General features: G+C 36.2%; 55 protein-coding genes, 1 tRNA gene, 2 riboswitches and 1 other annotated feature (1 of these 59 cut by a window edge). Of the genes, 12 read left to right on the top strand and 44 right to left on the bottom strand.

Annotation, left to right across the window (positions count from 1 at the left end; genetic code table 11):
* The 12 genes from HMPREF3023_RS08255 to HMPREF3023_RS08200 form a co-directional block, all read right to left on the bottom strand.
* On the bottom strand, positions 1–460 hold the 5' portion of the coding sequence (locus HMPREF3023_RS08255; RefSeq protein WP_070702491.1) for a hypothetical protein. Its footprint begins 23 nt before the window's first position; 460 of the gene's 483 nt are visible here — the first part of the coding sequence; its start codon is at positions 458–460; the stop codon falls past the left edge of the window.
* Between the two features lie 130 nt (positions 461–590).
* Entirely contained in the window at positions 591–1388 is a 798-nt protein-coding gene (locus tag HMPREF3023_RS08250) for a putative hydro-lyase (RefSeq protein ID WP_070702489.1), read from the bottom strand.
* Complete coding sequence (locus tag HMPREF3023_RS08245) at positions 1385–2329, bottom strand: 5-oxoprolinase subunit C family protein (protein WP_070702487.1); 945 nt, start codon at positions 2327–2329, stop codon at positions 1385–1387. The genes HMPREF3023_RS08250 and HMPREF3023_RS08245 overlap by 4 nt, the downstream gene beginning before the upstream one ends.
* Positions 2322–3068, bottom strand: a complete 747-nt coding sequence (gene pxpB, locus HMPREF3023_RS08240; protein WP_070702485.1) for a 5-oxoprolinase subunit PxpB — start codon at positions 3066–3068, stop codon at positions 2322–2324. The genes HMPREF3023_RS08245 and pxpB overlap by 8 nt, the downstream gene beginning before the upstream one ends.
* A gap of 36 nt (positions 3069–3104) precedes the next feature.
* Positions 3105–4310 (bottom strand): NRAMP family divalent metal transporter, encoded by a 1206-nt coding sequence (locus HMPREF3023_RS08235; RefSeq protein WP_070702483.1) that lies wholly within the window; start codon positions 4308–4310, stop codon positions 3105–3107.
* 13 nt (positions 4311–4323) lie between these two features.
* Entirely contained in the window at positions 4324–5094 is a 771-nt protein-coding gene (locus HMPREF3023_RS08230) for a LamB/YcsF family protein (RefSeq protein ID WP_070702481.1), read from the bottom strand.
* Positions 5095–5239: 145 nt separating this feature from the next.
* Positions 5240–5992, bottom strand: a complete 753-nt coding sequence (locus HMPREF3023_RS08225) for an ABC transporter ATP-binding protein (protein WP_070702479.1) — start codon at positions 5990–5992, stop codon at positions 5240–5242.
* Positions 5989–7008: an ABC transporter substrate-binding protein gene (locus tag HMPREF3023_RS08220; RefSeq protein ID WP_070702478.1), complete on the bottom strand. Its 1020-nt coding sequence runs from the start codon at positions 7006–7008 to the stop codon at positions 5989–5991. Before HMPREF3023_RS08220 ends, HMPREF3023_RS08225 begins: the two co-directional genes overlap by 4 nt.
* The gene (locus tag HMPREF3023_RS08215) at positions 7005–7769 is read right to left on the bottom strand and encodes an ABC transporter permease (protein ID WP_070702476.1); all 765 of its coding nucleotides are present in this window, start codon (positions 7767–7769) and stop codon (positions 7005–7007) included. Before HMPREF3023_RS08215 ends, HMPREF3023_RS08220 begins: the two co-directional genes overlap by 4 nt.
* On the bottom strand, positions 7738–8037 hold the full coding sequence (locus tag HMPREF3023_RS08210) for a thiamine-binding protein (RefSeq protein WP_070702470.1): 300 nt from the start codon (positions 8035–8037) through the stop codon (positions 7738–7740). The genes HMPREF3023_RS08215 and HMPREF3023_RS08210 overlap by 32 nt, the downstream gene beginning before the upstream one ends.
* 38 nt (positions 8038–8075) lie before the next feature.
* Positions 8076–8175, bottom strand: a riboswitch (TPP riboswitch).
* Positions 8176–8246: 71 nt separating this feature from the next.
* Positions 8247–8822, bottom strand: a complete 576-nt coding sequence (locus HMPREF3023_RS08205; RefSeq protein WP_070702469.1) for a nitroreductase family protein — start codon at positions 8820–8822, stop codon at positions 8247–8249.
* A gap of 57 nt (positions 8823–8879) precedes the next feature.
* Positions 8880–10625 carry an ABC transporter ATP-binding protein gene (locus HMPREF3023_RS08200; RefSeq protein ID WP_070702468.1) on the bottom strand — a complete coding sequence of 582 codons (1746 nt, stop codon included), beginning with the start codon at positions 10623–10625 and terminating at the stop codon, positions 8880–8882.
* A gap of 155 nt (positions 10626–10780) precedes the next feature.
* Here HMPREF3023_RS08200 and murJ point away from each other — a divergent pair, with 155 nt between their 5' ends.
* The 4 genes from murJ to HMPREF3023_RS08180 all read left to right on the top strand — a co-directional run bounded on the left by murJ (position 10781) and on the right by HMPREF3023_RS08180 (position 15244).
* Positions 10781–12391: a murein biosynthesis integral membrane protein MurJ gene (murJ, locus tag HMPREF3023_RS08195; protein ID WP_070702466.1), complete on the top strand. Its 1611-nt coding sequence runs from the start codon at positions 10781–10783 to the stop codon at positions 12389–12391.
* A gap of 119 nt (positions 12392–12510) precedes the next feature.
* Positions 12511–13938: a hypothetical protein gene (locus HMPREF3023_RS08190; protein ID WP_070702461.1), complete on the top strand. Its 1428-nt coding sequence runs from the start codon at positions 12511–12513 to the stop codon at positions 13936–13938.
* 137 nt (positions 13939–14075) lie between these two features.
* Positions 14076–14546, top strand: coding sequence for an HD domain-containing protein (locus HMPREF3023_RS08185; RefSeq protein ID WP_070702459.1), 471 nt, complete (start codon positions 14076–14078; stop codon positions 14544–14546).
* Entirely contained in the window at positions 14543–15244 is a 702-nt protein-coding gene (locus tag HMPREF3023_RS08180; protein ID WP_070702457.1) for a putative ABC transporter permease, read from the top strand. The genes HMPREF3023_RS08185 and HMPREF3023_RS08180 overlap by 4 nt, the downstream gene beginning before the upstream one ends.
* 231 nt (positions 15245–15475) lie before the next feature.
* Here HMPREF3023_RS08180 and pyk read toward each other — a convergent pair whose 3' ends face one another.
* The 11 genes from pyk to HMPREF3023_RS08125 all read right to left on the bottom strand — a co-directional run bounded on the left by pyk (position 15476) and on the right by HMPREF3023_RS08125 (position 31162).
* Positions 15476–17209 carry a pyruvate kinase gene (gene pyk, locus HMPREF3023_RS08175; RefSeq protein ID WP_070702455.1) on the bottom strand — a complete coding sequence of 578 codons (1734 nt, stop codon included), beginning with the start codon at positions 17207–17209 and terminating at the stop codon, positions 15476–15478.
* Positions 17210–17217: 8 nt separating this feature from the next.
* Positions 17218–18171, bottom strand: a complete 954-nt coding sequence (locus tag HMPREF3023_RS08170; protein ID WP_070702453.1) for an ATP-dependent 6-phosphofructokinase — start codon at positions 18169–18171, stop codon at positions 17218–17220.
* A gap of 6 nt (positions 18172–18177) precedes the next feature.
* The gene (locus tag HMPREF3023_RS08165; protein WP_070702451.1) at positions 18178–21603 is read right to left on the bottom strand and encodes a DNA polymerase III subunit alpha; all 3426 of its coding nucleotides are present in this window, start codon (positions 21601–21603) and stop codon (positions 18178–18180) included.
* A gap of 246 nt (positions 21604–21849) precedes the next feature.
* The gene (locus HMPREF3023_RS08160; RefSeq protein WP_070702446.1) at positions 21850–22116 is read right to left on the bottom strand and encodes an HPr family phosphocarrier protein; all 267 of its coding nucleotides are present in this window, start codon (positions 22114–22116) and stop codon (positions 21850–21852) included.
* Position 22117: 1 nt separating this feature from the next.
* Entirely contained in the window at positions 22118–23053 is a 936-nt protein-coding gene (whiA, locus tag HMPREF3023_RS08155) for a DNA-binding protein WhiA (RefSeq protein WP_070702444.1), read from the bottom strand.
* Positions 23054–23227: 174 nt separating this feature from the next.
* Positions 23228–24316: a peptidylprolyl isomerase gene (locus HMPREF3023_RS08150; protein ID WP_070702443.1), complete on the bottom strand. Its 1089-nt coding sequence runs from the start codon at positions 24314–24316 to the stop codon at positions 23228–23230.
* Positions 24317–24369: 53 nt separating this feature from the next.
* Positions 24370–27849: a transcription-repair coupling factor gene (gene mfd / locus HMPREF3023_RS08145; RefSeq protein ID WP_070702441.1), complete on the bottom strand. Its 3480-nt coding sequence runs from the start codon at positions 27847–27849 to the stop codon at positions 24370–24372.
* 8 nt (positions 27850–27857) lie between these two features.
* The gene (pth, locus tag HMPREF3023_RS08140) at positions 27858–28427 is read right to left on the bottom strand and encodes an aminoacyl-tRNA hydrolase (RefSeq protein ID WP_070702439.1); all 570 of its coding nucleotides are present in this window, start codon (positions 28425–28427) and stop codon (positions 27858–27860) included.
* 9 nt (positions 28428–28436) lie between these two features.
* Complete coding sequence (locus HMPREF3023_RS08135) at positions 28437–29387, bottom strand: ribose-phosphate diphosphokinase (protein ID WP_070702437.1); 951 nt, start codon at positions 29385–29387, stop codon at positions 28437–28439.
* A gap of 13 nt (positions 29388–29400) precedes the next feature.
* Positions 29401–30780: a bifunctional UDP-N-acetylglucosamine diphosphorylase/glucosamine-1-phosphate N-acetyltransferase GlmU gene (glmU, locus tag HMPREF3023_RS08130; protein ID WP_070702435.1), complete on the bottom strand. Its 1380-nt coding sequence runs from the start codon at positions 30778–30780 to the stop codon at positions 29401–29403.
* Between the two features lie 181 nt (positions 30781–30961).
* On the bottom strand, positions 30962–31162 hold the full coding sequence (locus tag HMPREF3023_RS08125) for a hypothetical protein (protein ID WP_144019634.1): 201 nt from the start codon (positions 31160–31162) through the stop codon (positions 30962–30964).
* A 302-nt stretch (positions 31163–31464) separates the two neighbouring features.
* On the opposite strand from HMPREF3023_RS08125, the gene cysK reads away from it, so the two are divergent.
* The 3 genes from cysK (at position 31465) to HMPREF3023_RS08110 (ending at position 33802) form a co-directional block, all read left to right on the top strand.
* Complete coding sequence (cysK, locus tag HMPREF3023_RS08120) at positions 31465–32355, top strand: cysteine synthase A (RefSeq protein WP_070702431.1); 891 nt, start codon at positions 31465–31467, stop codon at positions 32353–32355.
* Positions 32348–32899, top strand: coding sequence for a serine O-acetyltransferase EpsC (epsC, locus tag HMPREF3023_RS08115; RefSeq protein ID WP_070702429.1), 552 nt, complete (start codon positions 32348–32350; stop codon positions 32897–32899). Before cysK ends, epsC begins: the two co-directional genes overlap by 8 nt.
* A gap of 72 nt (positions 32900–32971) precedes the next feature.
* Positions 32972–33802 carry a deoxyribonuclease IV gene (locus HMPREF3023_RS08110; protein ID WP_070702427.1) on the top strand — a complete coding sequence of 277 codons (831 nt, stop codon included), beginning with the start codon at positions 32972–32974 and terminating at the stop codon, positions 33800–33802.
* A 166-nt stretch (positions 33803–33968) separates the two neighbouring features.
* Here the strand turns inward: HMPREF3023_RS08110 and rplL are convergent, their stop codons facing one another.
* Together rplL and rplJ are read right to left on the bottom strand one after the other, a co-directional pair.
* The gene (rplL, locus tag HMPREF3023_RS08105; RefSeq protein WP_070702425.1) at positions 33969–34355 is read right to left on the bottom strand and encodes a 50S ribosomal protein L7/L12; all 387 of its coding nucleotides are present in this window, start codon (positions 34353–34355) and stop codon (positions 33969–33971) included.
* 50 nt (positions 34356–34405) lie between these two features.
* On the bottom strand, positions 34406–34942 hold the full coding sequence (gene rplJ, locus HMPREF3023_RS08100; RefSeq protein ID WP_070702423.1) for a 50S ribosomal protein L10: 537 nt from the start codon (positions 34940–34942) through the stop codon (positions 34406–34408).
* 8 nt (positions 34943–34950) lie between these two features.
* Positions 34951–35072 (bottom strand) — a sequence feature (ribosomal protein L10 leader region).
* A 570-nt stretch (positions 35073–35642) separates the two neighbouring features.
* Positions 35643–35730: riboswitch (TPP riboswitch) on the top strand.
* 29 nt (positions 35731–35759) lie between these two features.
* Here rplJ and thiT point away from each other — a divergent pair.
* The gene (gene thiT, locus HMPREF3023_RS08095) at positions 35760–36314 is read left to right on the top strand and encodes an energy-coupled thiamine transporter ThiT (RefSeq protein ID WP_070702421.1); all 555 of its coding nucleotides are present in this window, start codon (positions 35760–35762) and stop codon (positions 36312–36314) included.
* Positions 36315–36762: 448 nt separating this feature from the next.
* Here thiT and HMPREF3023_RS08085 read toward each other — a convergent pair whose 3' ends face one another.
* The 9 genes from HMPREF3023_RS08085 to HMPREF3023_RS08045 all read right to left on the bottom strand — a co-directional run bounded on the left by HMPREF3023_RS08085 (position 36763) and on the right by HMPREF3023_RS08045 (position 44278).
* Positions 36763–37428 (bottom strand): hypothetical protein, encoded by a 666-nt coding sequence (locus HMPREF3023_RS08085; RefSeq protein WP_070702417.1) that lies wholly within the window; start codon positions 37426–37428, stop codon positions 36763–36765.
* A gap of 247 nt (positions 37429–37675) precedes the next feature.
* Positions 37676–38377 (bottom strand): 50S ribosomal protein L1, encoded by a 702-nt coding sequence (rplA, locus tag HMPREF3023_RS08080; RefSeq protein WP_070702415.1) that lies wholly within the window; start codon positions 38375–38377, stop codon positions 37676–37678.
* Positions 38378–38416: 39 nt separating this feature from the next.
* On the bottom strand, positions 38417–38842 hold the full coding sequence (gene rplK / locus HMPREF3023_RS08075) for a 50S ribosomal protein L11 (protein ID WP_070702413.1): 426 nt from the start codon (positions 38840–38842) through the stop codon (positions 38417–38419).
* 47 nt (positions 38843–38889) lie between these two features.
* Positions 38890–39432, bottom strand: coding sequence for a transcription termination/antitermination protein NusG (gene nusG / locus HMPREF3023_RS08070; RefSeq protein ID WP_070702411.1), 543 nt, complete (start codon positions 39430–39432; stop codon positions 38890–38892).
* A gap of 14 nt (positions 39433–39446) precedes the next feature.
* Positions 39447–39662: a preprotein translocase subunit SecE gene (gene secE / locus HMPREF3023_RS08065; RefSeq protein WP_005956279.1), complete on the bottom strand. Its 216-nt coding sequence runs from the start codon at positions 39660–39662 to the stop codon at positions 39447–39449.
* Between the two features lie 9 nt (positions 39663–39671).
* Complete coding sequence (gene rpmG, locus HMPREF3023_RS08060) at positions 39672–39821, bottom strand: 50S ribosomal protein L33 (RefSeq protein ID WP_070702409.1); 150 nt, start codon at positions 39819–39821, stop codon at positions 39672–39674.
* Positions 39822–39938: 117 nt separating this feature from the next.
* Positions 39939–42236 carry an ATP-dependent DNA helicase gene (locus HMPREF3023_RS08055; RefSeq protein ID WP_070702407.1) on the bottom strand — a complete coding sequence of 766 codons (2298 nt, stop codon included), beginning with the start codon at positions 42234–42236 and terminating at the stop codon, positions 39939–39941.
* A gap of 27 nt (positions 42237–42263) precedes the next feature.
* Positions 42264–42728: a tRNA (cytidine(34)-2'-O)-methyltransferase gene (locus HMPREF3023_RS08050; protein ID WP_070702405.1), complete on the bottom strand. Its 465-nt coding sequence runs from the start codon at positions 42726–42728 to the stop codon at positions 42264–42266.
* Positions 42722–44278, bottom strand: coding sequence for an NAD(P)/FAD-dependent oxidoreductase (locus HMPREF3023_RS08045; protein WP_070702402.1), 1557 nt, complete (start codon positions 44276–44278; stop codon positions 42722–42724). The genes HMPREF3023_RS08050 and HMPREF3023_RS08045 overlap by 7 nt, the downstream gene beginning before the upstream one ends.
* Before the next feature lie 81 nt (positions 44279–44359).
* Here HMPREF3023_RS08045 and lepB point away from each other — a divergent pair, with 81 nt between their 5' ends.
* Positions 44360–44875, top strand: a complete 516-nt coding sequence (gene lepB, locus HMPREF3023_RS08040; protein ID WP_070702400.1) for a signal peptidase I — start codon at positions 44360–44362, stop codon at positions 44873–44875.
* A gap of 235 nt (positions 44876–45110) precedes the next feature.
* Here lepB and HMPREF3023_RS08035 read toward each other — a convergent pair whose 3' ends face one another.
* From HMPREF3023_RS08035 to HMPREF3023_RS08025, 3 genes are read right to left on the bottom strand one after another with little or no spacing between them, the layout of a single operon-like run.
* Positions 45111–46250, bottom strand: a complete 1140-nt coding sequence (locus tag HMPREF3023_RS08035) for a sensor histidine kinase (RefSeq protein ID WP_070702619.1) — start codon at positions 46248–46250, stop codon at positions 45111–45113.
* Positions 46237–46911 carry a response regulator transcription factor gene (locus HMPREF3023_RS08030; RefSeq protein WP_070702398.1) on the bottom strand — a complete coding sequence of 225 codons (675 nt, stop codon included), beginning with the start codon at positions 46909–46911 and terminating at the stop codon, positions 46237–46239. The genes HMPREF3023_RS08035 and HMPREF3023_RS08030 overlap by 14 nt, the downstream gene beginning before the upstream one ends.
* Positions 46908–47384 carry a dihydrofolate reductase gene (locus HMPREF3023_RS08025; protein ID WP_070702396.1) on the bottom strand — a complete coding sequence of 159 codons (477 nt, stop codon included), beginning with the start codon at positions 47382–47384 and terminating at the stop codon, positions 46908–46910. Before HMPREF3023_RS08025 ends, HMPREF3023_RS08030 begins: the two co-directional genes overlap by 4 nt.
* 146 nt (positions 47385–47530) lie before the next feature.
* Between HMPREF3023_RS08025 and HMPREF3023_RS08020 the strand changes: the two genes are divergently transcribed.
* Positions 47531–47604 (top strand) — tRNA-Cys (locus HMPREF3023_RS08020).
* 123 nt (positions 47605–47727) lie between these two features.
* On the opposite strand, the gene HMPREF3023_RS08015 is transcribed toward HMPREF3023_RS08020, so the two are convergent.
* Positions 47728–48183: a VOC family protein gene (locus HMPREF3023_RS08015; RefSeq protein ID WP_070702394.1), complete on the bottom strand. Its 456-nt coding sequence runs from the start codon at positions 48181–48183 to the stop codon at positions 47728–47730.
* Positions 48184–48662: 479 nt separating this feature from the next.
* Positions 48663–49928 (bottom strand): Glu/Leu/Phe/Val family dehydrogenase, encoded by a 1266-nt coding sequence (locus HMPREF3023_RS08010; RefSeq protein ID WP_070702392.1) that lies wholly within the window; start codon positions 49926–49928, stop codon positions 48663–48665.
* Positions 49929–50344: 416 nt separating this feature from the next.
* Here HMPREF3023_RS08010 and HMPREF3023_RS08005 point away from each other — a divergent pair, with 416 nt between their 5' ends.
* Entirely contained in the window at positions 50345–51229 is an 885-nt protein-coding gene (locus HMPREF3023_RS08005) for a YitT family protein (protein WP_070702390.1), read from the top strand.
* A 76-nt stretch (positions 51230–51305) separates the two neighbouring features.
* Here HMPREF3023_RS08005 and HMPREF3023_RS09490 read toward each other — a convergent pair whose 3' ends face one another.
* The 5 genes from HMPREF3023_RS09490 to HMPREF3023_RS07985 are packed head-to-tail and all read right to left on the bottom strand — an operon-like array spanning position 51306 to position 56295.
* Entirely contained in the window at positions 51306–51461 is a 156-nt protein-coding gene (locus HMPREF3023_RS09490; protein ID WP_168165807.1) for a hypothetical protein, read from the bottom strand.
* 40 nt (positions 51462–51501) lie between these two features.
* The gene (locus HMPREF3023_RS08000; protein ID WP_246829203.1) at positions 51502–52203 is read right to left on the bottom strand and encodes a CPBP family intramembrane glutamic endopeptidase; all 702 of its coding nucleotides are present in this window, start codon (positions 52201–52203) and stop codon (positions 51502–51504) included.
* Positions 52190–52729 carry a 5-formyltetrahydrofolate cyclo-ligase gene (locus HMPREF3023_RS07995; RefSeq protein WP_070702389.1) on the bottom strand — a complete coding sequence of 180 codons (540 nt, stop codon included), beginning with the start codon at positions 52727–52729 and terminating at the stop codon, positions 52190–52192. Before HMPREF3023_RS07995 ends, HMPREF3023_RS08000 begins: the two co-directional genes overlap by 14 nt.
* Positions 52722–55325: a PD-(D/E)XK nuclease family protein gene (locus HMPREF3023_RS07990; RefSeq protein WP_070702387.1), complete on the bottom strand. Its 2604-nt coding sequence runs from the start codon at positions 55323–55325 to the stop codon at positions 52722–52724. The genes HMPREF3023_RS07995 and HMPREF3023_RS07990 overlap by 8 nt, the downstream gene beginning before the upstream one ends.
* The gene (locus tag HMPREF3023_RS07985; protein ID WP_070702384.1) at positions 55306–56295 is read right to left on the bottom strand and encodes an RluA family pseudouridine synthase; all 990 of its coding nucleotides are present in this window, start codon (positions 56293–56295) and stop codon (positions 55306–55308) included. Before HMPREF3023_RS07985 ends, HMPREF3023_RS07990 begins: the two co-directional genes overlap by 20 nt.
* A gap of 73 nt (positions 56296–56368) precedes the next feature.
* On the opposite strand from HMPREF3023_RS07985, the gene HMPREF3023_RS07980 reads away from it, so the two are divergent.
* Positions 56369–57055, top strand: coding sequence for an endolytic transglycosylase MltG (locus HMPREF3023_RS07980; RefSeq protein ID WP_070702382.1), 687 nt, complete (start codon positions 56369–56371; stop codon positions 57053–57055).
* Positions 57056–57671: the final 616 nt, after the last annotated feature.

Genomic DNA, 57671 nt, shown 5'->3' with positions numbered 1-57671 from the left:
CAGCACCAGCTTCAAACTTTTCATTTTCTAAACTTTCAACTAAGTTGTCAAAGTCCTCTTGGCTTTTTTTATAATCATCTACTTCTTTCCCATACTTGATTTTTAAAATTTCATTGGCAAGGTCTCTATCAATTTCTCCAAAATATAATTTTTCTTGAGAGTATCTAACTTCTTCAGCGTCAGTTAAGACAAGTAAGATCACTCCATTTATAAAAGTTTTTTTAAAGGACTCATCTTGGCTTATGTCAGGCTCTCCACTTACTTTAATTTCTAGATTCTTATTTCTTAGCTTATAATCTTCAAGCTTATAAGGCACCCAGTCCATGCTTCCAATTAATTTCTTCAGACCCTTTTCATTTGACAAATCTGTCTTCATAGAGTAAAGAGATTTATTCTCGCATCCAGTGAGTAAAAGAATAAGACCTGCAAAGACTAATAAAATTTTAAAATATTTTTTCATAATCCACCTCTCCCATCTCTTTATTACTTTACTTAATTATACTCCTAATCAACTTAATCTACAAAAACTAAAATATAATTTTGAACATAAAAAATCTGCCAAGTTTCCCTGGCAGATAAGAATTTTATTTTTAAAATACTGAAACGTAAGCGTCTTTTTTATCTAATATAAGCATGTGACCTGGTGCGTGAGTAATCATAATTTCAGGTTTAGATGCCATAGCTACTGCTTGAGGTGTTACACCACAAGCCCAGAATACTGGCACTTCTCCTTCTTTAATTTCACTTCTTTCACCAAAGTCTGGCTTGTCAACATCTTTGATTCCAATAACAGATGGATCACCAATGTGAATTGGAGCTCCGTGAGTTGCTGGGAATCTTGCTGTAACAGTTGTGGCCTTAACAATATCCTTGTAAGGAATTGGTCTCATAGATACAACTGTGTTTCCGTGAAAGATTCCTGCTGGTTCTGTTGCTATGTTTGTAATATACATTGGAACGTTGTGTTCGTCTTCAATGTGTCTTACAGGAACATCTGCTTCTAGCATGGCCTTTTCAAAGGAGAAGGAACATCCAATAACGAAAGTAACAAAGTCATCTTGCCACACGTCTTTTAGGTCCTTAACTTCTTCAACAAATTCGCCATTTTTATAAATCCTGTATCTTGGCACGTCTGTCCTTATGTCTGCTCCGTCAGCCATTATCTTTGTAAGAGGGCTTCCTTCATCTAGAACTTCAAGGATTGGACAAGGTTTTGGATTTCTTTGAGCAAATAATAGAAAATCGTAAGCATATTTCTTTGGAAGGATTGCAAGGTTTGCTTGTAGGTATCCTTCACTCATGCCAGAAGTTGGAAGGTCAACTTCTCCCTTTCTAATAAGTTCTCTTACATCTCTTGGGTGTAATTTACCTAGTTCACTTAATTTCATATTACAGACTCCTTCTTAATTGCTTCGAAATTTTTCTTGTAATCAACTGTTGCCTTTTGTGCTTCTTCGATAGTAACTTTTTGGAATAAAATCTTATCTAAGAAGGACATGTTAGCAAGCTTGTGAAGGTCTGGTGTAATTACGTTACCAATCTTTGTGTAACCACCAGTAGTTTGCCTATCTGCTACAAGGATAATTGGTTGACCATTAGCAGGCACTTGGATTGAACCAAAGTTAGTTCCATCAGAAATAATATCTGCAGTTTCCTTGTGTTCAATAGCAGTTCCCTTTAATCTAATTCCCATTCTGTCAAAGTCCTTAGTCACTTGGTAGCCACCTGATTTAAATAAGTCGTGAATTCCCTTTTCTGTGAAGTAGTTATCTTGAGGTCCAAGAACAACTCTTAGGACATTGCAGTGGTTAAACTTAGGAAGATACTTTTCAGGTATTCTTCTCATTGTCTTGTCTTTAGATTTTTTAATCTTTAATGTGTCCTTAGGTTTTAAAGCTCTACCGTCAATACCACCCATTTTTGTCTTCATGTGAGTTGATTTAGAACCATTAACTACAGGCACATCTATAGATCCGCCAAAGGCAATATAGCCCCTAACACCTTCATTTGCCTTTCCAAATTGTAAGGTGTCGCCAGCCTTAACCTTTATAGTTTCAAACATAGGTGCAGGCTCACCATTTATTTTTGGGTTCATATCAGAACCTGTTATTGCAAGTGTAAGTTCTTCGTTAAATTTAAGAGTCGGTCCGAAATAAGTCATTTCTAGGACAGCTTCATCAAGTTTATTTCCAACTAAGATATTGGCAAGTCTGTAGTTGTAATCATCCATGACACCTGATGTAGGAATACCTAATTCTTGGTAGCCATATCTACCAGCATCTTGAATTGTTGTTAGAATTCCACCGTTAATTACATCGATACTACTCATGAAGATCACCCCTCTTTACCTTCTTAATTGAAACCTTGTAGGTATCTTTTTCCACTTCTTCTTTAATTCTGTCATATTCTTTTTGATCAATTGGGACATATCTAATGTAGTCACCAGCTTGGATGAATACAGGTGGTTCCTTAGTATCATCAAAAAGTTTAAGTGGAGTTCTTCCTATTAATTGCCATCCTCCTGGAGATTCAAGTGGGTACATACCAGTTTGATTAGCTGCAATACCAACTGAACCAGCTTCTATCTTTAATCTTGGGCTCTTTAGTCTTGGAGTTGCAATTCTCTCATCAAGTCCACCAAGGTAAGTAAAACCTGGGATAAAGCCCATCATATAAACTAAATAATCTGTGCCAGAGTGAATCTTTATAACATCGTCCTTAGATAAATTTGCGTGCTCAGCTACAAAGTCTATATCTGGACCATATTCGCCACCATAAATTGTTGGGATTTCAATAAGTCTAACTTCATCACTTTGCTCACCTGAGTCAGCTTTGCTAAGTCCCTTTAGGGTATCAACCATTTCACCATAGGAAATCTTTACTGGGTCATAATTAATCAATATAGACCTGTAAGTTGGTAAAATGTCTAAGATACCGTCAATATTTTTCTTTTTTAAACTTTCTACAACTGCGGCAATTCTGGCGTTTATTTTTTTTTCAATAGTGTCGCCAAATTCCATTACTATGGCAGAGTCGCCAGCAGTTAGAAATTTTATTTTATCATACATTTTTTACTCCTATACTTATGTCAAAATATCCTTATCTTAACCAAATAATTTTCCAACGTTTGCTATTATAGTTTGAATACCCATAAAAGCAGTTACAGCTACTACTATCCAACCTAAGATAAAAAGCACATTAGAGTGAACATAGTCACCAACAATTTTCTTTTTCTTAGATGCAAGTAGGATTACTGCAAGTGTAACTGGAAGAATTAATCCGTTTAGAGTACCAACTACTACAAGTAGAGTTTGTGGTTGTCCAATAAAGATAAACATAATTGTAGAGATTACGATAAAGGCAATTGTAACCATGTTTTCGTGATCAGCTACGAATTTAAATAAAGTTTTTAGGAAAGATACTGAAGTATATGCTGCACCTACTACAGAAGTAAAGGCTGCTGCTGCAAATACAAAACCAAATATCTTATAACCAACAACACCTGAAGCTGCTAAGAAAGAAGAAGCTGCAATGTTGTCAGGATCAATTTGTGCATTAGCCATCTTAGTAACACCAAGAATTGCTAGGAATAATAAAACCCTTACTACAAAAGCTACACCAATACCTAGTGATGCAGATTTATTTACTTGATCAAGATTTTCTTCTCCAGTGATACCAGCATCAATAAGTCTGTGTCCACCTGAGAATATAATGTAACCACCAACAGTACCACCAATAAGTGTAAGTGTTGGAGAAACAATGCTGTTAAATCCACCAACTGGGTTTACAGATGCTTTTACAGCTTCACCAACAGGTGGTTGTGTCTTAACTGCTACAAAGGCAATTAGGATAATCATAAGGGCACCTAATACTTGAGTAACCCTATCCATAATTGAAGATGCTGATTTTGATGAGAATAAAATAATACCAATTACGCCACCAATTGCTGCACCAATTTTTACATCTATTCCAAAGATAACATTAAGTCCAAGTCCAGCTCCACCAACATTACCTATGTTGAATGCCAAGCCACCTAGTGCAACTAGAAAAGCTATAAAATATCCAAGTCCAGGTAATACATTGTTGGCAATGTCTTGACCTCTCATCTTAGAAACTGCTATTACTCTCCATACGTTAAGTTGTGCAATATAAGAAAATATAATTGAAATTAAAATTACTGCTGCAAAGTCTGCTCCAATTTTTGTAGTAAATGTTGCAGTTTGCGTCATAAATCCTGGTCCTACGGCAGATGTTGCCATTAGGAAGGCTGCCCCTAAAAGAACAGACCAATTACCTTTGTTTTTACTCATTTTATCCTCCTTATTATAAGAAACTAATTAAAGGTTTTATTTCTATACCTTCAGCCTTAAGTCCTTCACGAATATTTTTTACGAATTCAAGAGCTTCTGGGTTGTCTCCGTGAACACAAATTGAATCTGCTACTATATCGATTTCCTTACCATTAGCAGTTACAACTTTGTTTTCTTTGATCATCTTTACAACTCTTGGTATTGCTTCCTTTGGATCCTTAACAAAAGCTCCTGGTAGAGATCTGTTAACTAAAGTTCCGTCTTCGTTGTATCCCCTATCAGCGAAAACTTCTTGTGCAACCTTAAGTCCTCTTCTCTTACCTTCTTTAGCTATGTATGAGCCACTAAGAACCATTAGGATTAGGTCTTTGTCAAATTCTTCAACTGCGTCTAAAACTGCATTTGCAAGAGCTTCATCGTTACAAGCTGTGTTGTAGAATGCTCCATGAAGCTTCATGTGTTGAAGTTTTTTGCCGTGAGCCTTAGCAAAAGCTGAAAGAGCTCCAACTTGATAAAGCATATAAGCTCTAGCTTCTTCAGGTTTTACAGCCATTTTTCTTCTACCAAATCCCATTAAGTCTGGATAACCTGGGTGAGCGCCAATTTCTACGCCATTATCAGCTGCTGCCTTACAAGTAGCATCCATGATAAGTGGATCGCCTGCGTGATAACCACAAGCACAGTTAATGCTAGTAACATATTTTACTATCTCTTCGTCCATTCCCATTTTGTAGGCACCGAAAGATTCTCCAATGTCACTGTTTAAATCTACAAAGTATTGCATCTATTTCCTCCTTTTGTCAAATAAATCATTGCAATAACGTATTTAAATTATAATCTAAATTTCATCAATATGCAAACATTGTCTTTTAAAAAATCTTGATATATTTAAAAAAAATTATAAACAAAAAAGGGGCCTAAGCCCCTTATTATATGAGTTTATCAAGTTTTTCAATAATATGTTTTTTGTATTCTATAAATTTTTTATCCTCGAAAAAGTTTTCATGAAAATCTTCACTAATTTGTATTTCTTCAATTATTGTTCCAGGATTTTTCCCCATAATATAAATTCTATCGGAGAGTTTCACTGCTTCTTCTATGTCGTGAGTTATAAAAATCGTGGAAATTCCAATTTCATTAATAATATTTTTATACCACTTGTGAATAGAAGCCTTAGTTATTGCATCAAGGGCAGAAAAAGGTTCATCAAGAAGAGCCACTTCATTGGAAAACACATAGGTCCTCAAAAGAGCTGCACGTTGTGCCATTCCACCAGAAAGTTGTGATGGAAATTTTTCTTGCCAGCCTTCTAGGCCAAAGTCTTTAAAGAGTCCATAAACTTCTTCTCTTGCTTCTTTCTTCTTTTTGCCACGAAGAACTAAAGGAAGCGAAACATTGTCTATAATCGTCATATAGGGTAGGAGCATGTCCTTTTGAAGCATATAAGATATATTACCTGCCTTCCCTGTCACATCTTCTCCCTTTAGATAGACCTTGCCCCTATCTGGTGCCAAGAGTCCAGCAATAATATTGAAGAGGGTTGTCTTTCCACTGCCTGATACTCCCACAAGAGAAACTAATTCTCCCTTATTTAATTTAATGTTGATGTCCTTTAAGACCAAGTTGTCGTTAAAGGACTTGTCAACATTTTCTACTCTTAAAATTTCTAATTTTTCACTCATTTTAATTTTTCTGGATTTACAAAATCGTCAGTGAATCCAAAGTCCTTTGGAATTTCCTTGTCGATTAGTTTGTTTTCCCATAGCCATTGGTAGAAATTGTTCCATCTGTCTGGATCAATTTGTCCAAAGTAAGCTGCATCATCTTGGTACTTGTCAGCAAGATATTCCATTCCCTTTTCCACAAAGTCCTTGTCAAGTTCTGGGTTTATCTTAACTAAAATTTCTGCTGCTTCCTTAGGATTTTCTGCTGCATATTCATAACCCTTTACAAAGGCACGCATAAATCTCTTTGCCACATCTTCCTTATTTTCTAAGAAGTCGTTGTTTGCAATAAGAATTGGTGTGTAATAGTCAAATACTGGGCTGATATCTCTAAAGGCAAAGTAGTTAATTGGCACATTTTCCTTTGCTGCAAGAACTCCATCAACTTGGAAGAAGACCCAAACTGAATCGATTTTTCCACTAATAGCTTGGACTGCATTTACAACATTTTCTGGAAGGAGTTCAACCTTAGAAAAGTCTCCTCCGTCATCTGTTATTACTTGTCTTAATATTGCTTGTTCAATTGGAAGTCCCCATGTTGCATAATTGTGTCCTTCCATGTCCTTTGGTCTTTCTATTCCAGTTTCCTTCATAGAAATAATTCCTGAAGTATTGTGGTTTATTATTGCTGCAAGAGCTGTTACTGGAAGCGGTTCGTCACTTGCAAAAGCTGGTGCAATTGTGTCTTGGTAGGATACGCCAAAGTCAGCCTTACCTGATGCTACAAGAGATTCAGCACCATTTGCTGGTGGTTGGTTTACTTCTACTTCTATGCCTTCTTCTTCAAAGAAGCCCTTGTCCATAGCAACATAAAGACCTGCGTGGTTTACATTTGGTTCCCAGTCAAGTAGGAAGCTTACCTTTTCCTTTGGAAGATCCTTGCCCTCTCCTGCCTTTGCATCGTCTTTCTTGCCACATCCTGTTAGGAAAAGTCCAACAAGGATTAAAATTAATAGTTTTCTTAAATTTTTCATTTTACCTCCGTCCACGGCATTGCCTTTCTTTGAATAAAGCTAACTAACTTCATTAAGATTAGCGAAATTGCCGAAATTAAAAATATAACTGCAAACATCTTGTCAAAGGAGTAGTTTTTTTGAACTCTTATCATATATACTCCCAGTCCCTTATAGCCACCTAACCATTCGGCAATAACTGCACCTACAACTGAATAGGAAACAGCTATCTTAAAGGCAGCAAAAAAGTTTGTAAGACTTTCTGGAAATTTAATGTACTTATAGATTTCATACTTGCCTGCCCCCATGGCCTTTAAAAGTTTTGTCTTGTCTGGATCTACTTGCTTAAAGGCTTCTAAGAGTGAAACTGCAATTGGGAAAAAAGTTCCAATTACAATTAATGTAATTTTAGGCATTACACCATAACCCATCCAAAGGACAAGTAGGGGTGCAATTGCAACTGTGGGAACAGTTTGGCTAATTACTAAAATTGGATAAAAAGCAGAATAAAGTGTGTCTGATAAATCCATTAATAGTGCCACAATAAAACCCAGGGTCACACCAACAGATAAACCTAAAAAGGCTTCTGTCAAGGTTGTCCACATGTGGGATGAAATTGTTGGAAAGTCATTTACAAAGGCCTTGACAACATCAAGTGGCTTGGGCAGCATAAAGGCCGATACCCCTCCATAAGTTGTCGCCAAGTGCCAAAGGACTAAAATAATTACTATCAAAGAAGCTGCTGAGATATTATCCTTGATACTTGCCTGTTTTTTCTTCAATTGTCAATATTCCTTTCTCAGAATAAAAGGTCTTGGAATAACAAGCCACTTGTTCTGAAATTTCTCCTGCTAACTTCACACAGTTTTTTAAGATTTCAAAGGCCTTGTCAAAGTCGTCTAACTCTATAACTGTTTCAAAGGGAGTGACTACATAATCAACTTCTTCGCTTTGAATATATTCTATTACCTTGTCAACTACTTGGACCACAGATTTTGTAGTTCCTTCAGCAGTAGTTGGTAGGATTTGTATTGCTACTGATATTTTCATCTTAACCTCCTTGTAAAATTTTCCAATAAAAAAAGCCTCTACAAATAGAGGCAGCCTTCCCTAGACAGCATTACCTGTCCCGGTTCAAAGGGTTTAAGGATAAACCTAATCTCAGCATGCGCTCCCCTGATAAGTTTATTATAAGCATAAGTTTTTCTTATTACAAGAAGTATAGGAAAATAAAAAACTAGGTCACTTGGACCTAGCTCTTATTCAATAACTATTAATTTTTCTTCTATTGGTTTTTTATCTTTTGGGTCTGGTTCTTCCTCAATTTTTCCAAAGGGCATTTGTGCCACAAGCTCCCAGTGGTCTGGAAGGTCATAATCTTCTTTAACCCACTCATCAATTACTGGATTGTAGTGTTGGTTGCTTGCTCCAATACCTTCATCCCTCAGGGCTTGCCAAAGATTAAGTTGAAGCATAGCAGCTGAGTGGTGACCCCAAGTTTCAAAATAATCTTTATATGAAGGAATATTTATTTCTTGATCCCAAATTTCATTCATGTCTATAAAAATTAGGGCAGTTCCCTTGGCATGGTAAAATCCATGGAACTTTTCTTCATTTATGGAATTGTCAAAAGTTTCATTAACTCTTGTCCAAAAGTCTTTAGACTTGTCATCAAATAATAAGACAACCCTAGTTGTCTCTGCATTCATGTGTGATGGAGTTATGTTCATGACATCTTCCACAAGATATTTTATTTCTTCATTTGTAAGGTCCACATCTTCCGACAAGTTGTAGTAGGACCTTCTCTTCTTAATTATTTCTATATAATCTTTCATAGTTCACCTCACAAGATCTTTTCATTTCACCTTAGTAAGATATTACCCCAAAAGATTTTATTCTAACCTACCGCCCTTAGTGTAGAGGTTGTAATAATAGGACTTCTCTTCCATTAATTCTTTATGAGTTCCTCTTTCGATTATTCCATCTTTAGTCATTACGAGAATTAGGTCTGCGTTTTGAACTGTTGTAAGCCTGTGGGCAATTGTTAAAGTTGTCCTTCCCTTTGATAGTTTTTCAATAGAATCCTGAACAACAACTTCAGACTTGTTGTCAAGGGCAGAAGTTGCTTCGTCTAGGATTAAAATTGGTGGATTCTTTAAGAAGACTCTGGCAATAGAAATTCTTTGCTTTTGTCCTCCAGAAAGTTTTACTCCACGCTCACCCACATAGGTGTCAAAACCATCTGGTAGGTTTTTTATAAAGTCGTAGGCTCCTGCAAGCTTGGCAGCTTTTATGACTTCATGATCACTTGCACCTTCCTTGCCATAGGCAATGTTGTCTCTAACTGAACCAGACAATAGATATACATCTTGTTGGACTATTCCAATGTTTTCCCTAAGAGATTTAAGCTGAACATCTCTTACATCAAGTCCGTCCACCTTAACTGATCCCTTGTCAACGTCGTAAAATCTTGGAATCAAGTTACAAATTGTAGTCTTACCAGCACCACTTGGTCCAACGATGGCAAGCTTTTGTCCAGGAGAAATGTTGACTGAAAAATCTTCCAAGACTTTTTCTTCGCCCTGACCATAAGAGAAGTCTACATGGTCAAAGGTAATTTCTCCCCTAAGACTTTTTATCTCTATGGCAGCTTCCTTGTCCTTAATGTCAGCTTCTATTGCCATAATTTCTGAAAATCTTTCAATACCTGTCATTCCCTTTTGGAATTGCTCCGTAAATTCAATAATTCTTCTAACAGTTGCAAGAAGGGATTGAACGTACATTACATAAACAATTAAGTCCTCTGGACCAATTTCTCCCTTCATTAGGAAGTAGCCTCCAGAAATGATTAAGATAAGATACATAAAACCGTCAAAAATCCTGTTGACTGTGTTAAAGCCAGCCATGGACTTGTAGTAAGTCTTCTTTATTCCTAGGAACTTGTTGTTCTCATGGGTGAACTTTTCCTTTTCAAGGTCTTCTTTTGCAAAGGACTTTACAACCCTTATTCCAAGAAGGGAATCTTCAATAGCTGAGTTTAAATTACCAACGTGGACTCTTTGGTCCTTTTGGGCCTTACGCATCTTGTTCCTAAAGTGACCTGAGAAGTAAATCATAAGTGGAATCATGATATAAATTAAAAGAGTCATCTTTACGTTGAAGTTTAAAAGAATAATTAGGGAAATAATTATCTTTATGGCTCCAATAAAATATTCCTCTGGGCAGTGGTGGGCAAACTCTGTTATGTCAAAGAGGTCGTTTGTGATCCTTGACATAATAACCCCAACCTTGGTTTCATTGTAAAAAGTATCCGAAAGGGTTTGGAGGTGGGCGTAAAGGTCCCTCCTCATATCAGTCTCTATCTTTGCCCCCATGATGTGGCCAATGGATGTCATAAAGTATTGGGCCACAACTTCTATTGCCTTAATTCCTACATATATAAGAGCCAACTTCATAACAAAGTCAAAACTCATAGAAGCTAAATCATTTACTCCCTTGTTTGTTAGGGCTCTTAAGATTAGTGGCAGGATCATTTCACTTGCAGTTGTTAGGCCTGCACAAAACAAGTCTAAAAAAAGTGTGAACCTATACTTATAAAAATATGGAGCAACTTTTTTTATTAAATTTTTATTTTTCATTTTTCCTCCTATATATAAAATTCATTATTTTAATAATGTTTCTTATATATAATAACACAAAAATAAAATCCTTTAAAAGTCTAGAAAATAACCTTACTTGACATAAAAATTCAAACAAATTATAATTTGATAAGACTTATAAAGGAGATTTTAAATTGGAAAATAAAAGTAACGAGACCAGCGCAGGGTCAAGAATTGCAAAGTCCACTCTAGCCATTATTATTTTTTCTTTAATAGGAAAAGTTTTTGGTTTTTTTAGGGAGTCACTAACAGCTTATGTCTTTGGTGCAGGAATTGAAATGGATGCCTTTTCTCTTGCCCAAGGTGCTACAGCAACTATATCTGCTTTTGTAACACAAGCAATAGCAACAACATATATACCTTCTGTTCAAAAGGCAAAAAACGACCATGGACCAAGTAGAAAAAATTATTTCACAAACAACTTATTGTTAATAGCATCATTGGTTTCTTTTGTATTAATTATTCTTGGAATAGTTTTTCCTAAACAAATTGCACTTCTAACAGTTTCAACAAAAAATCCTGAAACTTATGCAATAGTTATTAAACTAATACAAGTTGGAATGCCCGTAGTTTTATTTTCATCTTGGGTTGGGGTAATGGAAGGTTACCTCCAACATGGTGGCAAGTTCGCAGCAACTGGGGCCATTGCAATTCCACTTAACTTAACCTATATAATTTATCTACTACTTTTTTCCCACCACGTTGGGATCATTGGACTTACAATTGCATCAGTCCTAGGTATCTTGGCACAATTTTTGTTCCTACTACCTAACGCAATGAAAATTGGTTACAGGCCAAAGCTTGTGGCAGACTTCAAAGATGAATATGTTCAAAATGCAATAATGCTCGCCCTCCCAGTTTTTGTTTCTGTATCCGTTAATGATATTAATATAATTGTAAATAGGCGTTTAGCATCAACAATGGGTGAAGGTGCAGCATCAATTTTATATTACTCGAATAAATTGAACACCATGATAATTGGTATTTTTATCACAGCCATCACTGCCATAGTCTTCCCTATCCTAACAAGAACTTTGGGGTCTGGCGACATGAAGCTTGGTAAAAAAGTTATGAATGCATCTGTTAAGACTGTTTTATTTATAACTGTCCCTGCAACTGTTGGCCTAATTATCTTGGCAAGACCTATAATAGAAATTGCCTTTGTTCGTGGTTCCTTTACTGCGGCCAATGGTATTGCAGCAACATCAACACTTAGGTGTTATTCTCTATCATTAATTTCAATTTCTGTTATCAACGTCTTAAATAGGATTTACTATTCTATTGGAGACACAAAGACGCCTTTCTATGTTGGTGTAACTAACGTAGCTATTAACGTTGGACTTAATCTCTTGGTTGCAAGACACTTTGGTACAAATGGACTGGCAGCTTCAGTTTCCATTGCAACAACAATTGCAGTTTTCATTTCCTTCATACTCTTGAAGAGAAAAATAGGAAATCTTGGAACAAGGTCCTACATCAAGGCACTTGTTAAAACAATAATGGCATCACTTGTAATGGGAGTAATAACTTTATCCTACTTCCCTTATGAGAAACTCATTATGGCCCTAACATCAGGTGGAGTCCAAACTCTATTGAGATTACTTTTCCTAATGCTAGTAGTCCTTATTGCAGCTTCAGTTTATGTCTTCTGCCTATACAAGTTGGGAGTTCGTGAAGTGAGAGATGTTGTTGGAATAGTGAGAGAGAAAATTGAAAATAGACAAAAAAAAGCAATAGAAAATTAAATCAAAATCAAGACTCGATTCTTCGGGTCTTATTTTTTTGCAATTTTTAAATTTTTATACAATTGCAGTAGTCTTTTGCTGATAAAGTGATATAATGTTAATTAATTGGAGGTGTTTATATGAAAGACAAAATATACATAATTGCCGTTGTTGTAATCGTTTGCTTGATTTTCTGGAGAAAGTCCATTGTCAATAAGAGAGGCAAGGGTCAAAAATCTATTGACACATCAAGTAAAGCTAAGAATTATTCTAAAAAAGAAAATCTACATAAGATGAGTGAGACAAGGACTAATGAAGAAACTTTTTCTAAGAAAGCTCCTGAAGTAAAGGAAAAAGAAGCCTACGATGGTTCAAGGAAAAAAGACAGAGGCAAGAAGAGAAGAGAAAAGAAAAAGTCAAATCAAAAAGTAGATGACTTAAAGAAAAAGACTGAAGACATAAAGGAAAAAACTGAAGCCCAAGCTAAAAAACTTGAAAGAGATGCCAAGCTTAAGGCTGAAGAGGCAAAGAAAGAAGCCAAGGACTTAAAAGACAAGGCTGAAGTAGAAAGTAAAAAGCTTAAAGAAGAAGCTAAGGATAAGTCTAAAGAAGTTAAGGAAGAAATCAAGGAAAAATCTCAAGATTTTAAAAAAGATATTTCCAAGGATGCTAAAAAAGTAGAAACAAAGGCCACAGAAGCTAAGGCTGAAACTAAGGCCAAGGCTCAAGAAGTAAAAAAAGAAGCTGAAGTAAAAGCCGAAGAGCTTAAGGAAGAAGCAAAAGACTTAAAGAAAAAGTCTGAAGTAAAGGCTGAGGAAAAAAAGACTGAAACACAATCTAAGACTCAAGAAGTAAAAGAGGATATCTCTAAGGATGCTAAAAAAGTAGAAAAAAAAGCTGAAAAAGCTAAGGTTGAGACTAAGGCCAAGGCTCAAGAAATAAAAAAAGAAGCTGATGCTAAAACAGAAAATCTTAAGGAAGAAGCCAAGGACTTAAAGGACGAAGCCGAAGCAAAAGCTGAAAAAGCAAAAGAAGAAGTGAAAGAAAAAACTCAAGAAGACAAGGACCAAGGTAAGGAAAAACCTGTGGAAGTTAAAGAAGAAATCAAGGAAGAAAATCCAAAACTTGAAAATAATCTTACAAGCACTGGCAAGTACCCTGACCTTATCACTTCCCTAAAAAATAATCCTTGGACTTCAGGAGATTTAAACACAAGGGTTAAGTTTGAAGACACAAGGAGACAAAAAACTTTAAATGAAGAAGAAATCACAGACCTTCCTCTTGAAAAAATCAAGACTTCTCTAAGACCAGATTCTATTGCAGACTTCTTAAACAAAACTGGAACAAAGCCAACAGTCTTAAAGCGAAAAGAGGACATATCCTACGAATTCACAAGTAGGGATAAGGGAGAAATCGACCTAATCAAAAATAGGTACGGACTCACTGACAGGGACATCGACAAGATTACATCAGTCCTAATTTTCGACAAGGAAGGACAAAAATTAAAAGAAGTTAAAGATATCTTGGCTGAAGGAAAAAATAGAATTTACATGGAAACAAAATTTTAGTAGAATATAAAAGTCATAGAAATATGGCTTTTATTTTTTTGCAAAAAATATTAATTTTAGGATTTTTAAATAAAAATTTAAAGAAAATTTTGAAGTTTTTTTACTTTTTTAGTTTAAAATAAGTCCAGGAGATAAAAATGGAAAATATAAAAAAATTAGAAGAAATTGTCAAATTTTTAAATGACAACACAAGATTTTTAGAAACAAAAAACTTCATCCAACATGGTGACACAACTGTCTACTCACACGTAATTTCTGTTGCCAAAAAGTCTATTGAAGTGGCAGAAAAATATGACCTTGACGTAGACATGGACTCCATGATTAGGGGCGCCCTCTTGCACGATTACTTCCTCTATGACTGGCACGACGGCAAGAAAGAAAGATGGAATCACGGCTTCACTCACCCCATGAAGGCCTATCTCAATGCCAAGTCCGAGCTAAGACTAAATAGGGTTGAGAGGGACATCATCATCAAGCACATGTTCCCCTTGACTCCCCTTCCACCCAGGTATTTGGAGTCCTGGATTGTCACTTACTCCGACAAGTATGTGTCCCTTGCTGAGACCCTTAGGGGAATCCCTGTAAAAGTTGGGCTGGTGAGACCATGAGATATCAAGAATTTTACTTAATATTTTTTATCTACTCCTTTCTTGGCTGGTGCTGGGAGACCTTCCCCTGCTCTGCCATAGAGCTAGATAAAATTCACAACAGAGGCTTTCTTTTGGGACCAATTTGCCCCATCTATGGACTAGGAGCCAGTCTTTCCTTTGGCCTTTTAAAGAATTTTGAGTCAAGCCTCTGGATTTTTATTTACTCAGCCTTTTTGTCCTGCTTAATTGAGTACATCATTGGCTATCTCTTGGAAAGATTTTTCCACAAACGTTGGTGGGACTATTCCAACTACCCCTTCCAAATCAAGAGGAGGGTTTGCCTCTATGGACTTTTAATCTTTGGCCTGGCAAATATTTTAATCGTAAAGAAAATTACTCCAATTTTATTTTTCTTCCTCTCCCTGTCAAGTGACAAGCTAATAAATATTATTCTCTTCTTCTTTGTCACTTGCTTTACATTGGATTTAATCTTGACAGTGAACCACTTAGTTAATAGTTCTGAAAGGCTCGATAAAATTTATGAATTAATTGATAGAAACTTAAGTGCTTACTTTAAGGATCTCAACGAATCTGAAAGGCTTGCAAATTTAAAAGTACTTGATGAATCTAAAAAGTTTAAGTCAAAACTATTAGATATAAATTCCAACCTCAAGGAAAGAGAAGAAAGTATAAAAAAATTAATAAGGCAAAAATAAAGACCCCTTTGATAAAAATATCAAAAGAGGTCTTTTTATTTTTATATAAAATTTCTTACTTCAAATTTTTCGCCAACTCAAAAATATTTATGACTTCAAATTTTTTCAGTAAGCCATGGTCAATTATGACTTCACATTTTTTTACTAAGTCAGCTTAATTTATGACCTAACATTATTTCACAAATTCATAAATTTTTATGACCTTATAATTTATTAAAAAGTCACAAAAAATTATCTCCTAACTGTACCATCAGTTCCATCAATTGTTATAATGTCCCCAGTTTTTATTAGCTTGGTGATGTCCCTTACACCAACAATGGCAGTCTTGTTAAGAGATATTGCAGAAACTGCTCCATTGGAAGTAAAGCCAGCTTCTTCTGTTACAAATCCAGAAGATTTTTCCATATAAGGAATCATCCTGCCATCAGTTCCATTGCAGATGATTATGTTCTTAGGCTCGAAGTTTGCTTCAAGTTCTTCAAAAGTATTTACAACAATAGCCCTGGCCTTTTTCTTTTTCTTTCCTATGGCTGTTCCCCTGCCGAGAATTTCTGAAACATTTTCTATCTTTAAGAGGTTAGTTGAACCAGCAATTCCTGTAGGAACTCCTGCAGTTAAAACTACTAGGTCTCCAGATTTTAAAAATCCCTTCTTAACTGCAACTTCCATGGAGGCATCAATTAGGTTGTCTGTGTCCTTAAAGTTTAAAACTTTTACGGGCCTAACTCCCCAAACCAAGCTAAGTTGGTTTTTAATTTTTTCAAAAGGTGTTGATGCAATAATTGGTGTCTCTGGCCTAAATTTTGCAATTGCCTTTGAAGTATTGCCTGATGTTGTTGCAGTAATTATGGCATTGGCGTGAAGATCTCTTGCAATTACGCAGGCAGACCTACCTATGGAGTTTGTCATGGAATTTTCCACGTCCTTAATTCTATTTTCCAATATCTCGTCATGGTCAATAGTTGATTCAGTGTATTCTATAATTTTTCTCATAGTTTCCACTGCCTCAACTGGATACTTGCCGCTGGCAGTTTCTCCTGAAAGCATAACTGCACTTGTCCCATCTAGGACTGCATTGGCAACATCATTGGTTTCCGCACGTGTTGGCCTTGGGTTCCTTATCATGGAGTCAAGCATTTGTGTCGCAGTGATTACAGTCTTACCTGCAACGTTACATTTTTTTATAATTTCTTTTTGAACTATAGGTACAGCTTCTGTTTCTATTTCAACTCCAAGGTCTCCCCTCGCCACCATAATTCCATCAGAAACCTCTATGATTTCATCAATTAATTCCACAGCCTTTTGGGATTCAATCTTTGAAATAATTTTTGTCGTGTAGTCACTCTCTTCTTCGAGGACACGTCTTATGGCAAGGACGTCTTCTCTTGACCTAATAAAGGAAGCTGCAATAAAGTCTATGTCTTCTTTTACTCCAAACCTTATGTCTTCAATGTCCCTTTCAGTTAGGGCAGGAAGTTTGATATCAACTCCTGGCACATTAACTCCCTTGTGGGAAGAAATCACTCCAGAGTTTTCCACTTCTGTAATAATTTTTTCTCCCTCAATATTTTTTACAAGAAGCTCAACAAGTCCGTCATCTATTAGGATCCTGTCACCAACTTTTACGTCTTTGTATAGGTTCTTATAGGAAATACTGGCAATATTTTTATCACCCACAAGGTCCTCACTTGTTAAGATAAATTTATCTCCAATTTCAAGAGAAACTTCGCCATCTACTTCTCCCAACCTAATTTCTGGTCCCTTGGTGTCAAGCATTATTCCAATGGGAAGGTCCATTTCCTTCCTAAGTTTTTTTATCCTGTCAATTTTTATCTTGTGCTCTTCATGACTGCCGTGAGAGAAGTTAAGTCTCGCAACGTTTACTCCCTCTGTGAAGAGAATTTGTAAAATATCTTCACTCTCACTTGCTGGTCCAATTGTGGCAACAATTTTTGTCTTTTTCATTTTCCACCTCATATAGAAACAGTCTTTAGGATATCTAATAGGTCTTCCCTAAAAACTTTTTTCGCTTCAAACATTTCTTCAAAGGTCATGGTCATGGCCCTTCCGTCTTTAAATCCAAGGACTCTAGAATTTCCCTTCTTTGCTTCCTTAACTGCAAGATATCCAAATTGTGATGCGAGAATCCTGTCAAAGATAGAAGGAGCTCCTCCCCTTTGGATATAACCAAGGACTGTCACCCTCGTTTCAATCCCAGTTAAGTCTTGGAAGTCTTTGGCAAAATCAAAGGCAGACCCACAACCCTCGGCCATAATAATTATGTGGTGTCTCTTGCCACGATTTTTCCCCATAAGAGCCTTCTCAGCAATTTCATTTATATTCGTCTCAATCTCTGGAACAATAATTGATTCAGCTCCAGAAGATACTCCTGAATAAAGGGCAATATCGCCGCACTCGCGGCCCATGACTTCAACAACATTGGCACGACAATGTGCATCCGTTGTGTCCCTAATGTGACTTATGGCTTCTGTAACAGTTTCAACTGCCGTCATAAAACCTATGGTGAAGTCTGTATAGGCAAGGTCATTGTCAATAGAACAAGGAATTCCAATTACAGTTATCCCCCTGTCTCTTAATTTTTTTGCCCCCTTTAGGCTTCCGTCACCCCCAAGGACAATAAGGGCGTCAATTTCAAAAATTTTCAAAGAATTTATTGCCTTTTCAAGTCCCTCTTCTGTCATAAATCTTCCAGAACGTGAAGTGGAAAGAATTGTTCCCCCTCTTTGGATTATGTCTGCAACAGAAGACTGAACTAATTTCTCAAACTTGGCATCAATAAGGCCCTCATAGCCACCGTTTATTCCATAGACCTCTATCCCTTCAAAGATACAAGTCCTTGTAACTGCTCTTATTGTGGCATTCATGCCTGGAGCATCTCCGCCACTTGTTAAAATTGCAAGTCTCATAGTCACCTACTTTAAAATAATTTTTTTTCTAGTCTTTGTATATGCTATCAATTTATTTTGAATTTCGTCAAAGGACTTGTCGTCAATCCATAGGCTTGAATCAGTCCCAAAGGCCCTCCTCGTTTCTTCTTCAAAGAAGACAACGGGAGTAGATCCTTCATATTCTTTTAAAATTTTTCTTATTTCATTTACACTTTCATTTTTCATAGAGTCAACAGAAATATATAACTTGTTTTTTGTTGGCATCTTAAGTCTTGAAATTGAATCTACCAAAATCTTTGGCTCTTCCACTTCAGATTCTTGGAAGTGACCCTCAACTACGACTACATTCTCATCTTCAATTAGGTCCTTGTAGCGTGAATAGACATTTGGGAAAATTACAAGTTCAATTGTCCCATACAAGTCTTCTAGGGCTGCAAAGGCCATCATCTTGTTGGTCTTTGTGATCATGGTCTTCTTGGATTTTAAAATTCCTCCAACCTTGACCCTAGACCTTCTCAAGAGATTTTCCCTGTACTTTTCAAAAATTTGATTTGTATTTATTGTAGAATTTTTCTCGATTAATTCCCTATAAGGATCTAAGGGATGTCCAGAGATGTACATGCCAATAACTTCCTTTTCCATGTCAAGCTTGTCCTTTTGTGGAAAGTCACGTAATTTTGGAAGGTCTTCTTGGAAGTTTGCCTCTTCAAAAAGTGAAAATTGACCCATTACATTATTCTTTGCAGTATTTGATGAAGATGACAATACTCCCTCATAAATTGCAAGGTACTGGGCCCTATTGCCTTCAAAGTCGTCCATGGCTCCACACCTTATTAGGGATTCTACAGCCCTCTTGTTAAGGGCAGACTTGTCAAGGGCATTGATCCTATCAACAAAGTCTTTTAGAGACTTGTAAGGTCCCCTTTCCCTAGCCTTTACAATTACTTCTATTAAGTTGTCGCCAACATTTTTAACAGCCTTTAGGCCAAAGCGAATCTTCTTGTCTTCAACAGTGAACTTCCTAAAGGAATAATTTATATTTGGTGGCAGAATTTCTATGCCCAGCCTTTTAATCTCTTCTATATAGAGGCTGACTTGCTTGATGTCATTTGTGTAGGTAGAAATTTGTGCCGCCATAAATTCTCTTGGATAATAATATTTTAACCAAGCAGTCCTGTAGGCAACTACTGAATAGGCCACAGAATGGGACTTGTTAAAGGCGTAGTCAGCAAAGTCTATTATCAAGTCATAAATTTCATTGGCAGACTTTTCGTCAACCCCATTGGCAATAGCACCGCAAACTCCCTCTTCCTTGTTGCCGTAGATGAAGTTCTTCCTCTCTTCTTCCATTACCTTCATCTTTTTCTTGGAAATGGCACGCCTAACAATGTCGGCCCTGCCAAGAGAGTAGCCACCAATTTGCTGAACAATTTGCATTACCTGTTCTTGGTAAACTATACAGCCATAGGTTGACTTAAGTATTGGCTCAAGCTTTGGATGGATATAGGAAATTGTGGACTTGTCGTGCTTAGACCCAACAAATTTTGGAATTTGCTTCATTGGTCCCGGTCTAAAGAGGGCGTTGGCAGCAACTAAATCAGAAAATTCGTCTGGCTTTAGTTCCTTTAAGAAGGCCCTCATGCCAGAGGATTCAAATTGAAAGACACCAAGAGTTTCTGATCTTGCAAACATCTTTAAGACATCTGGGTCGTTGTAGTCGAAGTTGTCAAAATTTATTGTCTTGCCTTGGTTTTCTTTTATTAAATTAATTGCGTCCCTAATAACTGTAAGAGTCCTTAGGCCCAAGAAGTCCATTTTAAGAAGCCCCAACTCTTCAAGCTCAATCATGTTAAACTGAGTCGCTATGATCTTGTCGTTTCTCGTCAAAGGAACATATTCTGTTAGTTCGTCCTTAGAAATTACAACACCAGCTGCGTGGGTAGAAGTATGCCTTGGGAGGCCTTCAAGTTTTAAGGCCATGTCAATTAAAAGTTTGGAGTCCTCTTCTCCATCGTAGATTCCCTTAAAAGTTTCTGAAACATCAAGGGCCTTTTCTATTGTCATGTTAAGGGCTTGAGGAACTTGCTTGGCAATATAGTCCACCTTTGCATAAGACATATCAAGGGCACGACCCACGTCCCTTATGGCATTACGAGCAGCCATAGTTCCAAAGGTAACTATTTGGGCAACGTGAGATTCTCCGTACTTCCTGTTTACATAATCAATGACCTCTTCACGTCTTTCATAGCAAAAGTCTATATCAATATCGGGCATGGAAACCCTCTCTGGATTTAAAAATCTTTCAAAAAGAAGGTCAAACTCCAATGGGTCTACATCAGTTATGCCAAGACAATAAGATATCATTGACCCAGCAGCAGAACCCCTTCCAGGTCCAACTTGGATTTCATGCTTTCTCGCATATCTTATAAAGTCCCAAACAATTAAGAAGTAGTCAACATAACCCATGTTCTTAATAGTGTTGAACTCAAACTCAAACCTGTCTTTTATCTCGTTACTTACATTCTCATAACGGTCCATCATTCCCTCAAGGGCCAGTTTCTTTAAATACTCTTCGTGAGTGTAGTCTTCTGGAACAATAAACTCTGGCAAGTGGAGGTCGTGGAATTTTATTTCAACATTGCACCTTTCTGCAATCTTCACAGTATTTTCTAGGGCCTCAAGATTTTCTGGGAAGAGAACTGCCATTTCATCAGGAGACTTTAGGTAAAATTCATCAGATGGGAACTTCATCCTGTCTGTGTCATTGACTGTCTTTCCCGTTTGGATACAAAGTAGGACATCGTGGCTCTTTGAGTCTTCTTTCTTTAAGTAGTGGACATCATTTGATGCAGTTAGGGGAATCCCTAGCTCTTCTGATAGAAGGACAAGCTCACGATTTACCCTTGCTTGCTCAGGTATGCCGTGGTCTTGGAGTTCTAAGAAGAAGTTATTTTCTCCAAAGATTTCCTTGTATTCAATGGCAGCCTTTTTTGCAGCATCTCTGTCCCTATTTAAAAGTTGTTTTTGAACTTCGCCACCTAGACAGGCTGAAGTTGCAATGACTCCCTTGGAATATTTTCTTAAGACTTCCTTGTCAACACGGGGCTTGTAATAATATCCATCGACGTAGCCAATGGAAACTATCTTCATAATATTTTTGAAGCCCTCATTGTTTTCTGCCAAGAGAATCAAGTGGTACCTCTTGTTGGTCCTGTCCTTAAGGGTCATGTCCTTCTCTGATATGTAGACCTCGCAACCTAGGATTGGTTTTACTCCAGCATCCTTGCAGGCCTTATAGAAGGCAATGGCTCCGTACATATTGCCGTGGTCAGTTAGGGCAACTGCATCCATGCCAAGGTCCTTGACTCTTTGTGGCAAGAGATTTATCCTCGTAGAACCATCTAAGAGGGAGTATTCACTATGGAGATGTAGGTGGACAAAATTATTCATAGGATCATCCTTAATCTATAAATCACAAATTTTATTTTTTTAATCATTCTAATTTTTAAAATTTATTTAGCCTAAAAAATTTTAAGACTTCCTAATAAGTTTCAAAATTTTCTCATTCACAAATTAAAAAATAAAAAATTTCATTACTAATCTTTAATATATTTTATCAAAGGCCAAAGACAAATAAAAGGACATGAAAAAAGAGTTTTGACCAAGCAAAACTCCAAACAAAATATTTTTATTAAATTAAAGATTTATAAATTCTTTTTCAACTAAGTAGGCTAATCTTTGAACTGCTTCTTCTTCGTCTACTCCCTCAGCTTCAATTTCAATCTCTTCGCCAGTGAAGGCACCAAGAGACATAATTCCAATAATTGACTTGCCATTTACCTTGTCACCATGAGCTTCAAGATTTATTTCAGAAGCAAATTTATTGGCCTCTCTTACAAATAGTGCAGCTGCCCTAGCGTGGAGCCCGTCACTATTATTAAGTACAACTTTTTTACTTATCATTTCATACACCCCTCAACTTATTCGCAATTTTCCTAAGTTTTTTAAATCTATAATTAACCGTGGACTTTGAAAGCTTTGGCTCAAGAGAGTTTGCAATATCGTTTAAACTCATAGACCTATTCTCAAGTCTTATCTTGGCTATGACTTTCAAATCCTCATCTAAATTTTCTATCCCAATTTCCTTGTCAATGAGCCTTATATCTTCTACCTGGTCGTAAGATGACTTAACTGTTTTATTTAAGTTGGCCGTCTCACAATTAACAATCCTATTTACATTGTTTCTCATTTCCTTTATAACTCTTACGTTTTCGTATTTTAAAACAGAATTATAGGCACCAATAAGAGATAAGAAGTCAGAAATTTGTTCTGAGTCCTTAATGTAAATTATGTATTTTTCCTTCCTCATAATTACTTTTGAAGTAAAACCAAAAGCATTAATTGTTTCAGATAAAAAATAAGCGTTGGATTCGTTTTCCGATACAAATTCCAAATGATATCCTTTTTTTGGATCTGTTATGGATCCTGAACCCATAAAGGCACCACGGATGTAAGCCTTTTTCTCATTACTAGTTTTTATGAGGTCAGTGGGCGCATAATTTATCATAAATACGCTTGCACCCTTTATATATTTTAACTCATCAAGAAGTAACCTGCAAGACTCATCTTGAGATATATAGATAATAAATACATTTTTTTTAAGTTGAGTTGACCTTACATTTTTTACTTCAACGTCAAAACCAAAGGACCTTCTCAAAAATGTAAAAAGTCTTCTTGCTACAGGAGCGTTTTCTGTAATGTACTCCATAGAAATTTTATTATTTTTAAAATTTAAAATTCCACACATGGGAGTCACCCCTGCAAGTTCCGATAAAATTAACTTGTAGTCATCAACTTTTATCTTTGCAACTTCATCCTTGACTTCTGATGAAAAACTCATTGCTTCACCCCTTTAACAATGTTATTATTCATTATACCAGAATTTTGTTTTATTTGTTGATAAATAGATTTTTAACTTAAAGCAAAAGCTTGCCAATAAAAAAAATAAAAGGCCTGTGACCTAAGAGAGGACTAAAATCCTTTTGCTCTTTACTCACAGGCTTTGATTTAAATCTTATTTTGTTTCTTTTTTGTTTTCAGCCTTAGCATTTTCTTTTCCTGCATTAGCCTTTGCATTCTTGTTTGCTGCTTCAGCCTTTGCATTAGTTTCTTTAGCTTGGCCTTCCTTTTCTACCTTTCCAAAGTTCTTGTATTCATCTGGAAGTTCAACTTCTTTAGAAGTGTTTACGTAAGTCTTTATTTTAGCATCTTTTTTAACTTTTTCAATATAGTCTCTGAATTTTTCTTGTTGTAACTCAGCCTTGATTTGGTCCTTAACTGCATCAAATTCTAGAGGAGTTTTTTCTTCAAGCTTGATGATGTGGTAACCAAATTGTGTTGTGATAGGTTCAGAAATGTCGCCAGCCTTCATCTTAGCAATTTCTTGGTCAAAGGCTTCAACCATTTGTCCACTTGTGAATTCTCCAAGAGATCCACCATTTTGTGCACTTCCTGTGTCCTTAGAGTTTTCCTTTGCAAGCTTAGCAAAGTCTTCTCCCTTTAGGATCTTTTTTCTTAATACATTAGCTTCCTTTAAGTCATCTACTAGGATGTGAGATGCCTTTGCCTTGTAGTAAGAATCCTTGTTGTCTTCATATTGTTTTTTAACTTCTTCTTCAGTCGGTTCAAGTTCTTTTAATTTTTCTTGAGTATATTTGCCAACTAACATTTGATTCTTCATGTTTTCTGCAACATATTCTTTTGGAAGTCCATTTTCTTTTAAGAAATTGTTGAAGGCTTCTTCTCCACCAAGTTGTGTCTTGATTTCGTCAAGCTTTTTATTTACTTCTTCATCAGAAACTGTGATATTTGATTTTTCTGCATCTTGTTTTATAGCTTCAGTTGTTGTTAGGTCTGTGATTGCTTGTTCTCTTAGAAGTTCGTCAGTAGATTTCTTTCCATCTTCCTTGTTATCAAGAACATCTTCCCCGTACATTGAAGTAAGTTGATTTACCCTAGCTGCATAAGATTTATAATAATCTTCCATTGGGATTTCAACTCCACCAACCTTTGCTGCTGCATCCTTATTTGCACCACTACAAGCCACAAGTGAACCTGCAAGTGCAAGAGTCAATCCTATCTTACCAAATTTTTTTAAAAACATATTTCTCTCCTTATTCTATTTAATTTATTATCATTTAATGCTTCCATTATACACTACTTTTTAGAAGTTTTTGTGTCCTTTTTGTGTAAATACAAAATTGTAACCAACTTTTTAAGCTCATCAAGAGGATATTTTAACTTAGTCAAGATGATTTCATTGTCATTTCCCATAGAGTAGGAAATATTTTCAAACTCGTTATTTATTTCCATGATGGCAGGAAGTGGAACTTCGCCTTCTACTCTTACCCTATATTCTCCTCTTCTCTCAAGAATTGATGAAACTTTTGCCCTTTGGGCCTTGTTCTTTAAGAGGGCAATGTCCATTAGGTTGGAAACTTCATCAGGGAAGTCGGAGAACCTGTCGATTAATTCGTCAACAAGATCTGAATATTCTTCTTCTGTTGTGAGAACAGAAATTTTCTTGTAAATCTCAAGCCTTGTCTTGTCATCGGCAATGTAGTCCTTTGGTATAAAAGAATCAAGCTTTAAGTCAATTGTGGTTTCAATTTCTTCTTCGACATCAAGACCCTTTAACTTCATGACAGCATCCTTGAGGTACTTCATGTATAAATCGTAACCAATTTTTTCTATGTGGCCTGACTGTCTTGACCCAAGTATGGAGCCTGAACCTCTTATCTCAAGGTCCCTCTCTGCAATCTTGTGGCCTGAACCAAACTCAGTAAATTCTTTTATAGCTTGGAGCCTCTTTTGTGCTACTTCAGAGATTGACGTTGACCTGTCGTAGGTGAAGTAGGCGTAGGCAATCCTCGATGACCTGCCTATCCTTCCACGGAGTTGATAAAGTTGTGAAAGTCCAAGCCTATTTGAGTCTGTTATTATCATTGTATTTGCATTGGGAACGTCCATGCCTGTTTCTATTATTGTTGAGCAAACTAGGACGTCAACATTCCCTTCTATAAAGTCAATCATTGTGTCTTCAAGAGCCTTCTCAGTCATCTGACCATTGGCCATGGAGAAGGTCGCTTCGGGAACAAGCTTTCTAAGTTCTAGAAGTTTATTTTCCATATTTGAGACCTTGTTGTAGAGGAAGTAAACTTGGCCTCCCCTTTCAATTTCCTTTAATATGGCTTCACGAACCATGAGGTTGTTGTACTCCAAGACATAAGTTTCCACTGGAAATCTCTCTTCAGGTGGGTCCTCAATAACTGACATGTCTCTAATCCCTATCATGGACATTTGTAGGGTCCTTGGGATTGGGGTTGCAGTAAGAGTTAGGGTGTCCACATTCTCTTTTAGCATTCTGAGTTTTTCCTTGTGACGGACACCAAATCTTTGCTCTTCATCTATAATTAAAAGTCCCAGATCCTTGAACTTGACGTCCTTGGAAAGGAGCCTGTGAGTTCCCACGATTATATCAATGTTTCCATCCTTTAGGCCTTCAAGGTCCATCTTTTGGTCTTTCTTTGACCTAAATCTTGAAAGGAGTCCAACTCCCACAGGGAAGTTTTTAAACCTTTCCTTAATTGTGTTGTAGTGTTGTTGGGCCAAAATAGTTGTTGGCACGAGAATGGCAACTTGCTTTCCATCAAGTATTGCCTTAAAGGTTGCACGAAGGGCAACTTCTGTCTTTCCATACCCAACATCGGCACAGAGGAGCCTGTCCATTGGCGATGACTTCTCCATATCTTCTTTTATCTCTTCAGTAGATTTTAACTGGCCAGAAGTTTCTTCGTAGATAAAGGCATCTTCAAACTCCCTTTGATATTGGGAGTCTTCACTAAAGGCAAAGCCCTTGGTGTTTTCACGAGTGGCATAAAGTTTTATCAACTCATCTGCCATGTCGTCAATGGATTTTTTTGCACGGGCCTTTTTCTTCTTCCAGTCAAGGGAATTTAACTTGTTGACCTTTGGCGGCCTCTTGCCTTCTTGGACATACTTGTAAATGGAATCTAGGGCCTCAATTGGCAGGAAGAGTTTGTCCTCTCCACCGTATTCAATTAAAATATAGTCCTTTTGGATTCCTGAGACTTCAAGTCTTGTTGTCCCAACATATTTTCCAACACCGTGGGCCTCGTGGACTACATAGTCTCCAATCTTCAAGTCCTCAAAATTTAGGGCCTTCTTCTTAGGAACTTTTTTCTTTTTCTTCTTTGAAAAGGACCCATAAATTTCTGAATAATTTATAAAGACTGTTTTAGAATCAGAAAATTCTATTCCATCATTTAAGGCACCAGTTGTGACAACAATGTTGGAAGTAATTTTTTCATTTTTTGTGTTTTTTGCAAGATGAGGAGAGTAACCTAAGTCCACTAGGTGGTCAAAGAGCCTTTTGGCTCTTTTTTCCGTTGCCCCAAGTAGGATTACCTTAAAGTTATTATTTCCATAATAGTCCAAGTCTTCCTTGAAGAGTTTAATCTTTGACATATAGTTTGTCACGCTCTTGACCTTGATATTTACAATGTCTTGTGGATTAAACATCTTTGGTGGCTTTAAGAGGGCGCTGAAAGTTATTAAAGTCTTTTCATTTAACTTGTCAATTATGTCTTTGTGGTTGTAAAAAGTTTTTTCGTGAGCTTTAGTGACTTCACCATTCTCAATTAAGATGGCAAACTTTTCTCCATTGGCAGTCTCAAGTTCTTCTTCCCTTTCCACAATCCTCGATGGCTCTTCAATTAAGAATATAAAATCATCTAAGTAGTCTAAAAAAGATCCCACTTGGTCTTGGTCTACATAGGGAAGGATCAAGTCCTTGTTGATAATTGTCTCTTGGTTTTCAAGCCTGTCTACATATCTCAAAAACTTTTCACTTAGTCTATCCTTTTCTTTTCCCTCAAGTTTTGTTTTTGAAATATCTTTTTTTATTCTCTCGGCAATTTTTTCTTTCTCATCTTCTCTTAGGATCAAATCTTCTATGGGATAGATTATAATTTCTTCTAACTTATCTATTGACCTTTGGCTTTCAATTTCAAAGGACCTAATAGAATCAACTTCATCGTCAAAAAGTTCTATCCTGTAGTTGGCATCTTGAGTTCCAATGTCGATAATGGAACCCCTGATGGAGAACTGGCCAAGACCCTCAACGCTTGGAAATCTTTCGTAGCCCATTTCTACAAGCTTATTTGGAAGATCATCTAGATTCACCACTTGGCCAACTTCTATAGGGATTTTATAAGACCCAAAAATCTCTGGCCTTGATATTTTTGCAGTCAAGGCATTTAGGGTCGTGACAACAATATTTGCCCTCCCACTTGCAATTTCTGCCATGGCTTCTAGTCTTTTTTTGGTGTTCTCCTTGGACTTTGAGTCCCTGTCGTAGAAAAATACATCCTTCTCTGGATAGTAAACGCAGGTCTCGTCTGATATGGACTCAATGTCTTCATAGGCCTTTCTCGCCCTGGCTCTATCTTGTGAAATTAGGCAGACTTTCTTTCCCTCTGCACAAAAAGTGGGCGCAAAAAGAGAGAGCACTGCCTCCTCTGAACCAAAGACTGCAGTGTTCTTTGAAATTTTTATTGAATTATCTAATTCTTTAAAAGCTTCTAAGTTCTTTACACTATTGATTAAAAAATTCAATTTTCACCTCAATAAATGTTGTTGTTATAAGAATTCATAGACTTGTCTATGCCAGAGTCCACTGCATCAATTATGGCATCTGCACAGGCATCTATGGCATCTGCAATATGCTTTTTGTCCTTTGATGGAAAATTAGACAGAACAAAACTTGCCAAATCTTCATTGGGGTGTTTTTTACCAACACCAATTTTAAACCTGGCAAAATTTTTGCTTCCTGTTAAATTTACAATAGACTTAAGCCCATTGTGGGTTCCAGCCGATCCATTCTTCTTTATCTTTAGCTGGGCAAATTCAATGTCAATGTCGTCCACAACAACCATTAAGTCTTCTGGTTTTAATTTATAAAAATTTAAAATTTCTACAATTGATTCTCCGGAATTGTTCATAAAAGTATGGGGCTTTAGGAGAATGACCTTTTCTGAGCCAATTCTCCCTTCACCTACAAGCCCCTTAAATTTAATCTTATTAACTTTTATATTAAGCTTATCCGCAAGGACATCAATTGTCGAGAAACCCACGTTGTGCCTAGTAGCTTCGTACTTCTTGCCGGGATTTCCCAGTCCTGCAATTATATACACTTAATCACCTTATTCAAACATTTCACTAACTGATTGTGATGTGTTGATCCTCTTAATTGCTGATGCAAAAATTGGAGCAACAGACACAATATCAATCTTATCTATTTTCTTTTCTTCTGGAAGTTCAATAGTATCTGTGATTACAAATTTTTCTAGAGATGAGTTTTCTAGTCTTTCAATAGCTGGACCTGATAGCACTCCGTGAGTTGCAGCTCCATAAACTTTCTTTGCACCTCTAGATTTTAGTGCGTCAGCTGCCTTAGTAATAGTTCCAGCAGTATCAGCAATGTCGTCAACAAGTATAACTGACTTACCTTCAACATCACCAATAATATTCATAACTTCAGACACATTTGCCTTTGGTCTTCTCTTTTCAATAATGGCAATTGGAAGATTTAATTCATTGGCAAACTTCCTAGTTCTTGTAACTCCACCTAGGTCTGGAGAAACAACTACAAAGTCGTCTTCATTTACAATATCCTTGAAGTATCTTGCAAGGTAAGGTACAGCAGTTAGGTGGTCAACAGGAATATCAAAGTAACCTTGGATTTGACCAGCGTGAAGGTCCATGGCAACAACCCTGTCAGCTCCTGCTTTAGTAATTAGATTTGCAACAAGTTTTGAAGTTATAGGTTCTCTTGCCTTAGTCTTTCTATCTTGTCTTGCATATCCATAATAAGGAATAACTGCGTTAATTCTGCCAGCTGATGCCCTCTTTAGACCATCAATTAAAATTAAAAGTTCCATTAAGTTGTCATTAACCGGTGAAGAAGTTGATTGGATAACAAAAACATCCTTACCTCTTACAGAAACTCCAATATCAATTGAAATTTCTCCATCAGAAAATGTGGACACAGTACAAGCGCCCTTTTCAATTCCCATGTTTTCACAAATTTTATCTACAAGACTAAGGTTAGAATTTCCTGTAAATACTACTACATCTCCATTAACTGTGTTCATTATCCATGTCCTCCTATTTGATAAATCCTTTTCTCTCAACCCAACCATCTATATTTTTTTGAGCTGCTCTCTCAAGAGAAAGTTGACCCTTCAAAACATTTTTTGTAATAGTAGACCCAGCAGCAACATAGCCGTTGTCCTCTACTTCAATTGGTGCCACTAAATTTGCATTAGAACCAATAAAGGCATTATCGCCAACCTTGGCCCTAAACTTGTCTCTTCCATCATAATTAACAAAGACCACTCCGCAGCCTATGTTAACTCCACTACCCACATCGGCATCGCCTATGTAAGCAAGGTGGCTCATCTTTGACCCGTCTCCAACATTGGAATTTTTCACTTCAACAAAATTTCCAATCTTACAATTTTCTCCAACATGAGAATTTGGTCTCAAGTGGGCGTAAGGTCCTACTGTAGTTCCTCTTCCTATAGAAGAATCTTCTATTTCAGAAGACCTAATAAGGACATCTTCTCCAATTGTTGAATTTTTTATTGTAGAAGAATAAATTTCTGCCCCTTCTTTAATAACAGACTTCTTGTCAATGCGAGTGCCTGGGTAAATCATGACATCTCTTTCAATTGTAGCCCCGTATTCAATATAAGTGGACTTAGGATCAATTATCCCAACACCATTTATCATATATTCCTTGTTAATCTTTTTTTGTAGGATTTCTGCTGCAATAGATAACTCGTATCTTGAATTAACTCCAAGGATTTCTCTTGTGTCCCTTAGCTTAAAAGAGTCAACCTTCTTGCCTTCTTCAACAAGAATTCCAAGAGTATCAGTAATATACATCTCGTTAGCTGCATTGTCAGTATCAATCTTTGAAAGAGCCGACTTTAGAGAAGAACCCTTAAAGGCAAAAATACCTGAATTAATTTCACGGATTAACTTTTGCTTTTCGCTTGCGTCCTTTTCTTCTACTATTGCAACAACATTTGCATTTTCATCTCTGACAATCCTGCCGTAGTTTGTAGGATCCTTCATATCAGCAGACAAAACTGTTATATCATTATTTCTCTCTTCGTGATATTTCAAAAAGCATGAAATAGTTGAGTTAGAAATAATAGGAGTATCTCCATTTAAAATAATAACTGTGTCATCGTCTTCTATTTTATCAAGAGCATTCATTACGGCATAGCCAGTGCCATAGGGCACGTCGTCGCCAATAGGTTGCTCAATAAATTCCACATCTTTTTCATCTTCGAAGGCCTCACACACTTTTTCCTTGTTGTGTCCCACTACCACAAGATTCTTTTCAACTTGTGAATGCTTGCAAGAATTTAGGACATAAAAAAGCATGGGTCTTCCAAGAATTTCATGAAGTACCTTTGGTTTTTTGGACTTCATTCTCGTTCCCTCTCCTGCTGCCAGGATAACTGAAACTTTCATAAAACACCTCTTTTTATTTACTGCTTACATTATAACTAAGATTGACTCTTATATTCAAGAAAATTTCACAATTAATTTATATTTCAGGCCTCTGGGAGATATTTTCATTTTATTTGTAAAATTAATTTAAAATTTCAAATGATTTGTCCTATTTCATTAGATTTAAAAATTTTTTAAAGTCTTAGATTTTTATATAGTCACAAATTTTTATAGAATCATAATTATCTGTGAAGTCACAAATTTTTATTACTTCATAATTATTTATAAGGTCAAAAATTTTTATAAAGTCATAATTAACTGTGAGGTCATAAATTTTTATAAAGTCACAATTATTTATGAAGCTGTATTTTTTATCATATTGCAAAATTTTAAATTCCTTCATATCAATAGGAAAATTAATGCAAAATCCCTATAGAAAATTCTAAAACGATTTTAATTTCTACTTGACAAATAAATTTTTAAATAGTATAGTCGAACCATATTGAAGAGGCGATAAAAATGAAAAACTTAAATAATTTTAAAAATTTCACAAGCCAAGCATTCTGTTGTTGTTCTATAAAAATTTTATAGGACTTATTTGAATGTGAATCAATATTTTAAACTTTTTATTAGATATTAAGAAAGATTTTAAGAGTATATGATTTCATATACTCTTTTTTTTTATGAATTTATTGGAGGAGAAAAATGACAAAATTATTAGAGACAGTTGGAGAATCAAAGTTAGTACAATTAGAAAACATTGGTGGAGGAAAGATTTTTGTAAAGGTAGAAAAATCTAACCCAGCAGGATCAGTTAAGGACAGGGCTGCTCTTTACATGATCAAGGGTGCCATCGAAGACGGGTCCCTAAAAGAAGGCATGGAAATAGTTGAACCTACAAGTGGTAACACAGGCATTGCCATTGCCATGATTGGTCGTGCACTTGGTTACAAGGTAAATATTGTAATGCCAGAGTCTATGTCAATTGAAAGAAGAAGACTCATTGAAGCCTTTGGAGCTAACCTAATTCTTACAGGAGAAGGCGGAATGCAAGCAGCTGTGGATAAGGCAAAAGAACTTGTAGCTACAGGTAACTACTTCATGCCAAACCAATTTGAAAATAAATACAACGCTGTGGCACACGAAGAAACTACTGGCCCAGAAATTTATGAAGACCTAAAGGACATCTCTGGCTTTATAGCAGGAATTGGAACTGGTGGAACTGTAACAGGAGTTGGAAGATATTTAAAATCAAAGGATGAAAATATAAAAGTTTGGGGACTTGAACCAGATGAATCTCCACTTCTTACAAGAGGAGAAGCTGGCGGCCACAAGATCCAAGGAATTGGAGCAAACTTTGTTCCAGGAGTTCTAGACACAAAAATCTTAGACAAGACAATCACAGTTAAATCAGAAGAAGCAATAGAAATGGCAAGGAGACTTTCTCGTGAAGAAGGACTACTTGTTGGCATATCAGCTGGTGCCAATGTTGTAGGTGCACTAAAAATGCAAGAGGAGCTTGGTGGAAATATTGTTACAGTAGCACCTGATACAGCTGAAAGATATATGTCCACCGACCTTTTTAAGAATGACTAATTATTTCAAAAGGATTAAGGAATATGGGGAATTTATTTTATTAAAGGACCCCGCCTGTAAAAGTTTATTTGAAGCAATTTTTATGTATCCCATAGTTTCTTGCATGGTGAGACACAGGATTGCCCACTACTTTTATAAAAAAGATCACACTACACTTGCAAGGTGGATTTCACAAAGAGCCAGGAAAAAAACTGGGATCGAAATCCATCCAGGTGCCAAAATTGGCAAGAACCTCTTCATTGATCACGGCATGGCTGTGGTCATTGGAGAGACTGCCGAGATTGGGGACAATTGTCACATGTACCACAACATAACCCTTGGTGGAACAGGCAATGAAAAAGAAAAGAAGAGGCACCCCACAGTGGGAAATAACGTTATAATAGGGACAGGAGCCACAATCCTTGGTCCAGTGACAATTGGCGAAGGAGCAAAAATTGGGGCAGGCGCCCTGGTACTTAAGGACATCCCTGCCAACTCAACTGCAGTGGGAGTTCCTGCCGAAGTCGTTAAATTTCATGACCCAAGTGAGAATAAGTTCCACTAAACTTTTTATAAAAAGTTTTCTAAAAACTAAGAAAATTTTTTATATTATTAAATTTAATTTTTTGGAGGTAATATGTTTAAAATAGGTCCCCATCTTTCTACATCAAGGGGCTACACCAATATGGGAAAGGATGCCCTAAAAATTTCTGCCACAACTTTTCAATTTTTCTCAAGAAACCCAAGAGGTTCCAAGTTGAAGAAATTAGACGAAGAAGACATAAAAGGACTAATGGACATTGCAAGAGAAAACAATTTTGGTCCCCTACTTGCCCATGCTCCCTACACCTTAAATCCTTGTTCATCAACAGAAAGTGTGAGAGAGTTTGCCAACCTAGTCCTGGCAGAAGACTTGGAAAGGCTCAGGTATTTTAAAAACACCTACTACAACCTTCACCCAGGTTCCCACACAGGACTTGGCATTGACGCGGCAATAGAAATAATTTCTGCCCAATTAAATTTAGTTCTAAGGGAAGACCAAGAGACCCTAGTCCTCCTTGAGACCATGGCAGGCAAGGGTACAGAAGTTGGATCAAAGTTTGAAGAAATCGGACGAATAATAGAAGGAGTTCACTTAAAAGAAAAAGTTGGAGTCTGCCTTGATACTTGCCACGTCCATGAGGCTGGCTACGACATAGTAGATGACCTAGATGGTGTTTTAGATGAATTCGATAAACACATTGGACTGGATAAACTCTACGCCATTCACCTAAACGACTCCAAAAACGATAGAGGAGCCCACAGGGACAGACACGAAGTCATAGGCAAGGGAAAAATTGGCCTGGAAGCAATCGAGAGAATAATAAACCACGAAAAATTAAGAGACCTCCCTTTTTATCTTGAAACCCCTCAAGACCTAGAAGGCCACAAAAAAGAAATAGAACTCTTAAGAAGCCTTCGCAAATAATATTTCAAAATTAATTTTTAATAAAACATCCTACAAATTGAAAAAGAAAAAGAGAACTCATTTTATCCTGAGTTCTCTTTTTTTCTTACCAAAAATTTTCCAAAGAAAAAAACTGCCCCATGAGGGACAGTTTTTTTTAATTCTTATAAAATTTAACTAAGTTAAATTATTTTACTTCTACAGTTGCTCCAACTTCTTCAAGTTTAGCTTTGATTTCTTCAGCTTCTTCTTTTGAAGCGCCTTCTTTAACTGCCTTAGGAGCTCCGTCTACAACTGCTTTTGCATCTTTAAGTCCAAGTCCAGTAATGTCTTTTACAACTTTGATTACTTTAACTTTTTCTTGTCCTGCTTCAGCAAGGATTACATCGAAGTCAGTTTTTTCTTCAGCTGCTGCTGCAGGAGCTGCGCCACCTGCTGCTGGAGCTGCTGCAACTGCTGCTGGAGCTGCTGCTGATACTCCGAATTCTTCTTCTAGAGCTTTAACTACTTCTGAAAGTTCTAATACTGTAAGTTCTTTAACTTGTTCAATTAATTGTTCTACTTTTTCTGACATTTTATTCCTCCGTAAATTTAAATACTAATTTTTCTTAATTTTTTAGCAGATTAAGCTGCTTCGTTTTCTTTCTTGTCTGCGATTTGTGCAATAACTCTTGCAAAACCTGATAATGTACCATTTAGTACATTTGCGAATCCTTGGATTGGAGCGTTTAAGCCGCCAAGTACTTGTGCAACAAGAACTTCCTTGGATGGTAATTTAGCAAGTGCGTCGATTTCTGGAAGTGATAATACTTTTCCATCAACATATCCTGCTTTAATTTCTAATGCTTCATGATCTTCTGCAAACTCTGATGAAATTTTTGCAGCTGATGCTGGGTCTTCCATACCAAATGCAACGGCACTTGGTCCCTTTAGAAAGTCTTCTAGACCTTCAACACCTAACTCTTCAAAAGCACGTCTCATCATTGTGTTTTTGTAAACCTTGTAATCAACATTTGCTTCTCTGTACTTAGCTCTAAGTTCAGTTACTTCTTCAACTGTTAGACCTCTGTAGTTTACAAGAACGATAGATTGTGCTCCTTGAATTTTCTCTTTAATTTCATCTACTAGGGCTTGTTTTGATTGTAGTTTTTCTTCTTTCAATTTGTCACCCCCAAAATAAAAAAATCTCACGCCGCCGTGAGATGTGAAAATCAAATAAATCCGAATTTCAAACCTCGGTAGGATTTATGGCAGGGCCACCTACTGTCTGCGGCTTAGTAACATAAGTATTATATATAGTCTTTAGTTTTTTGTCAATGCTTATTTGCATTTATTTTAAATTTCTTTCTTTATTTTTATTTTATTCTTATGTCCTAGTTATTATATAGGATTGGATTAGATTTTTAAAGTTTTATCTCACTTTATAGTCTGTAAATTATTTTTTAGTCCTTCTATTAAAAGTTTTCTCAAAAATTTTCTCTTCATTTTAAACTTTAACTTTCAAAAAATTCCTACGCAATAATTTTTCATTAAATTATAAAAATTTATGAACTCATAAAATATTGCAAGTTAATAATTTTTTATTAAGTCATAATTAATTGTGAAGTCACAATTATTTCTTAAGTCATAGTTTTTTATTAAGTCACCATTAAATTTTTAGTCCCAATTAATTCTTAAGTAATAATTACTTGTGAAGTAATATTTAATTCTAAGGTATTAAAAATTTTACAAGTCTTTTATATTTTATACTTCACTTACTTTAAATTTTTACCCTTATCCAAATCTTGTATTAAAAAGAAAACAAAACTTTATTAATCTTCTCTCTTTTCCTTTACAAGATATTTTTCTTATCTTATAATGTAATTTGCACTAGGGGTGCCAGAAGGCTGAGATTATACCCTTTAACCAATCAAGGTAATGCTTGCGGAGGGAAGTGTCTAAACCTCTTTAAGTATTTGTGCAAAGGAGGTATTTTTTTATGCAAAAAACAAATAAAAATTGGACAACAAAAATGTTAGTTGAGGGAGCCGTTTGTATAGCTCTTGCTCTTATTCTTCGTACTGTTAAACTTTACCAACTGCCTAATGGCGGATCTATTACTCCTGGCAAGATGATTCCACTAATTATCTTTGCCCTAAGGTATGGACCAGTAAAAGGCTTTGTTGTAGGTGCAGTTTACGGTGTCATGTCTATTATTCTTGGCGGCAGTGTTTATCACCCAGTCCAAGCTATCTTAGACTATCCTTTGGCCTACGGTCTTCTTGGACTTGCAGGACTCTATAAGGATGAGTTTGAGAGAACTAACTCTATTAAGACAATCCTACTTGGATCTCTTGTGGGAATCCTAGGCAGGTTTGTTTGTCACGTCCTATCAGGTGTCATCTTCTTCAAGGAATTCACACCTGCTGGTATGAACTCTTGGGTTTATTCAATAACTTACAACGCATCTTTCTTATCAATTGATTTTGCCGTTACAGTTTTTGTAATATTCCTATTGAGAAAGTTCTTAACTCGTGACCTACAAAAGCTATAAAATTTTATATTAAAAAAAGGACCTAAGCATATAAACTTAAGTCCTTAAAAAACCCCTCGCTTCATGAGAAGTTGAGGGATTTTATTTATCTTAGGTGTTTTTATTTTTCCATTAATTTTTGTCAGTAAATTTTAATTCTAAAAATTTATACCATAATTTACTATATTAAATAATTTTTACTTATTAATATCTCTTAATTAGTATACTCAAGAGTATATCAATTGTCATTAATACAATAACAAGTTTCTTTCCATTGTAAACAAATTTATCTTTGTTTGATAGATGTGCCGCAAATGTAAATACAATAAATACTAAAACTATACCAATCAGTGCTAAAGCATCCCACTCTGGAAAAATGTACATAAAAAATCTGTTAGCAAAAAATAAAATTATAAAGATATTGTACAATCTATTTACAAAAATATCATTTTTTAATTTATTCTTAATCTTATCTAACAATTTCTGCACCATCATATACATATTGATAAGGATAATCATTCCAGTGCATTACAACCTTAGCTGAACCATCATTATCCTCTGAATATGAAATTACGACACATCCTGAGCCTCTTGAAACTTCTCCTTTCAATATTTCAGCCTGATGGCTTCCAATAATATGATAAATACTATATGGCAATAATACAAAAGCAACACTGGTTTTTTTAAGTAAGGCTAAAGTTCGCACAGCGATTCCGCGTGATAACAAATTTATACTTTGTTCCAACTTATCATTTCCATATAAATATCTTGAAGTTGCATTTTTATCTAAAAGTGTTAATGTTAACTCTGCTCCTCCACCCAAATAATTTTTATAGTATACAGCCCCACCATTAGAAAATGATAGGTATCTATAACTTTGTCTTCTTAATGTACTTTTCCCAAAACTTTCTTCATAAGATAAATTTCTCGAATACTCTTTGTCAATTAAATCTTCATATATCCAATAAAATCTAGTTGCATCTTGTTCTTCAAGCTGTTTTTTTACATCTTTTAATGTTTCTTCTTTTGAATTTTCTAATTCATTTTCTTGGATTTCATAAAAATGATTTGATGCAAAAACCTGCGTCATAAATATAGATATAACAAGTGTAAATATAAATATAGCTTTCTTCAATGTTTACCTCCCATCAATTTTAGTAATTTTTTATAAATATCATCACCGCAATAAAAAATACATCTATCATAATAATAGTAACACTGAATATTAATTTTGTAAATGTAGAAATATCTTAAATCTAACTATTTACACTTATTTTTAAATTTATACTTTTGAACTTTAATTTATAATTAAATTTTAGCAGTAATTAATCTTATATTTAACCAAAAAATGACAGGATTAATTAATCCTGTCAAAGGTGTTTTTATTTTTCCATTAATTTTGAACCATTTACTTTGATTCCAGGTCCCATTGTTGATGAAACTGTTACTGATTTTAAATAACGACCCTTAGCAGCTGCTGGTCTTGCTTTAATAATAGCATCTGCAATTGTCTTGAAGTTTTCAGCAAGTTTGTCAGCTCCGAAAGAAACTTTTCCGATTGGAACGTTGATAATAGCAGCCTTGTCAACTCTATATTCAACCTTACCAGCCTTGATTTCTTTTACAGCTTGTTCTACATCAAATGTAACTGTACCTGATTTAGGGTTTGGCATAAGTCCCTTTGGTCCAAGAACTCTACCGATTTTACCAACTACGCCCATCATATCTGGAGTTGCAATAATTACGTCAAATCCAAACCAGTTTTCGTTTTGGATTTTTTCAACTAATTCTTCTCCGCCAGCGAAGTCAGCACCAGCTGCTTCAGCTTCCTTAATCTTGTCTCCCTTAGCAAGAACAAGTACCTTAACTTCTTTACCTGTTCCGTTAGGAAGTACTACAGTACCTCTAACTTGTTGGTCAGCGTGTCTTGGATCTACACCAAGTCTCACTGCAAGTTCTACTGTTTCGTCAAAGTTTGCCTTAGCAGTTTTTGTAACTAAGTCAAGAGCTTCATTAACATCATATAAATTCGATCTATCTACAAGCTTAGCGCTTTCTTGATATTTTTTACCTCTTTTTGGCATATTTACCTCCTTCGTGGTACCTACGGCTCAGCCTCCCACTTATCTTTCTACTTCTATACCCATACTTCTAGCTGTACCAGCGATCAATTCAACAGCTGCTTCTAAGTTTGCTGCGTTAAGATCTGGCATCTTAGTTTTAGCTATATCTTCAACTTGTGCCTTTGTTAGCTTTCCAACTTTTTTCTTGTTAGGTTCACCACTAGCTTTTGGCAAATTAAGAGCTTTCTTAATAAGCACTGCTGCTGGTGGAGTCTTAGTGATAAAAGTGAAAGAACGATCTTGATAAACTGTAAGAACAACAGGGATAATCATACCTGCTTGATCTTGAGTCTTTGCGTTAAATTCCTTTGTGAACTGCATGATGTTTACACCATGAGGTCCTAGTGCTGTACCAACTGGTGGAGCTGGTGTAGCTTTTCCTGCAGGAATTTGTAATTTTACTAATGCTATGACTTTTTTTGCCATTTTATTTCCTCCTTGTGGTAATGCGGGTTTACCCTCCCACACATCTCTTACTCTTTAATAATTTGATTGAAATCCAATTCAACTATTGTATCCCTTCCAAACATGGAGATACAAACTTTAACTTTTTCCTTGTCGTAATTGAAGTCGTCAATTTTACCCACCAAGTCTTTGAAGGGTCCATTTATAACCTTGACTAACTCCCCTATCTCGTAATTATCGAATAACTCTTTGTTATCAGTAACTCCAAGTAGTAACACTTCTTCATCAGTTAGGGGTACAGGCTTAGATGCAGGTCCAACGAAACCAGTTACACCTCTTGTATTTCTTACAAGATACCAAGTTTCGTCATTCATAATCATGTTTACAAGGACATAAGATGGGAACATCTTTCTTTCCTTTGCCTTGGACACGCCATCTTTTGTTTCCACATAGTCTTCCATAGGAATCCTAATGTCGAAGATGACATCTTCCATGCCACGATTGTGAACCATAGCTTCCATGTTTGCCTTTACCTTTTTTTCATAACCTGAATAAGTGTGTATTACATACCATTTTGAAGCTTCATTGTTGTTAAGCTCTTGTGTATCCAACTATAACACTCCAATCAATAAATAAAACCAAATAAAAACATTATGATCTTATCATATGCTAGTAATAGTAGTGATGACAAAATAACTGCCACGATTACTATAATAGAATATTTGATTACAGTATCCTTAGTAGGCCATACAACTTTTTTGAATTCAGATTTCACACCTCTAAAATATCTACCTAGACCGCCTTTTTTTTCTTCAGTCTTAGGTGTAGTTTTAGTAGCCATAAATCCTCCTTACTTAGTTTCCTTATGTGTTGTATGTTCTTTACAGAATTTACAATACTTTTTAAGTTCCAATCTTTCAGTAGTATTCTTTTTGTTCTTATATGTCACATAATTTCTGTTTTTACATTCTGTGCACTCAAGTACTACTCTATCTGCCATAAAAACACCTCCAGTGCTAAAAAAAAGAGCCGCCTTTGGCTCCTCCTAATTTACTCAACAATATTATCACATAAGACTTCTTTTGTAAAGATATTTATTATAAATTTTCTCTATTTTTTAAGCTTTTGTCCCATTAAAGTTTTCCAAAATCAAATTCATTTGATCTAGGATTTCATAATCAAAAATTTGCCAATGATGGGGCAACAAAAACTTGTAAGGTGGAAGTGAAAATCTCTTGTCTATTAAGAGAATCTTCCCCCTGTCATCTTCTGTCCTTATAACACGCCCTGCAGATTGGATTACTTTGATCATACCTGGATAGATGTAGGCGTACTCGTAGCCCCTTGAGTACTTTTTTTGGAAGTGGGACTTTAAAATATTTCTCTCGTAAGAAAGTCCAGGCAGGCCTACACTTATTATGGCAACTCCTCTTAGTCTTTCCCCAATTAGGTCAATGCCTTCAGAGAAAACTCCTCCCATAACTGCAAAGGCCCTAGTTGATGATGAGAAGGTAAAGTTATTTAAAAATTCTTCCCTCTCTTCTTCTGTCATTTCTCTTTCTTGCTTGATGACATCTTCATCAATTTCTACATATCTCTCATAGACTGCTTCCATGTAGGAGTAGGATGGGAAGAAGAAAATATAATTGCCATCATCTTCTGAAAATTCTCTGAGGTTATCAATTATTTCGTCAATTGATTCTTCCCTGTCCCTATAAACTGTAGAAATTTTATTATTGCGGAGGACTAAAAGATTTTTTTGATCAAAGGGCGACTCAATCTTATAGTAGGAAGTTTCTTCATCTGCTCCCAGAAGTTTTCCATAATATCTTATGGGATTTAGGGTGGCAGAGAAAAATATGGAAGACCTTGGCGCTTTCAAAATATTTTTAAAGATTGGAGCAATGTCAAGGGACTTTACCCTTATCTTGTCCTCGTCCTTTATGGAAACAAAGTCCTTATTGTAGTATTCCAAAATTTTGATGTAGTTAAAGAGGGAAAAATAAATATCCAAGGCTTCCTCGTAATCTTCTTGGTCCTTGTCCTTGGTCAAGAAGTCGTTCATGGAAAAAACTGTCTTCTCCACTTCCCCATTAAAATCTATAAAGGACTCATAAGAATAAAAAGTCTTGCGTGAGTCCAACTTTTGAAATTCTTCTAGGGCATGAGTCAAGTGTCTTCTTGCTGCCTTCCTCTTCTTTGGCAAGATTTCCCTTAATCTCTCAAGGTCAGGAATAGAAACTTCTGCCGAGTACATATCCCTCCCCCTTTCAAGGAGATTGTGGCTCTCGTCAACTAGGAGGGTGAACCTCAGCATGGAGTTTTCAAAAAATCTCTTTAGATATACTGTTGGGTCAAATATGTAATTGTAATCGCAGACAATAAAGTCAGAAAAATCTAAGAGGTCAAGTTGGTATTCAAAGGGACAAACCATGTGGAGCCTGGCAAACTTTTCAATATTTTCTCTTGTAAAGTTGTCGCAGGCATCAAAGATGTCAATTATGGCATCATTTACCCTGTCAAAGTGACCCTTGGCATAGGGACAGTCCTTGGGATTGCAGGCGACCTTGTCGTTGATGCAGATCTTGTCCTTGGCTGTGACAATAGTAAGCTTTAACCTGAGCTTTTTATTTAAAAGTCTTTCAAGTCCGTCCCTGGCTGCGTTTTTACCAGTAGACCTTGCCACAAGGTAAAAGGCCTTGTCAATCTTGTCTTCTCCCATGGCCTTAATTGTTGGAAATATTGTGGAGATTGACTTGCCAATCCCCGTTGGAGCCTCCACAAATAATTTATTTTCATCATCAATAGTGTTGTAGACTGCAACAGAAAGTTCCCTCTGTCCCTTCCTAAAGGACTTAAAGGGGAATTTTAATTTTTTTATAGACTGGTCTCTTATGTCCTTCCACTCAACTATCCTCTTTGAAAATTCAAGATATTCCACTAGAGTTCCCATGAAAAAATCACGAAGTTCTCCAAAAGTGAAAGTCTTTTTTATATTTAGAGTTTCTTCTGACTCCAATTGATAATAAGTGAGCATGACATTTATCTCATCAAGTTCATGGTCCTTGGCATAGATATAGGCATAGCACTTGGCTTGGGCCCAGTGCATTATGTTTTCTTCCTTCTCAAGGTCTTCAAGCTCTCTTGTAGTTGATTTAATTTCATCAACTGTCACTTGGTCTGTGACCTCAATTCCATCGGCACGACCCTCAACAGTAAAATTTATTCCCTCAATTTCTTCTGTGGTCCTCAAAAAAACTTCTGTCAAGAAGTCCTTGGAGTATTCTCTTTGGACCTTTTGATGTGCCTTGATCCCTTCCACAGCCCTCTTGTTGGAAAAGAATCTCCTGTCTATATCGCCAGACCTCTTGACGAATTCTATTAAATTTCTTACAGAGATTCTTACTTCCTTCACAATAAATCCTTTCTATTATTTACAAGCTTATTCCAAATCTAAAAAATCAAGTTGCCTTAGGGCTTCAAACAAAATTATATTTGCAGAGTTTGACAAGTTTAGGCTCCTGCCAAAATCCTTTAACATGGGAATTCTTATGGCATTTTCATAATTTGCAAAAATTAAATCTTCTGGCAGACCACGAGTTTCTGGACCGAAAACGATAAAGTCTCCGTCCTTATACTCAACATCTGTGTACTTTTTCTTTGCCTTTGTCGAAGCAAGGTAGAAGTTGTTATCAGGATACTTTTCCACAAGTTCATCATAGGAATCGTAATAAGAAATATCCACAAGATGCCAGTAGTCAAGGCCTGCCCTCTTTAAATGTGAGTCATCAACAGAAAAACCCAAGGGTCTTATGAGGTGGAGCCTCGACTGTGTAAGTCCACAAGTCCTGGCTATGGCACCTGTGTTAAAGGGAATTTCTGGTTCGTAAAATACTATATTTAACATGATTTGTCTCCTTCTAAAATTTCTATGGCACACTTTATCCCGTCAAGGGCAGAAGAAATTATTCCACCAGAATAACCTGCTCCCTCCCCAATGGGATAGAGGTTTTTATATTTTTCTGTCCTGTAATTTTCTCTCACAATTCGCACTGGAGAAGAAGTCCTAGTTTCAACACCAGTTAAGATTGCATCGTCACTTGCAAAGCCCTTTACCCTCTTGTCCATTACTTTTAGGGCATTTTTAATTGCTTCATTGATGGACTTAGGATAAATTTCATTTAAGTCGGCAAAGACATAGCCTGGTATAAAAGTCGGCTTGACCTTGCCAAGCTCTTCTGTAATTCTTCCTTCCATAAAGTCACCTAGCCTTTGGACTGGGGCTTTTCCTCCTCCCATTTCATAGGCCTTTTTTTCAATCTCATTTTGAAAGTCCATGCCGGCAAGATTTCCCTGACCATAAATTTTTTCGTCAATAGTTGCAACTACAGCCGAGTTAGAATTATCCCCATCCCTGTCGTGGAAGGACATTCCATTTACGCAAACTTGTCCCTCAATGGAAGAGGAGTTGACAACATAGCCACCTGGGCACATGCAAAAAGTATAAACCGAATGATCAAAGTCCTTGTCAGTTACATTTAGTTGATAAGTTGCTCCTGGCAATTTCTCTGAATTCATCCCAAATTGGGCAAGCTCGATGTCCTTTCTCAGGTGTTCAATCCTAAAGCCCACTGCAAAGGGCTTTGACTCAAGAAGTCCATGGTCATCTAGAGTCCTAAAAGTGTCACGGGCAGAATTGCCAAGGGCCAAGATGTAGGCATCAGCTTGATAGTCACCCTTGTCGGTTATAATTTTACTAACCTTTCCTTCTTCAAGTTCAAAGTCCAAAAACTTTTCACTAAAGTGGTAGGTCCCACCTAAGCCTTCAATTTCTTCCCTCATGTTTTTTATGACGTCACGCAAGATATCTGTCCCAATGTGGGGCTTTTGTTCGTAGAGAATTTCTTCTGGAGCACCATGGTCCACAAAGATGTCAAAAATCTGACCCATCCTCTTGTCCTTAGAACGAGAAGTTAGCTTTCCGTCAGAAAAAGTTCCTGCTCCACCTTCTCCAAACTGGACGTTGGACTCCTCATTTAAGACTCCATTCTTGTGAAGGACTTCAATGTCTTTTACCCTTTCATCTACTGGCTTACCCCTCTCAATTAGGGTAACCTTGACACCCTTCTTGGCAAGGAGGTAGGCTGCAAAAAGTCCTGCAGGTCCAGTTCCAACAATTACAGCTGATTTAATTTCATTTTTGTTTTCAACTTGAAGCTTCTCTTCCTTAAAGACTGCCAGATTATTTTTAAGTCTCTTTTGGACTTTCTTGTCTATTTCATCAAGGTCTAAGTCAATGACAACTTGGTAGACAAAATTCAAACCCTTCCTTGCATCGAGGGATTTTTTGTAAATCTTAAAGTCAAAATCCTTCTTATTTATTTCTTTTTCTATTTTCTCCCTCAAAAACCCTTGGTCCTTGTCATAGGGAATTTTTATATTTCTTAAAATTATCATTTTTTCACCAAGGACATTATAACACGAAAAAAGTCTCTTTTATCAATTCTCACAAATGCTATAATGAAAGAGGAGGTAAATATGCAAAAAGATTATTCATACATAAAAGTTATAATTATTGCTGTCCTTCTCGCCCTTTTTGTAAGAAGCTTTCTCTTTAATGTGGTGAGAGTCCAGCAAACATCAATGTATCCAACAGTGAAGCCCAATGATATAATTCTATCTTCTTCCCTTTACAGGTTCAAAAAAGATTATAAAAGAGGGGACATAATTGTCTTCAAATCTCCTTCAGAAAAGAAGATGTTAATCAAAAGAATTGTTGGACTTCCTGGAGAGAAAGTCGAAATCTACGACGGCTCAATTTACATTGACGGAAAAATTTTAGAAGAAAAATATTTTGAGGAAAAACCCTACACCCTGTCTCCCACAAGGGTCTTTGATGTAAAAGAAGATGAGCTCTTTGTCCTTGGCGACAACAGAAGCCCCAGAGGGTCTGTTGACTCAAGAGAGTTTGGACCAATTAAGATAAAAAGTCTTAGGTCCCATCCCTTCTACAGGATTTTTCCGCTGAATTCAAAAAAATTTATAAATAAATAATAAAAAAGAGACCTCACTGGGTCTCTTAAGGCTAAGAATAAAACAAAAAACTCTTGCTAAGAATATCCTATGTAAAAAATTGTCTTATTTTCAAATCGAAGGACTTCGCCCAAAATCGCACTGTTTGAGCAAAGCGAGTTTGCGATTTTAGAAGGTCGAGATTTAGAAAATAGCAATTTTTGTAATGAGATATTCGGGCAAGAGTTTTTCTTATATTTATAGATGACTCATGTTGTCATTTTTTCGGCAAGATTACTTTAAATACTGTTCCAATAATTTCTCCATCTTCATTCAAATTGTCACTAATCAGGACCTTGCCGCCTAACTTTTCTACAATATTTTTAACAAGATTTAGGCCAATTCCATAGCCACCAGTTTTCTTATTCCTCGATTCATCAAGCCTATAAAATAAATCAAAAACTTTTTCCCTATCTTCTTCATCAATCCCAAGACCTGTGTCTTTGACATAGATAAAATAATTTTCATCATCTTCAGAGAAATCAAAGACCACATCTCCTCCATCTCTATTGTAGGAAATGGCATTCTTCCCAAGATTGTAAAGGACCCTCTCCAAGAGGATATCGCTAGTGTAAATTTCTTTACTCGCCACTTTAGAAACTATTTTTATATTTTTTTCTTCAGCTAGTTCTTCCAGGTCAAAGGCAATCTCTTCCACCAAGTCTCTTATGTTAAAATTTCTTAAAACTGCATTTTCCCTGCGATTTAAAAATAAAAGTGACTCAATAATTTTTGAAATCCTGTCAATATTCTCATCAAAATTTTCCAGAAGTTCCTTTAATTCTTGGTCTTCAATTTTATTTTTCATTAGATAAATCTCAAGAGAAGACTTCATCACAGCAACAGGTGTGTTTAGCTCATGGGCAATGGATGATGACAGAGCCTTCTCCCTTGCATAGGACCCATAAATCTTATCCATAGATTTTTGAAAGGCAAGAGACAAGTCACTAATCTCCTGTGACTGACCTGGCATGTAGATATTTTCTTCATCCCTTACATTGTCAACGTCAATTTCTTGGACCCTCTCCTTTAATTCCTTTAAGGGCCTAAGACTTCTGGAAACTAAAAAATAATAGACCAGGGACCCAAGGGCAATGGTAGACCCCATAACTATTAGGGAAAAGTTTTTAATCTCCCTTGTGGACTTTAACTTTGAATCCTCAAGGACAATAAAATAATCTTCATTTCCCCTCTTTGTCTCTTCCAATATAAGTTTTTCCCCTATGTCTTGGATTCTCTTTTCCTGATACCTTCCAATAATATAATTGGAAGTCGCCGTCATTATAATAAAGATTAAAATAATAGAAAGGATAAGTTTGAAGATAAGAGTATTCTTCACATTTTTAATTTTCTTCATCAATAATGTAGCCCTTTCCAATTTCATTTCTTATAATATTTTTGCCAAGCCTGTCCTTTAACTTCCTCCTAAGGGCAGACATGTGGACTCTCACAACATTGGAGAAGAGGTCCACCTCATCATTCCAAACATGGTCCATTAACTCTTCAGCAGTTACATACCTTCCCAAATTAAAAAATAAATATTCCAAGATCCCAGCTTCCTTGGCAGTTAACTTTAGAGGTTCCTTATTTATTGTGAAGGTCCTCTTTATTGTGTCAAATTCAACTCCATGGACCCTTATAAGGGAGTCACTAATGGAAGTTTTTCTCCTAAGAAGAGACCTAATCCTGGCCTTTAGCTCCTCAAAATGGAAGGGTTTTAAGATATAATCGTTGGCTCCCAGGTCAAGTCCTCTAACCCTGTCGTCAACATCTGATAGGGCAGTGAGCATTATGACATTGACTTCCTTGTCATGGCCTCTTATCTCTTCTAAGATTTCAAAACCATTCTTTCCAGGCAGGTTGATATCCAAGATTATAAGGTCATAAGAATTTGTAAAGGCCATAAAGGACCCCTCATCTCCGTCAAGGGCAGTGTCAACTGCATAGCCAGAGTGAACTAGGCCTTCCTTAATTGACTTTAAAAGTTTTTCCTCATCTTCAACAATTAAAATTTTCATTTTTCCCTAACCCATTTTTCATGGTAGACCCTGTAATTTGGATCCTTTATTTCTGTCTTATCAAGTAATTTGAAATCGTCAAAATCTGGTATAAAGGTGTCGGCGCCTTCCACCACTGTGTCCACCCTTGTCACAATAAGTTCGTCAATCCTATCCCAAAGGAGTTTGACAATTTCTGCTCCCCCAATGACAAAGACCTCCTTGTCTGGATATTTTTTTATAATTTCATCAAGCTTTTCCTCTGAGTTCACATAAAACAAGTCTTCCTTGTCTTCTTTTTTTGACCTAGTGAAGACTACAGATATCCTATTGGGAAGTTGCCTTCCAATATCGTCAAAAGTCTTACGTCCCATTACAATAATATTATTTGTAGTGTAGTTCTTGAACATCTCAAGGTCATCATCAACAAACATAATTTGCTCGCCATCTTTGGCAATGGCATTATTATTATCAACTAAAATTAGTAGTTTCATTTCGTCCTCCTTTAATTGTCCTTAAAAATATAATATCCTAGAAGTCTCACTATGCCTAGGATTTTTTATCTTCTCTTCCTATTTAAATTTTAAATCAAATTTTCACTTGTAATTTTTTTCATTGTCTGCTATACTAATGTTGTTATGGCGACATAGCCAAGTGGTAAGGCACGGGTCTGCAACACCCTTATCACCGGTTCAAATCCGGTTGTCGCCTCCATAATAAAAAGTCTACTGAATTTTTCAGTAGATTTTTTTTTTGCATTTTTTTATTTTTTATAAGTCATGAATTCTTTAGTCCCAATAATTTCTTATTAGCTCAATCTCCCTTATAAATTTAACTTTAGTCAAGAGACTCAATAGCTTCGAGGATATTCCCATCGGGATCATAAAAGTAAAGGGCCTTGCTCTTGCCAAAGCCATATTCTGTGGAGTCAAAAACTTGTGGCGAAGACATGACTCCTACTCCCTTATCAAGTAAGTCCTTATAAAATCCTTCTATATCTTCCACCCCAAAACAAAGTTCTGATATTGAAGTCTTAAAAAGTGAAGGCTCATCATCTTTAACTTCTCCTCTTTCAAACTCAATAAGTTCAACATCAGGACAGCCTTCTCCCGTCATGGGACTTAGGTAGGCAACCTTGGCCCTTATGTCTTTGCCATTGAAGAGCCTGTCTGTTGACTCACCCTCCATATACATGTATCCCTTGTAGTCAAGTCCAAGGACATCCCTATAAAATTCAATTGACCTGTCAAGGTCCCTAACCGTTAGTCCAATGTGGGCTATATTTTTTATCATTAAATTACCTCCTTAAAGGTCTTCTTCCTTAATGATAACAAGTTGCTAGGTCCTAGTCAAAATTGGACCTGGTTTTATTGAGATTATTACCATAAAAATTAATATCTTATGGAAATTTATAATTTAAAAAAATATAAGTTGATGGAAACTTGGGAAGTCACAAAAAATTGTTAGTCCATAAAAATTTACTAAATCACAAAAAATTATTATGTCATAAATTTTTATAAACTAGTAAAAATTTATTAAGTCATGGAAATTTATTAACTAATAAGAGTTTTCTAAATCATAGTTACTTATAAGCCTACAAAAAATATGACTTGATAAAAAATTCCCAAGTCACAAATATTTATAAAGTTACAAAGATTTAATTAACAATAACTTATAATTAATAATTAAAAAATCCCTTCCCAATAAAAATAAACACAAAAAAAACCGCAAGATAACTTGCGGTTTTTTTAGCATTTATTTAACTGTAGGGATTAATACCATCCTCTAAGTTTCATAGCTTTGTCAATTGATTGGATAGCGTACATGTAAACTCCTTCTCTAGGAACTACATCAAATTCGTCACAAACGCCGAATACGCCTTCAATAGCTTTCATCATGTCAGCTTCTTGTTTTTCTTCTACTTCAGCTTCTGTCCAGTACATTCCGTATTGGTTTTGAACCCATTCGTAGTAAGAAACTAGAACTCCACCAGAGTTAGTTAAGATGTCTGGAGTAAGTTTGATTCCTCTTTCAGTAAGAACCTTGTCTCCTTCTGGAGTTGTAGGACCATTAGCTGCTTCACAAACTAATTTAACATTAAGTTTTTGAGCAACGTCACCAGTAATTACGTTTTCTAGAGCTGCTGGAATTAAGATATCCCATTCGCCTGTCCAGAAATCATCAGCTGAGATTTGTTTTGCATCTGGGTAGCCGATTAGTGTGTGGTGTTCGTTCTTGTATTCAAGAAGTTTTTTGAAGTCTAGTCCATTTTCATTGTATAGAGCGTAGTTTCCTTCTTTTTTGTCCCATTCAGCTAGAGCGTAAACTTTTCCGCCTTGTCTTTCAATGTTTTTAACTGTGAAAGATCCAACGTTACCGAAACCTTGAACTGCGATTTTAGCGTGTTTGAAGTCAATTCCTTCACGTTTAGCAGCTTCTCTAGTTACTACAGCAACACCAAATCCTGTTGCTTCGTTTCTTCCTTCAGATCCACCAAGTCCAACTGGTTTACCTGTGAAAGTTCCTATATCTTGTCTGTCTCCGTTTAGTTTGATATATTCATCAATGAACCAAGACATAATTTGTCCGTTAGTGTTAACGTCTGGAGCTGGAATATCAATTCTTTCTCCAAGGTATTTGTGAAGTCCTCTTACCCAACCTCTTGCAAGTTGTTCTAATTCTCTTTCAGAAAGTTCTGATGGGTCAACACAAATTCCACCTTTTCCTCCACCGTATGGAAGGCCAAGTGCGCCACCTTTGAAAGTCATCCAAAGTGAAAGAGCCTTAACTTCGTCAAGGTTTACATTTGGATGGAATCTACATCCACCTTTAGCAGGACCAACTGCTGTTGAGTGAGCTGATCTCCAACCTTTGAAAACTTTAACTGAACCATCATCCATCTTTACTGGAATAGAAATTTCAATTACTCTTTCAGGTTCTTTTAGAATTTCATAAACAGCTGGGTCACAACCTAGCTTGTCACATGCAGCCTTAACTTTTTGTTGAGCTGCTACTAACGGATTTAAAGTATCTGTCATTTTTAACACTCTCCTTTATGTATAATCATGATAACCATTTCTTACAGTCTTAATTATAGCAAATAGAAATATTAAGTTCAAGCAAGGCCACTAAGTTTAACTAATTGTTTGAAATTATAATTTTAGTTTAATCATTTTATTTTTTTTTGCCCTTATTAATTCAATTCGTAAACAATGGCCCTTTTTTTTATTATTTTTAATCTATATTTTATTATTAGATAAATTCCCTTTATCCTAGAAAAATCTTAGCTTTTTCAGTCCTGTAATCATTTTCACTAACTTGCTAAAGCCTTAAGGCTCCAAGCTTTCTCATTACATTTTACCAATTTTTTCTCCATATAAGATCCTTCTATTTAATAAATTTATAGCTTATAATTTCCTTTAATATAGTGTATCATAACAACTGAGGTGATAGTGTGAACTTACAAAAAGTTAGTCTAAAGGACTGGATTTTTTCTAAAACATTTGGCAGGAAATTGCTTTCTGTAATCTTTTGTAGCATAATAACTGCCTTTTCAATTACATATATTATTAAACCCAACCTACTTATATCGGGAGGACTCACAGGTCTATCAATTTTGACTTCCAATGTCACAGGCCTTAGCCTTCCCCTACTAGTCTTCTTGTTGAACCTTCCAACATCAATTTTAAGTCTCATATTTTTAGATAAGGACTTTACATTTTTTTCAACCCTTGTAATTTTTCTTCTATCTATGTTCATTTCCTTTTTCGAAAAACTTGCCCCAGGATTTTATCTCACTCAGGAGCCCATCCTTGCCTGTATATTTGGTGGCCTCTTAAATGGAATTGGCGCAGGCTTTGCCTTTAGGAATGGAACATCAACTGGTGGCCTGGACATAATAGCTGCTATATTAAAGAAGAAATTTAACATAACTATTGGCAACGTCCTAATGGCCATTAACCTCATAATAGTTTCTTGCCTTGGTTACCTTTATTCCATTGACAAGGTTCTCTTCACACTTATCCTAATGTTTATTAACTACACTGTTATTGATAGGATCCAACTGGGAGTGGGCAAGCAAAAGCAAGTCCTAATTATTTCTGATTATAATGAAGAGATTGCCAAAGAAATTTATGCAGAAGTTCACAGGGGAGCAACTTATATCAAGGGAGTGACTTCCTACAAGAAGAAGGACGTCTACATCCTCTACGTTGTTTGCTCTTCAAGACAGCTCGTTAAGCTTAGACAAATAGTAAAGCACACTGACAAGGATGCCTTTGTCACAGTTTCTGACACATCAGAAATCCTTGGCAATGGCTTCAAGGAAATTTCAATTTAATTTTACGCAAAAGAAAACCACGATTATCAAGTCGTGGTTTTGTTATTTTTACAAGCTTATTTAGTTTTTTAATTTTCTAGTTTTTCATGGCCCCATAATAATCTACAAAGTCATATTTTTTTATAAATTTATTCAGATTTACAAAGTCACATTTTTCTATAAATTTATTAAGATTTACAAAGTCACATTTTTTCACGACTTCATAATAATTTACTAACTCATAACTTTTCATAACTTCATAATAATTTATAAAGTCACAAACATTTATTAAATCAGGCCATTTGTCCTGCTGCCAAGTAAATCCAAATCAAGACCCAGTCGTAAATCATGTGGACTAAGTAAGTCACTGTCAAGTTCTTTGATATGACATAGGACATGGAAAGTCCAGTTCTAATTATGGAAATCACAAGGACTGCCTGGACAATGTTAAAGTTGTAAGTTGAAAGGTGCATGGCCCCAAAAATCACTGATGACAGGAGTATTGCCACAAAGGTCTTTAATTTATCATTCTTTGTCTTCATCTTATTAATTACAAACAAGAAAGGAATGATAAAGATAATTTCCTCGGCAATAAACTGAACCATAGTGGATACAATAAACCTCTTTATATTTTCATCAGTCAAAATATCAAAAATTGGATTGGCTGAACCTTGGACTCCCATTTGAGCCATTACAATTGATGCAAAAATTACTGCCACAAAGGAAAAACCAAGTCCTATTAAAATATATAAAAGGTCTTTCATCTTTAGGGGCAAGAAAATTTTTAAAATAAATCTCCTGTCCACCACCCAAAGGGACATTAGGGACAAGGCACTTATCAAAAGGGCCATAAGGATTTCATTTTCAATTCCCAAAAGAGCAAAGACCAAGCTAACTAAGAAGAAGGACCCTATGGCAAGGAAGAGGGACAGGACCCACTTCCAAGTCTTGGCTTCTATTCTTGGATATCTTCTCTTATAATTATTCAAATTCAATCAGCCCTTCTTCAGTCAAGAGATATTCCAAGGCTTTGTCATAGCCTTCGTGAACAAGGCTTTCCACATATTGGTCAGAATATCCAATCCCCATCCTTATTGTGTCCACCTTGGCAAAGAACTTGTCATAGTAGCCTCCACCGTAGCCAAGTCTGTAGCCTCTTTTGTCAAAGGCAAGTCCCGGTGTAATAGTTAAGTCCACATCTGTCACTTCATCTCCAGATTTTGGTTCCAAAATCCCCATCTTGTTTGGCTCAAGGTCATCAATCCCCTTGACTTCAACGGCAATCATCTCACTGCCCTTAACAAGGGGAACTAAAAGTTTCTTTCCATCGGCCAAGATATCTTCAATTATTCCTCTTGTATCAACTTCGGACTTATAAGAGATAAAAACAAAAACAGATTTTGCCTTCTTGTAGATATCAAGTTGTCGCAAGTTTTCTCTTATTAGCCTATCCTTGTCTTCCTTGTCCTCAACATCTGCTCTTACTTTTGTATATTTTTTTCTCAATTCTTTTTTATCCATTAAAATTCTCCTTGTTCTCGCAAATCTCTAGGTAATCACAATTTTTACAGTCACTTGAAGACTCATAGTCACCAGACCTTATAGAAGAAGCCAGACTCTCTATCTCATCTTCAAATTTATTTAGGAGTTCATTTAAGTCTTCCTCTGTGAAATAATATTGTCCCCTATCGTCCTTTGGCAGGATGTCGGAATTTTTTATCACAGTGGAAACTTCTCCCCTCTTGACTGACCCGTAGGCCGCCATCGATATATTCTTACCCAGTTTTTTTCTACCTATAGCATAAAGAGGCATTTGGAAGGACTTTAGCTCTTCGATATCCTTTTTCCTTTTTACAGAGGACCTCTTGTAGTCCATGAGGATTTCATTGTCACCAAGGGCATCAATCCTGTCAATCCTTCCCCTTATCTTTAGACCGGCAATTTCAGTTTCAAAGCCCTCTTCAAAATAAGCTGGCTTGTAACCATACTTGGCCTGGCCCTCCAAGTCCTTCTTTATATAATCTCCAAGTATCCTTTGAGAATTTAGGACAGAAACTTTTTCCAAGAAGGAAAGGTCATCAAAGTCCCCAAGATTTTCAACTTCCAAAATAATTTTTAACAAACTGTCTTCATTAAAGTCATCTTCTTTTTTGAAATACTTTTCCAAAACCCTGTGGTATTTTTCTCCCAGGTCAAGATAAAACCTGTCCTCATAATCTTTTTCCAGCTTGCCTATCCTGTAGACCCTCTCAAAGAGAAAGCGTCTCGGGCAGTCCTTTAGGATGTCAAAGTCTGTCACAGAATAGGATCTTTCAGAAATCTTCTTGTTAACCTCCCCAAGCTCTTTGTCATCAATTATATAATTGTGGTCCTTGACCTCTCTTGTCCTGTAAAGCCTTCCCGTTTCATAAATTTTCTCAACTTCCTTTACTTCTAGGTCCAGGTCAAAAATTAAAGAGTTTAAGACTTTTGAAAAACCTCTTTCCCTATCGCCAGTTAGGATCAAGACCTTTTCTGCCACAAGTAAATCATAAATCAAATAAAAATAGTCTCTCTTAAAATTATCCCTTACAAGACCAAGGCTTTCCATGGCCCCTCGGGTCTCCTTCTTGTAGATGAAGTTTGCCTTCTTGTCCTCTTGGTATGAATGGTCAAAGCCTATTAAGATTAAATTTTTAAAGTCCCTATAATAGTTAGAAGCCTGGCTCGAAATCTCTAGACCTTCAAGGTTTTGGACCTCATCAAGCCTAATCTTTTCCATATATTTTTTTAATATCAAGACAAAGTCATCGAGGCCTAGGGACTCATAAAAGTCTCCCAAGCCCTCCATCTTTACAAGGACCTCATCAAGTTCTTCCAAAAATCTCTGATCACGTCTTCTTGGACTTTCAGGATTTCTCTTTAAGTCATTTTCAATTTTTCCTCTGGCAGTCTCCAGATAGTTTTTGAAAAATTCCAAATAATAAGTCACATCTTCTTTGAAAGAAATTTTTTCTTCCTGAAGAAGTTGAACTCCACTTAAAAAATCATCCAGTTCTCCCTCATTGAGCCTAAGGTCCTTGATCCTAGAAAAATCTATGTCACCTATATTTTTAAAATTATAGGCCATTAAACTTGCTTCAAGATTTATGACATCAAGTGGCAAAGGAAAATAAGATAGACGGACCCTTTTCAAGGTATTTTCCTTGGACTTGTCGAGAAAATAATCTAAAAGCGTGACAAATTCCCTTTCAAGTAGGGATCTCTCCTTACTTGGAAGGTTAAATTCTAGACCTTCAAAGCCTTCCCTTTGACGAACTTTTTCCGAAATACTAGGAGATCCACTTAAAATTGTCAGGTCACTAACTTTTTCTTCCTTCAAAAGCAGCTTCAAGTTCGAAAAAAATAAGTTATAAAAATTATCCTTTGAAGACAAGATTTTTATCTTTTCTCTATCAATTTCCTTTTTGTAATCAAGCCCTTCTCTTTCCTCAAGTTCAAAGCCATAGGCTTGTAAGTTTTTTATAAGTCCATCAAGAAGGTCTGACTCCATAAAATTAAAGGGGATGTCTATAAAAATATTTTTCCCCTCAATTCCCGACAAAATTCTTATTATCTCTTCTTCAGCCTTGCCAAACTCCAAAAAACCAGAAATAATTATGGTGTCAAACCTAGTCCCCCTAATGGAGTCTTCCTTAACCCTCCCATAGATGTCAAGGGACCTGGCTGCAAAATAGTCCCTATAAATATCAAAGACTCTCCCCAAGTCCTTAAAGATTTCTCCGGGAATCTTCTCAATATCACTTGAATCCAAATAATTTTCTGCAATGTCATCAAAAAAACCCAAAATTATATCCACAGTCTCAGGAAAAATTTTAAGATCCCTTAAGTTTTCCTTGAGAATTTTTGAAAGGACAAGATATTTTAAAATAGAATCAGGCCTTTTTGCCCTATTTCTCCTTCCAATCCCATCAAAGGTCTCGAACTCAGCCTTATTTATGTCCATGCCCCTTCCCAGCATGTCCCTTATGTAAAAATTTATAGCAGATTGAGAGGGCAAGATAAATAAAGTCCTCTCGCCCTTTAATTTTTCAAATCCTAAGTCTTCCTTGGGAGACCTAAAAATTATTTTCTTCATTTAATAAATCACCTAAATTTATCTTAAAAATATCCTCGGCTATAGTCTTCATCTTTCCGTCAGGTAGGTAGACAAAGGACTTTCCCCTTAGATTTTTAAAGGCATCTGACTCAAAAACTATGGCATAATTGTGCAAGAACTGCGAGTCCAGTCCCCTCTCCCTAAAGATCTTGTTGATCCTAGGGTCCCCATACTTCCTGTCCCCAACAATGGCAAGGCCCTCTTCCTTCAAGGATGCCCTAATTTGGTGGGTCCTACCAGTAATTAAGTTGACAGAAAGAAGTGAGTAGTCCTTTTGAGACACGAGAACCTTAAACTTTGTAAGAGCCCTCTTTCCTTCGTCTCTTGAGGCCTTTTTCATGACATTATTGCCTGTCTTCTTTAGGTTGATGTCAACATCAAAATCTTTTTTGACTTCTCCAGCCACAAGAGTGACATAGAGTTTTTTTATCTCTCTATTTTTTATGGCTTTGTTTAAGTCCTGCAAGGATTTCAAATTTTTTGCCCCAATTAAAATGCCAGAAGTGTTCCTGTCGAGCCTGTTTACAAAAGCAGGCCTAAAGGACTTCTCAAGCCTAGGATTATAATCTCCCTTGGCAATTAGATAGTCCACCATCCTATCAAGAGCATTGTCTTGGTATCCCTTAGAATCATTGTGAGTGAGCATGTTGATGGGCTTCTTCACAAGTATTATGTCATCATCTTCATACAAAATATCTGGCAGCTTAGAATTTTTGGACTTCCTAATATCCTTTTTAAACTTCTCAATAGTTTCCTCTGCCAAAAATAATTTTATCTCGTCCCCATCACTTAAGATGTCCTCGGGCTTGGCCTTCTTCCCATTGACCTTAATATTCTTCTTTCTTAAATTTTTATAAATAAAGGAAAGAGGGGCTTTTTCAAAGTAGATTTTCAAAAACCTATCTAGCCTTCTTCCCTCGTCATTTTTATTAATAATAATTTTTCTCATAAAATCTCCAAACTTTTCATTTTAAGCCTTTGCTGATATAATTATATCAAAACATGATGAAAAGAGGTTTATTTTGAATAATTTTAACAAAGGCAAGCTCTTTTTTATTAAACTCTGCCAAGTTTTATTATCAATACTTTTCTTCTTATTCCTAATTTTTGTAATCAAGTGGAGGATGGATTCCCTTTACCTAAATTCAATATCCACAAAAGATATAAAAATTGGAATTGTAGACGAAGTTAAAAAAACTTACGGAGAGATCCTTGTAGCAACAGGCCTAAGAGAAGAAAAAGCTGTTAAGCCCGTTGTCCTATTGGATGAAGATAAAAAAGACGAAGAAGATGAAAATGTAAATACCTTTACAGTTCCTGAAGGAACAAACCTAGATAGCCTTGGAGAACTTTTAATTTCCAAGGGCCTAATCGCAGACATGGCAACTTATAAGGACCTTGCAGAAGATATGCAAATTGGGGACAAGATTGTCCCAGGTGCCTATGAATTTGACAAGGACATGAAGGTAAAAGAAATCCTTGCAGAAATTGCAGGCATTGAACTCAAAACTTATAAGCTAAACATCGCTGAAGGCGAAGGACCTGCCCAAGTAGGCAAAAAGCTCCTAGACCTTGGAGCCATAGAATCAGACAAGGCCTTCGTGGAAGAATGCAATAGACTGGGAGTATCTAGCTTCCAACCAGGCGACCACGAATTTACCATGCCATCAAAAGTAGAAAATATAATAAGAGAGCTTACGCAAAATTAAAGAAATGAGAAAAATCTGTAGGGAACTACAGATTTTTTTATTTTTATAAAATTGTAAAATCTTAAAAAAAGTTTTTAAAAGCTGACGCTTTTATATGTCTTATTGGAGGGGCTTAGGGGCATCGTGAGGCCCCTTGCCCCTCCAAACCACCCCCTTCACCCCACGTACGTTGAGTCCAAAAAAATCGGCCATGCTAAATTTTCAAAACTCATTCGCTTCGCGAATTCAAACAGTTGAAAATTTTTAACGCATAACCAATTTTTTTGCTCATTTTATGCAACCCCATTAGCTCACTACTTAAACTAAAGTCAGTTTTAGTAAAGAAGTCATGAAATTTTATCACCCTATAACTAATTATTAAGTTGTAGTTTCTTAAGAAGTCCTAAAAAGTTATAACTTCACAAATAATTCTTAATTCCTTTATAACTTTATCTTCAATTGTCACGTTAGCAATTATGCCCCAGCTCGTTGAAATGTTATAAGGTCGTAAAGTTTGCCAATAAGATAAATAGTTATAAGTTAGTAAGCAAAAAGTTCGGAGACGTTAAGAAAATTTCACTGTTCGAGCGAGCGAAGTGAAACGTAGCGAGTAGTTTGAAATTTTTAGTCGGAGGGC

The sequence above is a fragment of the Peptoniphilus sp. HMSC075B08 genome, assembly GCF_001815405.1.
GTDB lineage: Bacteria > Bacillota > Clostridia > Tissierellales > Peptoniphilaceae > Peptoniphilus_A > Peptoniphilus_A harei.
Note: the sequence above shows the minus strand (reverse complement) of the source record. Positions and strands in the feature narration are given on the sequence as shown.

What these genes read in the sequence shown, in the direction of transcription:
- HMPREF3023_RS08180 (WP_070702457.1), top strand. Translation starts at nt 14,543, where the DNA reads ATGAGATATCAAGAATTTTACTTAATATTTTTTATCTACTCCTTTCTT.
- HMPREF3023_RS08030 (WP_070702398.1), bottom strand. Translation starts at nt 46,911, where the DNA reads ATGAAAATTTTAATTGTTGAAGATGAGGAAAAACTTTTAAAGTCAATT.
- lepB (WP_070702400.1), top strand. Translation starts at nt 44,360, where the DNA reads ATGCAAAAAGATTATTCATACATAAAAGTTATAATTATTGCTGTCCTT.
- whiA (WP_070702444.1), bottom strand. Translation starts at nt 23,053, where the DNA reads ATGAGTTTTTCATCAGAAGTCAAGGATGAAGTTGCAAAGATAAAAGTT.
- HMPREF3023_RS08150 (WP_070702443.1), bottom strand. Translation starts at nt 24,316, where the DNA reads ATGTTTTTAAAAAAATTTGGTAAGATAGGATTGACTCTTGCACTTGCA.
- HMPREF3023_RS08250 (WP_070702489.1), bottom strand. Translation starts at nt 1,388, where the DNA reads ATGAAATTAAGTGAACTAGGTAAATTACACCCAAGAGATGTAAGAGAA.
- HMPREF3023_RS08125 (WP_144019634.1), bottom strand. Translation starts at nt 31,162, where the DNA reads ATGAAGGAATTTAAAATTTTGCAATATGATAAAAAATACAGCTTCATA.
- pyk (WP_070702455.1), bottom strand. Translation starts at nt 17,209, where the DNA reads ATGAAAAAGACAAAAATTGTTGCCACAATTGGACCAGCAAGTGAGAGT.
- HMPREF3023_RS08165 (WP_070702451.1), bottom strand. Translation starts at nt 21,603, where the DNA reads ATGAATAATTTTGTCCACCTACATCTCCATAGTGAATACTCCCTCTTA.
- HMPREF3023_RS08015 (WP_070702394.1), bottom strand. Translation starts at nt 48,183, where the DNA reads ATGATAAAAAATATAGCCCACATTGGACTAACGGTTAGGGACCTTGAC.
- rplK (WP_070702413.1), bottom strand. Translation starts at nt 38,842, where the DNA reads ATGGCAAAAAAAGTCATAGCATTAGTAAAATTACAAATTCCTGCAGGA.
- HMPREF3023_RS08160 (WP_070702446.1), bottom strand. Translation starts at nt 22,116, where the DNA reads ATGATAAGTAAAAAAGTTGTACTTAATAATAGTGACGGGCTCCACGCT.
- thiT (WP_070702421.1), top strand. Translation starts at nt 35,760, where the DNA reads ATGCAAAAAACAAATAAAAATTGGACAACAAAAATGTTAGTTGAGGGA.
- HMPREF3023_RS07995 (WP_070702389.1), bottom strand. Translation starts at nt 52,729, where the DNA reads ATGGATAAAAAAGAATTGAGAAAAAAATATACAAAAGTAAGAGCAGAT.
- HMPREF3023_RS08110 (WP_070702427.1), top strand. Translation starts at nt 32,972, where the DNA reads ATGTTTAAAATAGGTCCCCATCTTTCTACATCAAGGGGCTACACCAAT.
- HMPREF3023_RS08190 (WP_070702461.1), top strand. Translation starts at nt 12,511, where the DNA reads ATGAAAGACAAAATATACATAATTGCCGTTGTTGTAATCGTTTGCTTG.
- HMPREF3023_RS08185 (WP_070702459.1), top strand. Translation starts at nt 14,076, where the DNA reads ATGGAAAATATAAAAAAATTAGAAGAAATTGTCAAATTTTTAAATGAC.
- HMPREF3023_RS07985 (WP_070702384.1), bottom strand. Translation starts at nt 56,295, where the DNA reads ATGAGAAAAATTATTATTAATAAAAATGACGAGGGAAGAAGGCTAGAT.
- glmU (WP_070702435.1), bottom strand. Translation starts at nt 30,780, where the DNA reads ATGAAAGTTTCAGTTATCCTGGCAGCAGGAGAGGGAACGAGAATGAAG.
- HMPREF3023_RS08135 (WP_070702437.1), bottom strand. Translation starts at nt 29,387, where the DNA reads ATGAACACAGTTAATGGAGATGTAGTAGTATTTACAGGAAATTCTAAC.
- pxpB (WP_070702485.1), bottom strand. Translation starts at nt 3,068, where the DNA reads ATGTATGATAAAATAAAATTTCTAACTGCTGGCGACTCTGCCATAGTA.
- HMPREF3023_RS08200 (WP_070702468.1), bottom strand. Translation starts at nt 10,625, where the DNA reads ATGAAAAATAAAAATTTAATAAAAAAAGTTGCTCCATATTTTTATAAG.
- HMPREF3023_RS09490 (WP_168165807.1), bottom strand. Translation starts at nt 51,461, where the DNA reads ATGAAAAGTTATGAGTTAGTAAATTATTATGAAGTCGTGAAAAAATGT.
- cysK (WP_070702431.1), top strand. Translation starts at nt 31,465, where the DNA reads ATGACAAAATTATTAGAGACAGTTGGAGAATCAAAGTTAGTACAATTA.
- HMPREF3023_RS08210 (WP_070702470.1), bottom strand. Translation starts at nt 8,037, where the DNA reads ATGAAAATATCAGTAGCAATACAAATCCTACCAACTACTGCTGAAGGA.
- HMPREF3023_RS08230 (WP_070702481.1), bottom strand. Translation starts at nt 5,094, where the DNA reads ATGCAATACTTTGTAGATTTAAACAGTGACATTGGAGAATCTTTCGGT.
- HMPREF3023_RS08170 (WP_070702453.1), bottom strand. Translation starts at nt 18,171, where the DNA reads ATGAGACTTGCAATTTTAACAAGTGGCGGAGATGCTCCAGGCATGAAT.
- HMPREF3023_RS08220 (WP_070702478.1), bottom strand. Translation starts at nt 7,008, where the DNA reads ATGAAAAATTTAAGAAAACTATTAATTTTAATCCTTGTTGGACTTTTC.
- HMPREF3023_RS07990 (WP_070702387.1), bottom strand. Translation starts at nt 55,325, where the DNA reads ATGAAGAAAATAATTTTTAGGTCTCCCAAGGAAGACTTAGGATTTGAA.
- epsC (WP_070702429.1), top strand. Translation starts at nt 32,348, where the DNA reads ATGACTAATTATTTCAAAAGGATTAAGGAATATGGGGAATTTATTTTA.
- rplA (WP_070702415.1), bottom strand. Translation starts at nt 38,377, where the DNA reads ATGCCAAAAAGAGGTAAAAAATATCAAGAAAGCGCTAAGCTTGTAGAT.
- HMPREF3023_RS08205 (WP_070702469.1), bottom strand. Translation starts at nt 8,822, where the DNA reads ATGAAAGATTATATAGAAATAATTAAGAAGAGAAGGTCCTACTACAAC.
- HMPREF3023_RS08235 (WP_070702483.1), bottom strand. Translation starts at nt 4,310, where the DNA reads ATGAGTAAAAACAAAGGTAATTGGTCTGTTCTTTTAGGGGCAGCCTTC.
- HMPREF3023_RS08035 (WP_070702619.1), bottom strand. Translation starts at nt 46,250, where the DNA reads ATGAAGAAAATTAAAAATGTGAAGAATACTCTTATCTTCAAACTTATC.
- secE (WP_005956279.1), bottom strand. Translation starts at nt 39,662, where the DNA reads ATGGCTACTAAAACTACACCTAAGACTGAAGAAAAAAAAGGCGGTCTA.
- HMPREF3023_RS08010 (WP_070702392.1), bottom strand. Translation starts at nt 49,928, where the DNA reads ATGACAGATACTTTAAATCCGTTAGTAGCAGCTCAACAAAAAGTTAAG.
- HMPREF3023_RS08025 (WP_070702396.1), bottom strand. Translation starts at nt 47,384, where the DNA reads ATGAAACTACTAATTTTAGTTGATAATAATAATGCCATTGCCAAAGAT.
- HMPREF3023_RS08045 (WP_070702402.1), bottom strand. Translation starts at nt 44,278, where the DNA reads ATGATAATTTTAAGAAATATAAAAATTCCCTATGACAAGGACCAAGGG.
- rplL (WP_070702425.1), bottom strand. Translation starts at nt 34,355, where the DNA reads ATGTCAGAAAAAGTAGAACAATTAATTGAACAAGTTAAAGAACTTACA.
- HMPREF3023_RS08050 (WP_070702405.1), bottom strand. Translation starts at nt 42,728, where the DNA reads ATGTTAAATATAGTATTTTACGAACCAGAAATTCCCTTTAACACAGGT.
- HMPREF3023_RS08225 (WP_070702479.1), bottom strand. Translation starts at nt 5,992, where the DNA reads ATGAGTGAAAAATTAGAAATTTTAAGAGTAGAAAATGTTGACAAGTCC.
- rpmG (WP_070702409.1), bottom strand. Translation starts at nt 39,821, where the DNA reads ATGGCAGATAGAGTAGTACTTGAGTGCACAGAATGTAAAAACAGAAAT.
- HMPREF3023_RS08245 (WP_070702487.1), bottom strand. Translation starts at nt 2,329, where the DNA reads ATGAGTAGTATCGATGTAATTAACGGTGGAATTCTAACAACAATTCAA.